This is a genomic window from Bradyrhizobium sp. 134, assembly GCF_023074155.1.
Taxonomy (GTDB): Bacteria; Pseudomonadota; Alphaproteobacteria; order Rhizobiales; family Xanthobacteraceae; genus Bradyrhizobium.
In genome coordinates this window covers 55078-110246 of sequence record NZ_JADPKX010000016.1, presented here as the reverse complement: position 1 = coordinate 110246, position 55169 = coordinate 55078, and the positions used below count along the sequence as shown (strand labels likewise).

General features: G+C 64.0%; 61 protein-coding genes and 2 tRNA genes (1 of these 63 running past the window's edge). 25 read left to right on the top strand and 38 right to left on the bottom strand.

The features are described 5' to 3' along the window. The 3 genes from IVA75_RS06165 to IVA75_RS06155 all read left to right on the top strand — a co-directional run. On the top strand, window positions 1-112 hold the 3' portion of the coding sequence (locus IVA75_RS06165) for a long-chain fatty acid--CoA ligase (RefSeq protein WP_027514214.1). It extends 1574 nt beyond the left edge of the window; the window shows 112 of its 1686 coding nt (coding positions 1575-1686); the start codon falls outside the window, past its left edge; it ends in the stop codon at window positions 110-112. Window positions 113-127: 15 nt separating this feature from the next. Then, window positions 128-682 (top strand): DUF924 family protein, encoded by a 555-nt coding sequence (locus tag IVA75_RS06160; protein WP_247285752.1) that lies wholly within the window; start codon window positions 128-130, stop codon window positions 680-682. 117 nt (window positions 683-799) lie between these two features. Then, window positions 800-1285, top strand: coding sequence for a peroxiredoxin (locus IVA75_RS06155; protein WP_027565673.1), 486 nt, complete (start codon window positions 800-802; stop codon window positions 1283-1285). A 158-nt stretch (window positions 1286-1443) separates the two neighbouring features. Here the strand turns inward: IVA75_RS06155 and rnhA are convergent, their stop codons facing one another. Genes rnhA through ispH form a run of 3 tightly spaced genes read right to left on the bottom strand, consistent with a single transcriptional unit; the run spans window position 1444 to window position 3863 of the window. Then, window positions 1444-1908, bottom strand: coding sequence for a ribonuclease HI (gene rnhA, locus IVA75_RS06150; protein WP_007597503.1), 465 nt, complete (start codon window positions 1906-1908; stop codon window positions 1444-1446). After that, complete coding sequence (locus IVA75_RS06145) at window positions 1905-2888, bottom strand: homoserine kinase (protein WP_247285750.1); 984 nt, start codon at window positions 2886-2888, stop codon at window positions 1905-1907. Before IVA75_RS06145 ends, rnhA begins: the two co-directional genes overlap by 4 nt. Before the next feature lie 6 nt (window positions 2889-2894). Continuing rightward, on the bottom strand, window positions 2895-3863 hold the full coding sequence (gene ispH / locus IVA75_RS06140; protein WP_007597506.1) for a 4-hydroxy-3-methylbut-2-enyl diphosphate reductase: 969 nt from the start codon (window positions 3861-3863) through the stop codon (window positions 2895-2897). 253 nt (window positions 3864-4116) lie between these two features. On the opposite strand from ispH, the gene IVA75_RS06135 reads away from it, so the two are divergent. Further along, on the top strand, window positions 4117-4812 hold the full coding sequence (locus tag IVA75_RS06135; protein WP_027565675.1) for a cell cycle transcriptional regulator TrcR: 696 nt from the start codon (window positions 4117-4119) through the stop codon (window positions 4810-4812). Window positions 4813-5000: 188 nt separating this feature from the next. Here IVA75_RS06135 and IVA75_RS06130 read toward each other — a convergent pair whose 3' ends face one another. The 4 genes from IVA75_RS06130 to IVA75_RS06115 all read right to left on the bottom strand — a co-directional run bounded on the left by IVA75_RS06130 (window position 5001) and on the right by IVA75_RS06115 (window position 9787). Then, window positions 5001-5261 carry a hypothetical protein gene (locus IVA75_RS06130; protein WP_018453135.1) on the bottom strand — a complete coding sequence of 87 codons (261 nt, stop codon included), beginning with the start codon at window positions 5259-5261 and terminating at the stop codon, window positions 5001-5003. 168 nt (window positions 5262-5429) lie between these two features. Continuing rightward, window positions 5430-7352, bottom strand: a complete 1923-nt coding sequence (locus IVA75_RS06125) for a propionyl-CoA synthetase (protein WP_247285748.1) — start codon at window positions 7350-7352, stop codon at window positions 5430-5432. Window positions 7353-7496: 144 nt separating this feature from the next. Then, the gene (locus IVA75_RS06120; RefSeq protein ID WP_247285747.1) at window positions 7497-8882 is read right to left on the bottom strand and encodes a tetratricopeptide repeat protein; all 1386 of its coding nucleotides are present in this window, start codon (window positions 8880-8882) and stop codon (window positions 7497-7499) included. A gap of 146 nt (window positions 8883-9028) precedes the next feature. Then, on the bottom strand, window positions 9029-9787 hold the full coding sequence (locus tag IVA75_RS06115; protein ID WP_247285745.1) for a tetratricopeptide repeat protein: 759 nt from the start codon (window positions 9785-9787) through the stop codon (window positions 9029-9031). 128 nt (window positions 9788-9915) lie between these two features. On the opposite strand from IVA75_RS06115, the gene IVA75_RS06110 reads away from it, so the two are divergent. Beyond that, window positions 9916-11460: a sodium:proton antiporter gene (locus tag IVA75_RS06110; protein WP_247285744.1), complete on the top strand. Its 1545-nt coding sequence runs from the start codon at window positions 9916-9918 to the stop codon at window positions 11458-11460. Window positions 11461-11535: 75 nt separating this feature from the next. Beyond that, window positions 11536-12306: a hypothetical protein gene (locus tag IVA75_RS06105; RefSeq protein WP_247285743.1), complete on the top strand. Its 771-nt coding sequence runs from the start codon at window positions 11536-11538 to the stop codon at window positions 12304-12306. A 45-nt stretch (window positions 12307-12351) separates the two neighbouring features. On the opposite strand, the gene IVA75_RS06100 is transcribed toward IVA75_RS06105, so the two are convergent. The 5 genes from IVA75_RS06100 to IVA75_RS06080 all read right to left on the bottom strand — a co-directional run bounded on the left by IVA75_RS06100 (window position 12352) and on the right by IVA75_RS06080 (window position 17446). Further along, on the bottom strand, window positions 12352-13158 hold the full coding sequence (locus tag IVA75_RS06100; protein ID WP_247285742.1) for a glucose 1-dehydrogenase: 807 nt from the start codon (window positions 13156-13158) through the stop codon (window positions 12352-12354). A gap of 56 nt (window positions 13159-13214) precedes the next feature. Further along, window positions 13215-13628: a DUF1850 domain-containing protein gene (locus IVA75_RS06095; RefSeq protein WP_247285741.1), complete on the bottom strand. Its 414-nt coding sequence runs from the start codon at window positions 13626-13628 to the stop codon at window positions 13215-13217. Next, window positions 13589-15697, bottom strand: a complete 2109-nt coding sequence (locus IVA75_RS06090) for a TRAP transporter permease (protein WP_247285740.1) — start codon at window positions 15695-15697, stop codon at window positions 13589-13591. The genes IVA75_RS06095 and IVA75_RS06090 overlap by 40 nt, the downstream gene beginning before the upstream one ends. Before the next feature lie 157 nt (window positions 15698-15854). Then, on the bottom strand, window positions 15855-16802 hold the full coding sequence (locus tag IVA75_RS06085) for a TAXI family TRAP transporter solute-binding subunit (RefSeq protein ID WP_247285739.1): 948 nt from the start codon (window positions 16800-16802) through the stop codon (window positions 15855-15857). 164 nt (window positions 16803-16966) lie between these two features. Then, window positions 16967-17446: a hypothetical protein gene (locus IVA75_RS06080; protein WP_247285738.1), complete on the bottom strand. Its 480-nt coding sequence runs from the start codon at window positions 17444-17446 to the stop codon at window positions 16967-16969. 194 nt (window positions 17447-17640) lie between these two features. Here IVA75_RS06080 and IVA75_RS06075 point away from each other — a divergent pair, with 194 nt between their 5' ends. Next, window positions 17641-17943, top strand: coding sequence for a hypothetical protein (locus tag IVA75_RS06075; RefSeq protein WP_247285737.1), 303 nt, complete (start codon window positions 17641-17643; stop codon window positions 17941-17943). A 160-nt stretch (window positions 17944-18103) separates the two neighbouring features. Here IVA75_RS06075 and IVA75_RS06070 read toward each other — a convergent pair whose 3' ends face one another. Continuing rightward, window positions 18104-19318, bottom strand: coding sequence for a hypothetical protein (locus tag IVA75_RS06070; RefSeq protein ID WP_247285735.1), 1215 nt, complete (start codon window positions 19316-19318; stop codon window positions 18104-18106). A gap of 70 nt (window positions 19319-19388) precedes the next feature. Next, window positions 19389-20015, bottom strand: coding sequence for a CoA pyrophosphatase (locus IVA75_RS06065; protein WP_247285733.1), 627 nt, complete (start codon window positions 20013-20015; stop codon window positions 19389-19391). Window positions 20016-20083: 68 nt separating this feature from the next. Here IVA75_RS06065 and IVA75_RS06060 point away from each other — a divergent pair, with 68 nt between their 5' ends. The 4 genes from IVA75_RS06060 (at window position 20084) to IVA75_RS06045 (ending at window position 23917) form a co-directional block, all read left to right on the top strand. Next, window positions 20084-20509, top strand: a complete 426-nt coding sequence (locus IVA75_RS06060; RefSeq protein ID WP_027565689.1) for a PaaI family thioesterase — start codon at window positions 20084-20086, stop codon at window positions 20507-20509. A 282-nt stretch (window positions 20510-20791) separates the two neighbouring features. Continuing rightward, entirely contained in the window at window positions 20792-21802 is a 1011-nt protein-coding gene (locus IVA75_RS06055) for an aldo/keto reductase (RefSeq protein ID WP_247285731.1), read from the top strand. Between the two features lie 13 nt (window positions 21803-21815). Next, complete coding sequence (locus IVA75_RS06050) at window positions 21816-23129, top strand: tetratricopeptide repeat protein (RefSeq protein ID WP_247285729.1); 1314 nt, start codon at window positions 21816-21818, stop codon at window positions 23127-23129. Between the two features lie 197 nt (window positions 23130-23326). Further along, window positions 23327-23917: a hypothetical protein gene (locus IVA75_RS06045; RefSeq protein ID WP_247285727.1), complete on the top strand. Its 591-nt coding sequence runs from the start codon at window positions 23327-23329 to the stop codon at window positions 23915-23917. A gap of 156 nt (window positions 23918-24073) precedes the next feature. Here the strand turns inward: IVA75_RS06045 and IVA75_RS06040 are convergent, their stop codons facing one another. Continuing rightward, a complete protein-coding gene (locus IVA75_RS06040) occupies window positions 24074-24436 on the bottom strand; it encodes a hypothetical protein (protein ID WP_247285725.1) in 363 nt (120 codons plus the stop codon). A gap of 36 nt (window positions 24437-24472) precedes the next feature. On the opposite strand from IVA75_RS06040, the gene IVA75_RS06035 reads away from it, so the two are divergent. Then, the gene (locus IVA75_RS06035; RefSeq protein WP_247285723.1) at window positions 24473-25936 is read left to right on the top strand and encodes a HAMP domain-containing sensor histidine kinase; all 1464 of its coding nucleotides are present in this window, start codon (window positions 24473-24475) and stop codon (window positions 25934-25936) included. A 35-nt stretch (window positions 25937-25971) separates the two neighbouring features. Here the strand turns inward: IVA75_RS06035 and IVA75_RS06030 are convergent, their stop codons facing one another. Further along, on the bottom strand, window positions 25972-27531 hold the full coding sequence (locus IVA75_RS06030) for an oleate hydratase (protein WP_247285721.1): 1560 nt from the start codon (window positions 27529-27531) through the stop codon (window positions 25972-25974). A 198-nt stretch (window positions 27532-27729) separates the two neighbouring features. Between IVA75_RS06030 and IVA75_RS06025 the strand changes: the two genes are divergently transcribed. Next, window positions 27730-28077, top strand: coding sequence for a DUF3088 domain-containing protein (locus tag IVA75_RS06025; protein WP_247285719.1), 348 nt, complete (start codon window positions 27730-27732; stop codon window positions 28075-28077). Window positions 28078-28400: 323 nt separating this feature from the next. Continuing rightward, window positions 28401-28721 carry a hypothetical protein gene (locus IVA75_RS06020; protein WP_027565696.1) on the top strand — a complete coding sequence of 107 codons (321 nt, stop codon included), beginning with the start codon at window positions 28401-28403 and terminating at the stop codon, window positions 28719-28721. A gap of 57 nt (window positions 28722-28778) precedes the next feature. On the opposite strand, the gene IVA75_RS06015 is transcribed toward IVA75_RS06020, so the two are convergent. The 4 genes from IVA75_RS06015 to IVA75_RS06000 all read right to left on the bottom strand — a co-directional run bounded on the left by IVA75_RS06015 (window position 28779) and on the right by IVA75_RS06000 (window position 31805). Then, window positions 28779-30050, bottom strand: a complete 1272-nt coding sequence (locus tag IVA75_RS06015; RefSeq protein WP_247285717.1) for an NAD(P)/FAD-dependent oxidoreductase — start codon at window positions 30048-30050, stop codon at window positions 28779-28781. A gap of 10 nt (window positions 30051-30060) precedes the next feature. Next, on the bottom strand, window positions 30061-30771 hold the full coding sequence (locus IVA75_RS06010) for a dihydrofolate reductase family protein (protein ID WP_247285853.1): 711 nt from the start codon (window positions 30769-30771) through the stop codon (window positions 30061-30063). 19 nt (window positions 30772-30790) lie between these two features. Continuing rightward, on the bottom strand, window positions 30791-31465 hold the full coding sequence (locus IVA75_RS06005) for a heme-binding beta-barrel domain-containing protein (protein WP_247285716.1): 675 nt from the start codon (window positions 31463-31465) through the stop codon (window positions 30791-30793). Window positions 31466-31625: 160 nt separating this feature from the next. Continuing rightward, a complete protein-coding gene (locus IVA75_RS06000; protein WP_027565700.1) occupies window positions 31626-31805 on the bottom strand; it encodes a hypothetical protein in 180 nt (59 codons plus the stop codon). Between the two features lie 524 nt (window positions 31806-32329). Between IVA75_RS06000 and IVA75_RS05995 the strand changes: the two genes are divergently transcribed. The 6 genes from IVA75_RS05995 (at window position 32330) to IVA75_RS05970 (ending at window position 37042) form a co-directional block, all read left to right on the top strand. Beyond that, window positions 32330-33418, top strand: a complete 1089-nt coding sequence (locus IVA75_RS05995; RefSeq protein ID WP_247358761.1) for a helix-turn-helix transcriptional regulator — start codon at window positions 32330-32332, stop codon at window positions 33416-33418. Between the two features lie 59 nt (window positions 33419-33477). Then, complete coding sequence (locus tag IVA75_RS05990; RefSeq protein ID WP_247285714.1) at window positions 33478-34620, top strand: helix-turn-helix transcriptional regulator; 1143 nt, start codon at window positions 33478-33480, stop codon at window positions 34618-34620. 248 nt (window positions 34621-34868) lie between these two features. Then, window positions 34869-35414: a sigma-70 family RNA polymerase sigma factor gene (locus IVA75_RS05985; RefSeq protein WP_027565703.1), complete on the top strand. Its 546-nt coding sequence runs from the start codon at window positions 34869-34871 to the stop codon at window positions 35412-35414. After that, complete coding sequence (locus IVA75_RS05980) at window positions 35411-36058, top strand: ChrR family anti-sigma-E factor (protein WP_247285713.1); 648 nt, start codon at window positions 35411-35413, stop codon at window positions 36056-36058. Before IVA75_RS05985 ends, IVA75_RS05980 begins: the two co-directional genes overlap by 4 nt. A 79-nt stretch (window positions 36059-36137) precedes the next feature. Then, window positions 36138-36719 (top strand): sigma-70 family RNA polymerase sigma factor, encoded by a 582-nt coding sequence (locus IVA75_RS05975; RefSeq protein ID WP_035961032.1) that lies wholly within the window; start codon window positions 36138-36140, stop codon window positions 36717-36719. Between the two features lie 20 nt (window positions 36720-36739). Then, entirely contained in the window at window positions 36740-37042 is a 303-nt protein-coding gene (locus IVA75_RS05970) for a hypothetical protein (protein ID WP_247285712.1), read from the top strand. 53 nt (window positions 37043-37095) lie between these two features. On the opposite strand, the gene IVA75_RS05965 is transcribed toward IVA75_RS05970, so the two are convergent. The 3 genes from IVA75_RS05965 to IVA75_RS05955 form a co-directional block, all read right to left on the bottom strand. Next, a complete protein-coding gene (locus IVA75_RS05965; RefSeq protein WP_247285852.1) occupies window positions 37096-37596 on the bottom strand; it encodes a TspO/MBR family protein in 501 nt (166 codons plus the stop codon). A gap of 2 nt (window positions 37597-37598) precedes the next feature. After that, complete coding sequence (locus IVA75_RS05960; RefSeq protein ID WP_247285711.1) at window positions 37599-38000, bottom strand: DUF2177 family protein; 402 nt, start codon at window positions 37998-38000, stop codon at window positions 37599-37601. 151 nt (window positions 38001-38151) lie between these two features. Next, window positions 38152-38958: a DUF1295 domain-containing protein gene (locus tag IVA75_RS05955; RefSeq protein ID WP_247285710.1), complete on the bottom strand. Its 807-nt coding sequence runs from the start codon at window positions 38956-38958 to the stop codon at window positions 38152-38154. Window positions 38959-39158: 200 nt separating this feature from the next. Between IVA75_RS05955 and IVA75_RS05950 the strand changes: the two genes are divergently transcribed. The 3 genes from IVA75_RS05950 to IVA75_RS05940 are packed head-to-tail and all read left to right on the top strand — an operon-like array spanning window position 39159 to window position 42486. Beyond that, complete coding sequence (locus tag IVA75_RS05950; RefSeq protein WP_247285709.1) at window positions 39159-40472, top strand: FAD-dependent oxidoreductase; 1314 nt, start codon at window positions 39159-39161, stop codon at window positions 40470-40472. A 3-nt stretch (window positions 40473-40475) separates the two neighbouring features. Beyond that, a complete protein-coding gene (locus IVA75_RS05945; RefSeq protein WP_247285708.1) occupies window positions 40476-41258 on the top strand; it encodes a DUF1365 domain-containing protein in 783 nt (260 codons plus the stop codon). A 10-nt stretch (window positions 41259-41268) separates the two neighbouring features. After that, window positions 41269-42486: a cyclopropane-fatty-acyl-phospholipid synthase family protein gene (locus IVA75_RS05940; RefSeq protein WP_247285707.1), complete on the top strand. Its 1218-nt coding sequence runs from the start codon at window positions 41269-41271 to the stop codon at window positions 42484-42486. A 31-nt stretch (window positions 42487-42517) separates the two neighbouring features. Here the strand turns inward: IVA75_RS05940 and IVA75_RS05935 are convergent, their stop codons facing one another. From IVA75_RS05935 to IVA75_RS05890, 10 genes are all read right to left on the bottom strand, one after another. Continuing rightward, window positions 42518-42766 (bottom strand): hypothetical protein, encoded by a 249-nt coding sequence (locus tag IVA75_RS05935; RefSeq protein ID WP_247285706.1) that lies wholly within the window; start codon window positions 42764-42766, stop codon window positions 42518-42520. Window positions 42767-42934: 168 nt separating this feature from the next. Continuing rightward, window positions 42935-43010, bottom strand: a tRNA-Phe gene (locus IVA75_RS05930). Window positions 43011-43195: 185 nt separating this feature from the next. Further along, the gene (gene yacG / locus IVA75_RS05925) at window positions 43196-43378 is read right to left on the bottom strand and encodes a DNA gyrase inhibitor YacG (protein ID WP_247285705.1); all 183 of its coding nucleotides are present in this window, start codon (window positions 43376-43378) and stop codon (window positions 43196-43198) included. Window positions 43379-43531: 153 nt separating this feature from the next. Then, entirely contained in the window at window positions 43532-44161 is a 630-nt protein-coding gene (locus IVA75_RS05920; protein ID WP_027565713.1) for a Maf-like protein, read from the bottom strand. Window positions 44162-44317: 156 nt separating this feature from the next. After that, complete coding sequence (locus IVA75_RS05915; protein ID WP_247285704.1) at window positions 44318-44785, bottom strand: low molecular weight phosphatase family protein; 468 nt, start codon at window positions 44783-44785, stop codon at window positions 44318-44320. Window positions 44786-44790: 5 nt separating this feature from the next. Further along, window positions 44791-45288, bottom strand: a complete 498-nt coding sequence (locus IVA75_RS05910; RefSeq protein ID WP_018453111.1) for a UPF0262 family protein — start codon at window positions 45286-45288, stop codon at window positions 44791-44793. Beyond that, complete coding sequence (gene hisD, locus IVA75_RS05905) at window positions 45285-46580, bottom strand: histidinol dehydrogenase (RefSeq protein WP_247285702.1); 1296 nt, start codon at window positions 46578-46580, stop codon at window positions 45285-45287. Before hisD ends, IVA75_RS05910 begins: the two co-directional genes overlap by 4 nt. Window positions 46581-46732: 152 nt before the next feature. After that, window positions 46733-47170 carry a DUF2948 family protein gene (locus IVA75_RS05900; RefSeq protein ID WP_247285700.1) on the bottom strand — a complete coding sequence of 146 codons (438 nt, stop codon included), beginning with the start codon at window positions 47168-47170 and terminating at the stop codon, window positions 46733-46735. Window positions 47171-47251: 81 nt separating this feature from the next. Beyond that, window positions 47252-47911 (bottom strand): NAD(P)H-binding protein, encoded by a 660-nt coding sequence (locus IVA75_RS05895; protein WP_247285698.1) that lies wholly within the window; start codon window positions 47909-47911, stop codon window positions 47252-47254. Window positions 47912-47937: 26 nt separating this feature from the next. After that, window positions 47938-48876, bottom strand: a complete 939-nt coding sequence (locus IVA75_RS05890; RefSeq protein WP_247285696.1) for an SDR family oxidoreductase — start codon at window positions 48874-48876, stop codon at window positions 47938-47940. An 82-nt stretch (window positions 48877-48958) separates the two neighbouring features. On the opposite strand from IVA75_RS05890, the gene IVA75_RS05885 reads away from it, so the two are divergent. Continuing rightward, complete coding sequence (locus IVA75_RS05885; protein ID WP_247285694.1) at window positions 48959-49612, top strand: TetR/AcrR family transcriptional regulator; 654 nt, start codon at window positions 48959-48961, stop codon at window positions 49610-49612. Between the two features lie 6 nt (window positions 49613-49618). Here IVA75_RS05885 and IVA75_RS05880 read toward each other — a convergent pair whose 3' ends face one another. The 5 genes from IVA75_RS05880 to IVA75_RS05860 form a co-directional block, all read right to left on the bottom strand. Further along, window positions 49619-50443 carry an alpha/beta hydrolase gene (locus tag IVA75_RS05880; RefSeq protein ID WP_247285692.1) on the bottom strand — a complete coding sequence of 275 codons (825 nt, stop codon included), beginning with the start codon at window positions 50441-50443 and terminating at the stop codon, window positions 49619-49621. 19 nt (window positions 50444-50462) lie between these two features. Beyond that, a complete protein-coding gene (locus tag IVA75_RS05875) occupies window positions 50463-50972 on the bottom strand; it encodes a hypothetical protein (RefSeq protein ID WP_027565720.1) in 510 nt (169 codons plus the stop codon). A gap of 231 nt (window positions 50973-51203) precedes the next feature. Next, window positions 51204-51512 carry an EthD family reductase gene (locus IVA75_RS05870; RefSeq protein WP_027565721.1) on the bottom strand — a complete coding sequence of 103 codons (309 nt, stop codon included), beginning with the start codon at window positions 51510-51512 and terminating at the stop codon, window positions 51204-51206. Between the two features lie 126 nt (window positions 51513-51638). Further along, window positions 51639-53345, bottom strand: a complete 1707-nt coding sequence (locus IVA75_RS05865) for an FAD-dependent oxidoreductase (RefSeq protein ID WP_247285690.1) — start codon at window positions 53343-53345, stop codon at window positions 51639-51641. A gap of 42 nt (window positions 53346-53387) precedes the next feature. Beyond that, window positions 53388-53600: a hypothetical protein gene (locus tag IVA75_RS05860; protein ID WP_247285688.1), complete on the bottom strand. Its 213-nt coding sequence runs from the start codon at window positions 53598-53600 to the stop codon at window positions 53388-53390. Between the two features lie 315 nt (window positions 53601-53915). Here IVA75_RS05860 and IVA75_RS05855 point away from each other — a divergent pair. Continuing rightward, window positions 53916-53990, top strand: a tRNA-Thr gene (locus tag IVA75_RS05855). Window positions 53991-55169: the final 1179 nt, after the last annotated feature.

The following is a 55169-nucleotide window of genomic DNA, read 5'->3' as shown; positions in this document are numbered from 1 at the left end:
CGGCTACAAGGTGCCCAAGCACATCGAATTCCGTACCGACCTGCCGAAGACTAACGTCGGCAAGATCCTGCGCCGGCAGCTGCGCGACGAGAAGAAGGCGGAAGCGGCGTAAGCGCCTCTTTCGTTCATGACCGACGACAGCAACATCAGTCCGGCCGGCGTCCTCGCCTTCTGGCGCGAGGCCGGCCGCGATGCCTGGTACGAGCGCAATGACGCATTCGACGTTGAGGTCAGGCGCCGCTTTCTCGCGCTGTGGCAGAAGGCGGTCGCCGGCGAGCTCTTGTCATGGGAGGCGACCGACGAGGGCGCACTCGCGCTCGTCATCGTGCTCGACCAGTTTCCGCGCAACATGTTTCGCGGCACGTCGCAGGCCTTTGCCAGCGACGCTTTGGCGCGCGACGTCGCCCGCCGCGCCATTGCGCGGGGTGCAGATCAAAGGATGGACCCGGTCCTGCTCGAATTCCTCTATTTGCCCTTCATGCATTCCGAGTACCTGCCCGATCAATTGCACTGCGTCGCGCTGTTTCAAAACACCGACAATGCCGAAAACCTGAAATACGCGCGGGAGCACGCGGATATCATCCGGCGGTTTGGCCGCTTCCCCCACCGCAACCGTCTGCTCGGCCGCGACACCACGCCGGACGAGCAGGCCTTCCTCGACGGCGGCGGGTTCGCCGGCTGATGACATAAAGGTGAAGGTCCCGCCCTCACCGCCTCCGGGTCACTATCCGTGCCGGCAATATTGTGCAGGCCCGCCGCACGGTCTAAAAAGCGGGACCGATTTTCAGGGAGACTGACGATGGCGATCCAGACTGGCGACAAGCTGCCCGAGGCGAAATTCCGCGTGATGACGGCGGAAGGCCCGCAGGTGAAGACCACCGACGATATCTTCAAAGGCAAGAAAGTGGCGCTGTTCGCGGTGCCCGGCGCCTATACCGGCACCTGCCACAAGATGCATCTGCCGAGCATCTTCCTCAACGCCTACGCCCTGAAGGACAAGGGCGTCGACACCATCGCCATCGTCTCCGTCAACGACGCCTTCGTCATGAACGCGTGGAAGCGCGACACGGACCAGCGCGACGAGGCCATCTTCCTGGCCGACGGCAATGCCGACTTCGCCAAGGCGATCGGCATGGAGCTCGACGCCTCCGGCAACGGTCTCGGCATCCGCTCCAAGCGCTATTCGATGCTGGTCGAGGACGGCGTGGTCAAGAAGCTGAACCTCGAGGCGATGCCTGGCAAGGTCGAGGTGTCCGGCGGCGATACTCTGCTCGGGCAGCTGTAAGCGGCCATCGCTTTCAGCCACAAACGACACTGGATGCCCCGCGAAAGCGGGGCATCCAGTATTCCAGAAACAGTTGTTGTTAAATCGAGAGGCCGCGGCGTACTGGATCGCCCGCCTTCGCGGACGATGACAGTTGAGACTGGAGCGCCGACCGCGCGCTACTCCGCCACCCGCGCCTGCAACCGCGCCTTCACGATCCCGTCGCGCGCGAGCTGATCGGCGCGTTCGTTCTCGGGATGCCCTGCGTGGCCCTTGACCCAGTGCCAGCGCACGTCATGAGCCTTCAGCGCGGCATCGAGGCGCTGCCATAGCTCGACATTCTTCACCGGCTTCTTGTCGGCGGTGCGCCAGCCGTTGCGCTTCCAGCCGTGGATCCAGCCGGTGATGCCCTGACGGACATATTGGCTGTCGGTATAGAGATCGACGGTGCACGGCTTCTTCAGCGCTTCCAACGCGGAGATCGCCGCCATCAATTCCATCTGGTTGTTGGTGGTGTGGCGCTCACCACCGTTCAGTTCTTTTTCCTTGTCGCCGAACTTCAGGATCGCGCCCCAGCCGCCGGGCCCCGGATTTCCCGAGCAGGCGCCGTCGGTGTAGATCGTGACAATCGGAAGCTCGCTCACGCCATCAGCCCCGACGGCATCAGCCCGTAGTCGCGCACGCTGGAAACGCTCTGGTGGAAGCGCAGCTTGCGGACATATTCCAACGGATCCTTCGGCTTGACCAGCGCGCCGAGCGGAACGTTGAGCCAGTCGACCAGCCGCGTCAGCAGGAAGCGGATCGCAGCTCCGCGCGCGAGCAGCGGCAGCGCTGCCTCTTCCGCCTCGGACAGCTTTCGCACGCGGCCATAGGCATTGAGGAAGGCCCGCGCCTTGGTGACGTTGAAGGAATGATCCGGCTCGAAGCACCAGGCGTTGAGGCAGATCGCGACGTCATAGACGAGCCAGTCATTGCAGGCGAAGGTGAAGTCGATGATCCCCGAGAGCTTGTCTCCGAGAAAGAAGACGTTGTCGTTGAAGAGGTCGGCGTGGATCACGCCTTCGGGCAGCTGCGTCGGCCAGACGCCACTCTCGAGGTAGTCGAGCTCGTGGCCCAGGAACGCGCGCAGGCCGGGCTGCACCTCGTCGGCCCGCTGTGACGCGGCATCGAACAGCGGCCGCCAGCCCGGGACCGACAGCGCGTTCGCACGCCTGATCGCGAAATTCGCACCTGCCAGATGCATCCTGGCGAGCCCCTCGCCGACGCCGGCGCAATGGGCCGCGCTCGGCTTGCGCGGCCAGACGCCTTCGAGAAAGGTGATGATGGCGGCGGGCCGGCCCGACAGCTCGCGCAACGCCTCGCCGTCCGTTCCCTTCACCGGCAGCGGGCAGTTGACGCCGTGCTCGGCCAGATGCGTCATCAGCGCGAGGAAGAACGGCAGATCGTTCTTCGCCACGCGCTTCTCATAGAGCGTGAGGATGAACGACCCCTTGGTCGTATGCAGCAGGAAGTTGGAATTTTCGACGCCCTCGGCGATGCCCTTGTAGGAGAGCAACTCGCCGAGATCGTATTGGTTGAGGAAGTCCGCAAGCTCGTCGGCGGCAACGTCGGTGTAGACCGCCATGAAGGTCTACTCGGCGGCGGCTTCGGGGCGCACCTGACGCGGCAGCGGGAAGAATTCGTTTTCTTCCGCGGCCGAGACCGTCTCCACATGCAGCGTGAAGCGCTCGGCGAACGCGTCCATGATCTCCTCGACGATCACTTCCGGTGCCGAGGCGCCCGCGGTGATGCCGAGGCTGGTGATGTTCTCGAACCGCTTCCAGTCGATTTCGGTCGCGCGCTGCGCCAGCACGGCGATCGGGCAGCCCTCGCGCTCGGCGACCTCACGCAGGCGCTGCGAGTTCGACGAGTTCGGCGCGCCGACCACGATCAGGGCATCCACCACCGGCGCCACCTTCTTCACCGCGAGCTGGCGGTTGGTGGTGGCGTAGCAGATGTCTTCCTTGTGCGGCCCGTTGATGTTCGGGAAGCGCTCCTTCAGCAGCGCCACGATCTCCGCGGTGTCGTCGATCGACAGCGTGGTCTGGGTCACGAAGGCGAGGTTGTTCGGGTCCTTCGGGGCGATGGTCTTCGCGTCCTCGGCGGTCTCGATCAGGGTCACGGCGCCGGTCGGGAGCTGGCCGAGCGTGCCCACCACCTCCGGATGATGGGAATGGCCGATCAGGAAGATCTCGCGGCCGCGCTTGAAATGGATTGCGGCCTCGCGGTGCACCTTGGTGACCAGCGGGCAGGTCGCATCCAGCGAGAACAAATTTCGGGACGTGGCGTCGGCTGGAACCGATTTCGGCACGCCATGGGCCGAGAACACCACCGGCGCGGTGGTGTTTTCCGGGATCTCGGCGAGTTCCTCGACGAAGATCGCGCCCTTCTTCTTCAACCCATCGACGACGTATTTATTGTGCACAATCTCATGGCGAACATAGACGGGGGCACCGTATTTATCGAGCGCCCGTTCCACGGTGTCGATCGCCCGGACCACCCCGGCGCAGAAGCCACGGGGAGAACAAAGCACGATCTTGAGGTCTGGTTTGGCTGACATTGAGCGATCTCGGGACCGAATCACCTCGCCAGAGGGGCGGGAAGCGGTCGATGAATGAATAGGGCTTGGGTGCGGTCTTACAGCGACTTCAGAGGGAATTGGGCCCCCTTTCGGGCGCTGTCAAGGCACTATCTATAGCAGAACCATTGCGTGGCTACCCCCTCCGGGCTTATATAGCGCGAATTCCCAGTCATCGCTGATGACCACCGGTTTCGCCTCCAAAGGGGTGGGCGAAGCACAAAGGAGATTTGCCATGAGCAACGCACCTCTGATGCCCAAGGCGACCGCCGTCTGGCTGCTCGACAACACCGCGCTGACCTTCGATCAGGTCGCCGATTTCACCAAAATGCACCCCCTCGAGGTGCGCGCGATCGCCGACGGCGACGCCGCCCAGGGCATCAAGGGCATGGATCCCCTCTCCAACGGCCAGCTGACCCGCGAGGAGATCGAGAAGGGCGAGAACAACCCGGACTACCGGCTCCGCCTCCAGGAGAGCAAGGTGGTGCTGCCGCCGCAGCCCAAGCGCAAGGGCCCGCGCTACACCCCGGTCTCGCGCCGCCACGAACGCCCGAGCGCCATCCTCTGGCTGCTGCGCAACCATGCCGAGCTCAAGGACGCCCAGATCATGCGCCTGGTCGGCACGACCAAGAGCACGATCGCCAGCGTCCGTGATCGCACCCACTGGAACACCTCCCAGCTGACGCCGATTGATCCCGTCACCCTCGGCCTCTGCTCGCAGATCGAACTCGATTTCGAGGTCGCGCGCGCGGCCAAGGAAAAGCCGATCGACGCGGCCTATGGCGGCGCCACCCTGCTGCCGGCCTCCGAAACCACCAAGAAGGACGAGTACGAACCCGCGGAGAGGTCCAGCGACGATCTCAACGTCGATGCCGTGTTCGCCAAGCTGAAGACGCTCGGCGGCAAGAAGCAGGACCAGGAGGAGGAGTAATCCTTCGCCTTCAGTCGTCATCGAATGCAAGCGCGGCGGGGAAACCCGCCGCTTTTTTTTGTGTGACGCAAGAAGCTTCAGCAACCGCGTCATTGCGAACGCAGCGAAAAGTAATCCAGATTGTCTCGACGGAGAGATCCTGGATTGCTTCGCTGCGCTCGCAATGACGGATAAGTGGAAAGCAGCCTCTACGGCCGGTCCGGATGGTTCAGCATGTATTCGCCGAGGTCGCGCTGGCGGCGGTCGGCGCGGGTGGTCGCGGAACTGCGCTGGACGTCGCGGTCCTTGCGGCAGGCTACGTATTCGGGCGAGCCGGCCGCATAGCCGCGGCTCTGGCAGACCGCGTCGTCATCGTCGCCGCCCATGGCCACCGGCGTCTGGTAGCGCGCGGAGCAGGCGGAGAGAATGAGGCCCGCAAATGCAATCGCTAGAAACGGCTTCGAATTCATGGCAGGCCCTTCATCCTCAGGGTGAGGAGCCCGCGCAGCGGGCGTCTCGAACCATGCAGGCCAAGCTGCAGCAGCGGGGCCTTTCATCCTTCGAGACGCGCGCAAGCGCGCTCCTCAGGATGAGGATTGAGCGGAAAAATGCGGCCTATTCAAGCCCCATTGCAAACCTCACACCCGCCCCTTCAGCGCATCGCCGATCTCGTCCAGCACCTTGGGGTCCTCGATCGTCGCCGGCATGGTCCAGGCTTCACCATCTGCGATCTTCTTGATGGTGCCGCGCAAGATCTTTCCGGATCGCGTCTTGGGCAGGCGGCCGACGGTGATGGCGAGCTTGAACGCGGCAACGGGACCGAGCTTGTCGCGCACCAGCGCGACGATCTCCTTCTCGATCTCGGCGGGGGCCCGCTTCACGCCCGCCTTGAGCACCAGGAAGCCGCAGGGTACCTCGCCCTTGATCGCGTCCTTGACGCCGAGCACGGCGCATTCGGCGACATCGGGATGCGAAGCCAGGATCTCTTCCATGCCGCCGGTGGAGAGCCGATGGCCGGCGACGTTGATGATGTCGTCGGTGCGGCCCATGACGAAGATATAGCCATCTTCGTCCTTATAGCCGGCATCCGACGTTTTGTAGTAGCCGGGGAATTCGGTGAGATAGGCTTCCTTGAAACGTTCGTCCTGATTCCAGAGCGTCGGCAGGCAGCCCGGCGGCATCGGCAGCTTGATGACGATCGAGCCCATGGTGTTCGGGCCGACCGGCTTTGCCGCTTCGTCGACCACGTCGACCTGATAGCCCGGCATCGGCACCGTCGGCGAGCCGTGCTTCACCGGCAGCTGGCCTAAGCCGACCGGATTGCCGGCGATGCACCAGCCGGTTTCGGTCTGCCACCAATGGTCGATCACAGGCACTTTCAACTGCTGCTCCGCCCATTCCACCGTTGGCGGATCGGCGCGCTCGCCAGCCAGGAACAGCGTACGGAAGGTCGAGAGGTCGTATTGCCGGATGAATTTTCCTTCCGGATCTTCTTTCCGGATCGCGCGGAATGCGGTCGGCGCAGTGAAGAAGGCGACAGCTTTGTGCTCGCTGATCACGCGCCAGAATGCGCCGGCATCGGGCGTGCCGACCGGCTTGCCCTCATACATGATCGAGGTCGCGCCGTGCAGCAGCGGGCCGTAGACGATGTAGCTGTGGCCGACCACCCAGCCGATGTCGGAGCCGCACCACCAGACCTCACCCGGCTTGACGCCATAAAGGTTGAACATGGACCATTTCAACGCGACGAGATGGCCGCCATTGTCGCGCACGACGCCCTTGGGAATGCCGGTCGTGCCCGACGTATAGAGAATGTAGAGCGGATCGGTAGCGGCGACGGGCACGCAAGGCGCCTGCTTGCCGTCGTTCATCGCCTTGCGGCGCAGGCCCGCCCAATCATAGTCGCGACCGGGCGTGAGGGCGCAGACGAGCTGCGGACGTTGCAGCACGATGCAGGCCTTCGGCTTTGCGCCCGCAAGCCTGATCGCCTCGTCGAGCAGCGGCTTGTACTGCACGATCCGGCCGGGCTCGATGCCGCAGCTCGCCGACAGGATCAACTTTGGTTGGGCATCGTCGATGCGGGTGGCGAGCTCTTTCGCGGCAAAGCCGCCGAACACCACGGAGTGCACCGCGCCAATGCGCGCGCAGGCGAGCATCGCGACGACGGCCTCCGGTACCATCGGCATATAAAGGATGACGCGATCGCCCTTGGCGACGCCAAAATCCTGCATGATGGCGGCGAGGGCCTGCACTTCGGCCAGCAGTTCGGCGTAGGTGAATTTGGTGACGCTATTTGCCAGCGGCGAATCGTGGATCAGCGCGATCTGGTCGGCGCGGCCGCGTTCGACGTGGCGGTCGAGCGCGTTGTAGCAGGTGTTGACGACACCACCGCTGAACCAGCGGCCGTAGACGCCCTGCGAGGGATCGAAGAGCTTTTTCGGCGGCTCGATCCAGTCGATTTCCTTAGCCGCCTCGGCCCAAAAGCCCTCAGGTTCGGCCAGCGAGCGCGCATAAACCTCGTGATAGAGGCTCTTTCCGTCGACGTTTCCTCGGACGTTCATTCCCGCGCTCCCGTTCCCTTTATTCGCCTGGCCTTGACCTTGTGGAAGGACAAACGTCCCGCCATGACAGGGATCAAGTACCGGCCATGTTTGAGGGGTATTTTCCCGGGAACGGGCCGCGGTTCAAGCTGAAAAGAACAGTGCTCAGCTATCCATCGCATTGAGCCGCTGCAGCCGGTCCTGCATGACCTTCCTGAGATCATAGCCCGGGCGGCCGAAGCTCGTATTGCGGGTGGCGAGGAAGTCGCGTTGGGTGCGACGGAGCTCGCCGGCCGAGCGGGACCCGGCCGATTTCAGCACGCGCTCGTAGGTCTCGGCGATCTGGCGGTCGATCACACCCAGTTGCGGATCGGCACAGATCACCTTCTCGACCTCGCGCTTCGCAGTGGCACAATCGAACGACGGGCCATTGCCGGAATTCGCAGCGAGCGGCCGCAGCGGCTCGCCGCCGAATTTCGCGATCTCCGCGATCATGGCGCGGCGTCCGGCGGCGGCGTTGTCATTGCCGGGATCGAGCCGCAGCGCGGTCTCGTAGTCGGCCAGCGCCTTCCTGCGTTCGCCCATCTTCTTGTAGAGCACGGCGCGGTTATTGTAGGTCTGCGCGAAATTCGGATCGAGTTTCAGCGCGGCCTCGTAATCGCTCAGCGCCGCGCCAAGCTCGCCCTTGAGGTGGTAGGAATCGCCGCGGTTTGTGAAGAAATTCGGCCGCGGCGCCAGCCGCAGCGCCTGATCGTAATCGGCAATCGCCTTGTCGTACTCGCCCATCGCGGCCAGCGACAGCCCGCGATTGTCGTAATATTCGGGCACCTTCGGATCGAGCCTGATCGCCTCGCCGTCGTCGGCAACCGCCTTGTCGAGCTGGCCGAGCTTCTTGTAGGCGGCGCCACGATTGGTGTAGCTGCGCGGCCGGTTCGGATCGAGGCGCAACGCCTCGCTGAGATCGCGGATCGCCTTCTCGTTGTCGCCGCCGAGATAATAGGCCACGCCGCGGTCGGACCAGGCCTGTGCATTGTCAGGCTTCAGCTTGATCGCCTGGTCGTAATCGGCAAGCGCGCGGTCGAGCCGGCGCTGGTTGGTGTAGACCACGCCGCGCAGCTCGTAAGACTCGGAATCCTGCGGATCGAGCTCGATGGCCTTGCTGAGGTCCGCCGCGGCGCGGTTGAGATCGCCGCCGGCCTCGCGGAGGAGATCGCCGCGCAGGCGCCAGGCTTTTGCGTTCTTGCCATCGAGCGCAATGGCGCGATCGATATCTCGCAGCGCCTGCGTGAGGCCGCCCGAGGTCCGCGCATTGGCGTCGGCGCGCACCAGCAACGCCGCGGCGCGATCGGAGGATGGAATTGAGGTCTGGTCAATGGTGGCGCTGCAGGCCGGGATCAGCTCAGCCGGAGCGGCCTTGCTCCCCATCACGCAATCGACGCCGGCCGAGGCGGGGGCGACGAGGACGACGCTCATTGCCGCGGTGAGCAGGAGCGAGCGAAACGAGATTTTTGCAAACGAGAGCATTTGCGCGGAAGGATGCGTGCCGCACATGGCATAGGGCTCCGGGACATCAGGCTTTCACCATTGTCGCGGCGGGGACGCGATGGGTTCAAAATTGAGCCAGTCAGGGGCGCACCAGCGCCCTTCTCACGAGAAGTCGTCATGCCCGGGCTTGAGGTTGCGGAGGTCCTAAAGCTTCAATACCCGTCCACCCCGTTGAGCCGCTGCAGCCGCTTCTGCATTGCCTTCTTCAAATCGTACCCCGGCCGGCCGAACCCGGCGTTGCGGCGGGCGATGAAATCGTCCTGCTCGCGCTGAAGCGCCTTCGCTTCGCCTGCATTGCGGGCTTCGCGCAACACGCGCGCGTTGGCGGCAAAGACCTCACGGTCGAGATCAGCGAGCTCGCGGTTGGCGCAGATCGCCTTCTCGACGGGACGGCGCGCACCCTTGCAAATGAAGCTGGGCTTGCCCGCGACCGCCATCTGCGCGCCGATCCGCTCGATCTCGCGCGCCATCGCCTTGTGGTTGACCTTGGCCTTCTCGTGGTTCGGATCGATCTTCAATGCCGCGCCGAAATCCTGCACCGCCTTGGGCTTGTCACCCTTCCTCAGCCAGAGCTCGCCCCGCGCGTTGAAGATATCGGCGAGACCGGAATCGAGCTCCAGGGCGCGGCTGTCGTCAGCGATTGCGCGGTCGACCTGATCATGCCGGGCAAACAGCGCGCCGCGCGCGATCAGCGCCTTGATCAGGTCGGCCTTCGCCGTCTTCTCGTTGTCGATCACGGCGGCGCAGGCCGTGACGGCCTTGTCGATATCGTCGGCTGCGGCGGCCGCGAGGCACGGCGCGATGTCGACCTGCGGGACCGCGGCCGGTTCGCCGCCGGTCGCGGCATGAGCCACGACGAACGAGAGCGCGAAGAGCACCGCGGCTCCGGCCCATTGAATGAGAAAACGCATGCTTGTCACAGTCGGAAAGTCTTGAGTTAAGGTCCGGGTTGAGGTCTTGCCTTGGGGCTGCACTATCAATCATACGGCCGGATTGGTGCTAGCTTGGGGCGCCGCTCAAATCGGTTTCGGGGATCAACGTGTCGACATTCGAATGGATCATCGTGCTTCTGCTCGGCGCCGTTGGATTATCGGCGCTGGCGCGGCGGATCAAGGTCCCCTATCCGACCTTTCTCGCGATCGGGGGTGCACTGATCGCCTTTGTGCCGTCGAGCCCGTCCTGGACGCTGGAGCCCGACCTGGCACTGGCTCTTTTTGTCGCACCGGTCCTGCTCGATGCCGCCTTCGACACCTCGCTGCGCGATCTCCGCAACAATTGGGTTCCGGTCTCCACCCTGGTCGTCGCCGCCGTCGGCCTGACCACGGCCGGCGTGGCCTACGTCGCGCACCGGCTGATGCCTGATATGCCCTGGGCCGCCGCGGTTGCGCTCGGCGCCATCGTGGCCCCGCCGGATGCGGCCGCCGCGGTTGCGATCCTGAGCCAGGTCAAGCTGCCTCATCGCATGGTGAAGGTCCTGGAAGGCGAGAGCCTGCTCAACGACGCGACCGCGCTCCTGATCTATCGCATCGCCGTCGGCACGGTTGCCACCGAGCATCTGGCATGGAGCCAGGTCGCGCCGACCATGGCGCTGGCGCTGGTCGGCAGCGTCGTCGCGGGCCTGGTCGCAGGCCGCATCATCCCGCTGTTCATGGAACGCGTGAAGGAAGCGCCGAGCGCGATCATCGTGCAGTTCGCCACCACCTTCATGGTCTGGATTGCCGCCGAGCATCTCGGTCTCTCCGGCATCCTCACCATCGTGGTCTACGGCATCACCATCGCGCGCACGGCGGGGGCACGCATGCCGGCGCGGCTGCGGGTGCCTTCCTATGCGGTGTGGGAGACTATGGTGTTCGTGCTCAACGTGCTCGCCTTCATGCTGATCGGCATGCAGATGCGGCCGATCTGGACGCGGCTCGATGCGGACGTGCGCTGGGAATATTGCGTGGCGGCCGCCTGGATCCTGCTCACCGTGGTTCTGGTGCGGCTGGCCTGGATCACGTTCTACCGCACGACGCTGCGCACGCTGGTGGCGCACGGCATCTATCACCCCAAGGATCCGAAGCAGGTCGCCTCGGCCAAGGGCGGCCTCATCATCTCCTGGTGCGGCATGCGCGGCCTCGTCACGCTCGCCACCGCCTTTGCCCTGCCGGAGAGCTTTCCGCATCGTGACTTCATCGTCTTCTCGGCGTTTGCCGTCGTGCTCGGCACGCTGGTCGTGCAGGGCCTGACGTTGCGGCCGCTGATCCTGGCGTTCGGCCTCAAGGACGCCGATCCCGTCGGCATCGAGGTCGCGCGCGCCCGCGCCGTCGCCTATCGCGCGGCGCTCGACGCGATCGAGGACGATCCGTCGGAGGAAGCGGAGATCCTGCGGCTCGAATATCGCGCCATCCTGATGCAGGCCGACGACGATCCCCATGGCGGCATCACCAACGGCGAACTGCCCGCCGATCCGCTGCGCCGCCGTGGCATCGCGGCCGCGCGAAAGTCGATCTTCGACCTCCGCGCCAGGGAAGTGATCGGCGACGATGCGTTCCATCGGATCGAGGAGGAGCTCGATCGCGCGGAATTGAGCGCGGGGGGTTAAATCCCATCCCGACAAGTGCCCTGCACAGGTGGCTAGGGGCTTGAACCAAACGCCGCCTCACCAGACTCATCCCTCATGACGACCGTGATCGACGACCGTCGTGTGCGCGCGCGGGATGCGTCGCCCGCACGATATTTCTATCTCCAAATGGCACTGGCCTGCGCTGCCACCGCTTTTCTCGGCTTCGCACCGACCTATTTTGTGCCGCTCGCGCAACGGACCTTGTCCGCAAGCCCCGTCATTCATTTCCATGGTCTGTTGTTCTTCACATGGTCTCTCTATTTCGTGATCCAGACCTGGCTCGCCGCCTCAGGCCGCATGGTCAATCACCGTGCGCTCGGCATCGCCGGCGTTTCGCTCGCGACCGCGATGACGATCTTCGGCTTCCTCGCTTCCGTCCATGTAATGCAGCATTCCGCGGCGCTCGGACAGAAAGAGGCCGGTATCGCCTTCGCGATCGTGCCGATGAGCGGGATCGCGTTCTTCGCTGGTGTATTCGTGCTCGCGATCATGAACACGCGAAAGCCGGAGATTCACAAACGCCTGATGCTGCTCGCCGCGGTCTCCATCCTCGATGCCGCGATCGCGCGCTGGTTTCTCACCTTCCTCGCGCCTCCGGGACCGCCCGGGCCGCCGCCGGTGCCCGTCACCATCGCGCCAGCGATGCTCGCTTCGCTGCTGCTCGTCGTCGCCATCGTACGCGACTGGCGCACCGAGGGCCGGGTGCACCCGGTCTACATCACCGGCACGCTCGCGATGCTGGCGGTGAAGATCTTGAACTGGCCGGTCAGCGAGACCGCGGCGTGGCATTCGTTTGCCGGCGGGATCCTGGCGCTGGCGCAATAAGGTTCAGCCGTCGTCCTGGCGAAGGCCGGGGCGACGAGCAAGGAGCTACGGCCCCGCCTTGCATGTGATCCCGCCGTCCACCACGAGCTCGATCCCCGTCACATATTTCGCTTCGTCCGAGGCCAGGAACAGCGCGGCGTTGGCGACGTCGAAGGCGTCGCCCATGTGGCCCATCGGCACTTGCGCATCGCGCGCGCGCCACATCGCCTCGACGTCGCCCTTGGCATAGCTGTTCGCAAGACCTGCGGAATGTTCCACCATCGGCGTCTTCATCAGGCCGGGCAGGATCGCGTTGACGCGGACATGGTGGTGCGCAAACTCGATCGCGGTGGTGCGGGTCATCTGGTTCATCGCCGCTTTCGAAGTGCCGTAAGTGACGTAGGAGATACCCATGTGGCGGATCGAGGCGATCGAGGAGATGTTGATGATGGAGCCGCCACCCTGTTTCACCATCACGGGGATGACGTGCTTCATGGCGAAATAGGCACTCTTGAGGTTGACGCTGAAGACGCGGTCCCAGCTCTCCTCGGTCACTTCGACCACGCTGCCCATCTCGGCGATGCCGACATTGTTGTCGAGGACGTCGATGCGGCCGTAGGCCTTCAGGCACGCCGCGACCATCGCCTCAACCTCGCGCGCACGCGAGACGTCGGCCGTAAACGCGCTCGCCTTGCCGCCTTCGTCCGTGATGATCTTCGCGGTCTCCTCGGCAGCTGCGCCGTTGCGATCGACGCAAAACACCTGCGCGCCCTCGCGCGCAAAGGTGACCGCGGTGGCCTTGCCGTTGCCCCAACCCGGCCCGATCGAGCCGGCGCCCACCACCATCGCAACCTTGCCCTTGAGCCGATCCATCGCGTTTCTCCCCTATTCTTGTTTTTGTAGCCCGGATTACGCTTCGCTCCATCCGGCTACGGATCTTTGCAGACGCTCATCTTTGTGACGTTAGCACCAATGGGATGACCGACAATCTCGGACAACGTCCGGCACTTGCCGTCATGGCATAGCCGCCATTCGCCAGCCGCGCCGGAATTGCCCAGCACAACCTCCGGCATCGGCGCGCGCGCAGGCTTCCATTGAAACCAGCCGTCGACGAGGCGCGCCTCGGGCGGCGGCTCCATGCCGGGGCCGGTGCCCTTCACGCGTGCCTGCGTCAGTTCAAGCCCGGCGGGGGTGACGCGCCAGTCTTCCTGCCAGTCGACCTTCGCGATCGAATGCGTCCACACCAGCGTGAACGCGGACAGCGCCAGCGCCTTCACGCCTGAGGCTGTGACGAAGCAGAGGCTCACACCGCCTCGACCGGCGCCGGCGGACGCCGACGCCACTGCCACAGCACGATGGCCGCTGCGAGCAGGAAGCCCGCGGTGTCGCTGAACGGGAAGTCACCGAGCAGGCAGAGCGCAGCACCGAGCGCGACCAGACGTTCGAGGAACGTCAGGCGCGTGAACAAAAAGCCGATCGCGACCATGCCGAACAGCGCGATCGCCACCATCGCCTTGAGAGTCGCCAATGCCACCGCGCCGTAGAAGCCGAGCTTGGCCGCCATGGGATCGCCGCCCTGCAGCATCAGCGCCGGCGAATAGACGAATATGAAGGGGATGACGTAGCCGGCGAGCGCGATGCGCATCGCCTCCCAACCGATCTTGTCCGGATTCTCCTTCGCGATCGGTGCTGCGGCTAACGCCGCCAGCGCCACCGGCGGCGAGAGGTCTGCCATGATGCCGTAATAGAACGCGAACATGTGGCTCGCGATCAGGGGCACGCCAAGCTTGGCCAGCGCGGGCGCCGCGAGCGCTGCCGTGATGATGTAGGTCGGAATGGTCGGGATGCCGGTGCCGAGCAGGATCGACAGCAGCATGGTCATGATCAGCGCCAGGAACAGGCTCTTCTCGCCGAGGCCGATCACCCAGCCGCCGAAGATGGTGCCGACGCCGGTCTGCGACATCATGCCGATGATGACGCCGACAATGGCGCAAGCCATGCCGACGGTGATGGCGGATTTCGCGCTTTCAGCCAGCGCATCGCGGCAGGCGCGCAGGGCGGAAAATCCACCGCGCATGAACGCAGTGACCACGATCAGCGCGACGACGACGCAGGCGACCGGCACGATCTGAAGGCCGTCGCGCGAGAGCGCGGCGACGACGAGCGCGAGCCCGATCCAGAAGATATAGCGGATCGCCATCGAAGGCGCGCCCGTCGTGATGGCGGTGCCAAGGATCAGCGCCACCGTCAGCGCAAGGCCCATGCTGCCGGCATAGAGCGGCGTAAAGCCTTCGAACAGCATGTAGACCAGCGCCGCGAGCGGCAGCACGAGGTACCAGCGCGTCACCAGCGCCTTCCAGGCGCTTGGAATCTCCGAGCGCTTCATGCCGGTGAGCCCGTGCTTGCCGGCTTCCAGATGCACCATCCAGAAGGCGGAGGCGAAATAGAGCATCGCGGGAATCGCGGCCGCTTTCACGATCTCCGAATACTGGACGCCGAGTGTCTCCGCCATGATGAAGGCAACCGCGCCCATCACCGGCGGCATGATTTGCCCGCCCATCGAGGCCGTCGCCTCGACGCCGGCCGCGAACGCCCGGCGATAGCCGAACCTGATCATCAGCGGAATCGTGAACTGGCCGACGGTGACGACGTTGGCGACGCCGGAGCCGGAGATCGTGCCCATCATGCCCGAGGCGAACACCGCGACCTTGGCCGGGCCGCCGCGGGTCCTGCCGAACAACCCAAGCGAAACGTCGGTGAAGAGCTGGATCATGCCGGCGCGCTCCAGGAACGAGCCGAACAGGATGAACAGGAAGATGTAGGTCGCCGAGACGTAGATCGGAACGCCGTAAAAACCTTCGGTGCCGAACGACAGATGCGTGACGATCTGGTCGAAATCATAGCCGCGATGGTTGAGCGGCGACGGCAGATACTGGCCGAAGAACCAGTAGACGAGACAGGCGCCGCACATCAGCGGGAGCGCCGCGCCCATCAGCCGCCGTGTGCCCTCGAAGATCAGGACGGCGAGCAGTGTGCCGACCACGAGATCGAGGCGCGTCGGATCGCCGTCACGTGCGATCAGATCCGCATAGAATATCCATTGATAGAGCCCGCACAGAAAGCCGGCGCCGCCGATCAGCCAGCCGATCGCACGGCCGAAATCGCTTTTGGCGGTGAAGTTGCCGATCAGGCCAAAGGTGAGGAGGATGAGGAAGCCGACATGGACGCCGCGCACCACCTGGCTCGGCAGATAGTTGAAGGCCGCGACATAAAGCTGGAAGGTCGCGAAGGCGATGCCGATCCAGTACGCGAGCGTGCCCCACCAGCCCGGGCCAAAACCTTCCGGAAAACCGTGCTCGAAATTGTCGAACTCGACCTTGATGGGCGCTTCGCTGCCCTCTGCCTGCAACATCGATATGACCCCAACCGTCCAGCGCTTATAACAGTGCACGACGCATCCAGACCGTCATGGCCGGGCTTGTCCCGGGCATCCACGGACTTTCTCGCCTGCTCCTAGAACGTGGATGGCCGGGACAAGCCCGGCCATGACGCCCGATAACGAAAGCTGATTACTTGATCAGCCCTTTTTCCTTGTAATAGCGGATCGCGCCGGGGTGCAGCGGAACCGGGCTGCCGCTGGCGGCCGTCTCGAGCTTGATCTCCTTGCCGGCCGCATGCGCGTTGGCGAGCTCGGGCAGCGACTCGTAGACCAGTTTTGTCATCTGGTAGGCGAGATCGTCCGACACCGCCGAGCTGGTGACGAGGTAGTTGACCACGGCGGCGGTCGGCACGTCCTTGTCCTGCCCGGTGTAGGTGTTGGCGGGAATGGTCGCCGCGATGAAGGGCAGGCCGATCTTGTCGACGGTCTCCTTCGGCACCGACACCACCGTGATCGGGCTCGAGGTCGACAGATCCTTCAGCGAGGCCACGCCGAGGCCGGCCGATTGCAGCGTCGCGCCGAGCTGGCGGTTCTTCATGAGATCGACGGATTCGGCAAACGGCAGATACTCCACCTTGCCGAGATCCTTGTAGCTCATGCCGGCCGCTGTCAGGATCGCGCGCGAATTGAGCTCCGTGCCCGATTTCGGCGCGCCGACCGACAGGCTCTTGCCCTTAAGGTCCGCCAGCGTCTTGATGCCGCTCTCGGCGGTCGCGACGATCTGGATGTAGTTCGGATAGATCGCGCCGATGGTCCTGAGCTTGTCGAGCTTGGACTTGAAGCCCGCCTCCTCGTCACCGTCCCAGGCCGCTTTCAGCGAGTCGCCCAGCGTGAACGCGATCTCGCCGCGGCCCTGCTGGAGCAGGATCAGATTCTCGACTGACGCCTTGGTGGCCTGCACCTGCGTCTTCACGTTCGGAATCTTGTCGCCGTAGATCTTCCCGATCGCGACCCCGAGCGGATAGTAGACGCCGGAGGTGCCGCCGGTCAGCACGTTGATGAAGGATTGCGCCTGCGCGCAAGGCGCGGAGGCCGCCAGCGCAAGAGCCGCGGCCACGCCGAAAATCGTCCGTTTCATGATCTTTCCACTCCCCAAACCGGCCGGGAAGTTGGCCGGATGAAGGGAGCGGGTCAACCCATCCAAAAGTCAAAACAGGACTGCGGTAAATGGCTGTGCTGGCTCGATTTTTGGGGAACTCAGCGGGTGCGGCGAGGTGGCGCAGCCAAGTCTGGACAGCCCCCTCACTGGAAGGTCATGTCCAGGCATTTGGAGATGTCGGAGCCGAGGCCGGACGAGATGATGATGCAGCCGCGCACCTTCTGCGCGCTGACGTCGGCAGCCCAGACCGAGTAGCCGCCGGGGCCGAAGAACGAATTGGTGTTCGGAGGCTCGGTCTCGGTGGCGTCGAAATCGTAATGGCCATCGGTCTCGAAGATGCGCGGCTTCTTGGTGCAGGCGCCGTCGGTCTGGACGTTGATGACTTCCTTGTTGTCGCGGGTCAGCGCCAGCGAGACCTGGCAACGGAAATATTCCGAGGTCTTGGTGTTAAAGAGATAAGTGTAGGACTTGCAGGTCGCGGTGTTCAGCTTGCCCGGGGCCAGGCCACGGCTGCACGAAATCCGCTGGTTGTGGCTGAGCTGGTAATCATCGGCCCGGGCGACCGGCGTGAGCGCCGTCAGCAACAGGCCGGCGGCCCAGCAAGCTTTAATGACGAGGTTCATTCGAATCATCCCCTACCCAATGTTTTTGTCGAATTGCGTTCTAGACGGAAAGCGGAACATAGTCGCGCGGGGACGAAGGGAAAATCACAAACTGCTGGGCAAGACGTGATGCGCTGCGGCGCTTTCGCAAATTGACCCGGATGCATCGTTCGTGATTTGTTCAAGCCGGGCGCCTCGATGGGGAGGATAGGGTGATGGCAATTTCAACAAAGATCTTTTTGATGACGGCCGTGCTCGGCGCGTTTGCTGCGCCCGCATTGGCGCAGACCGCTGCGACACCTTGGGAGCTCAAGCCCGACACCGGCTACGCCTATGACAAGGACGGCAAGACCTTTTCCTACAAGATGGGCACCAGCAATGCCGGTGAACTTCTGAAGGGCGCCAAGAAGGTACCGAAAGGCACGCTGTTCTTCATCGGCCACAACGGCCAGCTATACATGCGCAGCGGCCCGTATCTGGAAGGCGACGGCAAGTTCAAGTTCGGGTCGGATCAGTAGGGCGAGGTCGCGGCGACGCCACACACTGCTGTCGTCCCGGCGAAGGCCGGGACCCATACCGCGTGATCCCTCGATTGCGTACGGCCGCAGTACCGAACGACCGTCCTCCCAAACTGCGCCCTGTGGTAATGGGTCCCGGCCTTCGCCGGGACGACGCCGCCTAAAACGCCCCCGCCAGCTCCCGCGCGCCGGCGTTGTTGCTGTTGCTGTCCATCCTCGTGTCCGTCACCGCCAGCAGCTTCGCCACCGTGTTGTGGCGGATCGCGACCGGGTTGCGCTCGTAGCCGCCGCGCTGGAAGAAGTTCGACGTCGGCACCTGCTCGCGCATCGCCTGCGGCATCGTCACCATGTCGAGGCCGGTGCCGTCGCCGGTGAGGTTCATCATCTCGAGCTCGGCCGCGCTGAGCGGGCGGCTATAGCCCTTGGCGCGCGCGAACAGCACCGACGTCAGCAGCTTGTGGGTCTGCAGCATCGGCCCGATATCGATGTCGAGCACCATGGCATGCATGGCCCAGCCCTGCGCGGTGTTGCCGATCTTCTCGTGCTCCGACCAAGTGTCGGGCACCGATTTGGCGTGCGCCACCATTTTCTTGAGAACGGTGAGCTTGTGCTCGAGCGACTGGCGCGCCGGGCCCGAGGTCCGCGCGACCTTATCGGAGAGCGCGCGGATGAACTCATGGCCTTGCTCGGCCAGCAGCTCGACGCTGTTGGTCGTCAGCAGCTGGTTGTAGCCCATCGCGGTCGAAATGGCGCGCTTGCCGCCATGCTCGATTCCCGCCTGCACGTCATAACTGCCGGTGCCGCCGGTCTCGAACGCATAGACCCGCACCGCCTGCTCGCGCGTCAGCCCCGAGGCCAGCGCGTAGCGTGCATAGACGCGCTTGAATTCGACTTCGTTGGACGGCCGCTGCGGCGTGAACTGGTAGAGTTCCTGCGCCGCGCGCAGCAGATCGGCGACCACGGGGATCGGCTTTTTCGTCGGGCGGTCCGGGGTTTCCTCCGGCTCCGGATTCACTGGCCGTTTCGGCCCGTTATAAAGCGGCGGATGCTCCAGCACGTAATCGTCGAGCGTGATCTGCTGCCCGCTGCGCCGCTTGGCGTTGCGACCTTTCCGCTTCTCGGAGATCTGGCTCCAATAGCCGCCGGCTTCCTCGTCGAAGGCCGCACGCGCCGCCTGATACTCCTGCAGCTTGCGGCGATATTCCAGCACGGCGGGCGACGCACCGCCTTGCGCGAAAAATTGCGACAACAGCTGGGCTTTGGCATTGCGGACGGCCGGCGGCAGCGCGTCGGATTCGCCACCGCGCGCGGCAGGCGCGAGCAGGACGAGCGCGAGTGGAACCAGTCTCACGGCATTTCGAATCGATTGATGCATGCTGCCCTCTTAGCAGGCATCCGGTAACCGTCACGTTAACAGGTCGTTTACCTCGTTTTCGCGCCTCGCGTCACTTCCAGGCGAATACCGGCTGTTCCAGCTCGGTGACGCGGGTGTGGCGCCCCGCCAGCACCTCGCGGAACTGGTAGATCAGGGCCGCCGTCGGCGCGTGGATCAGGCTCGACTGATGATGAAAGCGGATCACACGGCGCGTGCTCTCGGGGATCACGACGAAATCGAAAGCGTCGGAGCGCTCGACCGTCGCAAGCGCGATGCGATGGACGGAGGCGACCTCGTCCGGGTTTGGTTTGATCGCGGCACTATCGGCGGCCCAGACCACGACTGGCGTAATCAGATAGCCCGAGCGGGTCGGATAATCATCGAGCGTGCCGAGCACCTCCGCGCTGGTGAGGTGGAGGCCTAGCTCCTCGTCGAGTTCGCGCAGCGCCGCCTCGACCGGCGTCTCGCCGGCATCGCAGCGTCCACCGGGCAAGGCCCATTGACCGCGATGGGCGCGCAGATGCGATGCGCGCAGCGTGAGCAGCAACGCCGTCTCATCGCTCTCGCTGGCCGCAGTCAACGCAACTGCCACCGCGGCGCGCTTCAACGCCGCCGGCGCTTCGTCCTCCGGCAGCCGCGTGAAGGCCGCGCAGGCGGCCGCGATATTCCGCCGTGTGGCATCGTCGAACGGTCTCATGATGCTTGACTACACCACGTCCGGCCCCGATGAAATGAAATCGCACGACCCGCTCAGGAATGGACGACATGACCAATAAGACAGCCGCACGGCTGAAGGCAGAAGGCTGGACCATTCTGGAGACCACGGGCTTCATGCATCTGATCGGCCCGCTGTGGGAGCGCAAGATCGACGGCCAATACGAATTCGCACTCGCGACCGAGGACAAGCACCACAATCGCCGCGGCATGGTCCAGGGCGGCGTGATGATGACGTTCGCGGACCGTACCTGCGGCATGACCGCCCGCTACGTCTCCGGCAAGGAGTTCATGGCGACGGTGCAGCTCGACACCCATTTCGTCGAAGCTGGCCAGATCGGCGACATCCTGATCTCCCGCCCGCGCGTGGTGCGCGCGACGCGCAGCCTGATCTTCATGAGCACCGAGGTGACGGTGGACGATCGTTGCGTGGTGATGGCAAATGGTGTGTTCAAGATTTTGAAGGGGCCGGGGTAGGAGCGATACCCACCGCTGTCATTCCCCGCGCAGGCGGGGAATCCAGTACGCCGCGGCTTCTCGATTAAACTACAGCCCTCTCGGAATACTGGATCGCCCGGTCAAGCCGGGCGATGACAGCTGAGAGCGTAGCAAGCATCTCTGCCAACGTCGTCATTGCGAGCGCAGCGAAGCAATCCAGACTGCCGCCGCAGACGCATCTCTGGACTGCTTCGCTGCGCTCGCAATGACGGAGTGAGACGGTTATGCTGTCGCCCGAAGCAGCAGCTAAGGACGCGCCCCATGCAATACCGCCAACTCGGCCGCAGCGGCCTCAAAGTGTCGCCGATCTGCTTGGGCACGATGATGTTCGGCGGGCCGACCGATGAAGCCACCTCAAAGCGGATCATCGCGAAGGCGCACGAGGCCGGCATCAACTTCATCGACACCGCGGACGCCTATTCGAAGGGCGCATCCGAAGAGGTCGTGGGACGCGCCATCGGCAACAACCGTCACGCCTGGGTGCTCGCGACGAAACTTGCGAACCCCATGGGCGAGGATCCCAACCGTGTCGGCCTGTCCCGCCGCTGGGTGTTGCAAGCGGCGGATGAGAGCCTGAAGCGGCTCGGCACCGACCACATCGACATCTATTATCTGCACAAGGAAGACCATTCTACGCCCCTGGAGGAGACGGTGCGCGCGATGGGCGACCTGATCCGCGCCGGCAAGGTGCGCTATTTCGGCGTGTCGAACTACCGCGCCTGGCGCCTCGCCGAAATCTGCAACATCTGCGACCGGCTCGGCATCGACCGTCCCGCTGTGAGCCAACCCTATTACAACGCCATGAATCGCATGCCCGAAGTCGAGCACTTCCCGGCCTGCTCCTATTACGGCCTCGGCATCGTGCCCTACAGCCCGCTGGCGCGCGGCGTGCTGACCGGCAAATACAAGCCCGACGCGGCTCCCGACAAGGAGACCCGCGCAGGCCGCAACGATACGCGCATGATGCAGACCGAATGGCGGCCGGAATCGCTCCAGCTGGCGCAGGAGATCAAGGCCCACGCCGAGAAAAAGGGCATCACCGCAGGCCAGTTTGCGGTCGCCTGGGTGCTGAACTCCGCTTTTGTCTCCTCGATCGTTGCCGGTCCGCGCACCGAGGAGCAATGGGAAGGCTACACCGGCGCGCTCGACTATCGCTTCACTGCCGAGGACGAGGCGCTGATCGACAGACTGGTCGTGCCGGGTCATCCCTCGACGCCGGGCTACAACGACCCGGCCTATCCGATCGAAGGACGTCGCGCGCGGACGGCCTGAGCCGGAGACAGGAATGGCCCTCGAAGATCGCTACGGCCTGCCGCTCTCCACCTCTTCGCCAGAGGCGGCATCCGCTTATCGCGAGGGCGTCGACCTCATGCTCGCGGGCTGGACCGGCACGGCGGAAACGCTGGAGCGCGCGATTGCGCTCGATCCGGATTTTGCGCTCCCCCATATCGCCCGCGCCCGCGTGCATGGCTTCTATCAGCAAGGCGATCTGGCTCGGCAGAAGGCGGCGCTCGCGCGCGAGCTCGTGGCGAAACGCGGCACGGAACGCGAGCGCTCGCATGTCGAAACGCTGGCGCTCGCAATCGAGGGCCGGCTGCCCGAGGCGATCGCGGCGACGATGACGCACGTCGAGGCGTGGCCGCGCGACGCATTGGTGCTGTCGCTGCCGCTCGGCGCGTTCGGCCTGTACGCGTTCTCCGGCATGGCCGATCACGACCGCGCGCGGCAGGAGCTGTGCGAGCGCGTTGCGCATCACTATGGCGAGGATTGGTGGTTCCTCACTATGTACGGCTGGGCGATGACCGAGAACGGCAATGTCGGTCGCGGCCGCGGCGTCACCGAACGCGGCTTCGACCTGCGCCGGCAGAATGCCCATGCCGCGCACGCCGTGCTGCATGCGATGTTCGAGGACGGTTCGATCGAAGCGGCCGACCGGCTCGTCGACGACTGGATCCCCTCTTACCATCGCGCCGGAATCTTGCACGGCCACATCCGCTGGCATCAGGCGCTCGGCGCGCTGGAGCATGGCGATGCCGCGCGGGCGCTCGCGATCTATGCCGACGTGCTGCAGCCAAACGCCACGCAGGCGCCACCGCTCAATCTCGTCACTGACGGTGCGTCACTGCTCTGGCGCCTGTCGGCTTACGGCCACGCCGTGCCGAGAGCGCTCTGGCTCGAAGCCGACGCCGCCGCGCAAAAACTGTTTCCGAAATCGAGCCTGCCCTTCGCCGATATCCACATGGCGCTGTTCGCGGCTGCGACGCAAAATCGCGAGGCGCTCGCCACACGTCTTGCCGCGATCGAGCAAAGGCTCGCCGATGGTAAGCTTCCGGCCGGTCCCGTGGTGCCCGCGGTCTGCCGCGCACTGGCGGCCTTTGCCAACGAGGACTACGCGGCATGCGTGCAAACGCTCACGCCGATTCTCGGTGAGGTCGTGCGTCTCGGCGGCAGCCACGCCCAGCGCGAGTTGATCGAGGACACTTTTGTCGTTGCCCTGATGCGCAGCGGCGACCTGCCCCGCGCCCGCGCGCTGCTCGACGCCCGCCTGCACCGCCGCCCGTCCCTGCGCGATACGCGCTGGCAGGCGGCGATGGGATAGCCCCGCCACGAAAAAAACACCGGCCGAGCGGCAAGTGCCGGCCGGGAATGGGTTGGGCGATCTGGGCGAATCGCCGTTGGGGTGGCGCGGTGGTATTTCAGACGGACTTGGCTGAGCAAACGGGATCGCAACCAATTTGCGGTTCGCTGATTGTCGGACGGAACTTTTCCGTGGTTCCCTGGCATGTGAGCCTTCCGATGCGCCTCTGCCGACCCATCCTCGCTGTCGCCCTCGTCCCCACCTTCGTCCTCTTGGCAAGCCCTTGTTTTGCCGAGTCTTCCGCGCCGATTCCCGTCAACAATCCACCCGGGCAGCAGACCGCCTTTATCGATTTGCTGGCGCTGATGTCCGGCCACTGCAAGACGTTGAAGGTCGCCGGCCGCACCTTCGCCTGCAAGACGGTGGCCTACGCCCACGGCGACAGGGGCCGGGTCAATTTCACGGTCGCGGTCGACGATCCCGCCGACGAGAATCACGTCGTGTCGTTCTCCGGCGAGAACGGCAAGCGCGCCGACGACAACTCCTATGAGCTGCCGATCGACCGCATGCTGCTCAACTCCAAGGACCGTCCCAAGGTCGACGGCCTGCCGGTGCCGGCCGAGCAGACCTCCACCGGCCTCTGCCGCCAGACCGGCAATTTCGCCGCCAAGAAGGTGACTGACGTCACCTGCTCTGCCACCGACAGCGAAGGCCGTCGCTACGAACTGCTGTTCGTCTCCGACGGCACGCCCGTAAGCGTGCGTCGTATCAGGCAGTCGGCGCCGTCGATCCAGGATCCGTTCAAATAGCGGTCCTTCTTCGCTCTGCATGCGGGGCCAGGTGAACCGCCGCCTGCGCGGCACAGCCGGATCAAATCCTTTCGTTGAAACTTCGGAACCGGCAGGTATGCTCGGATGCGTCCTCACCGAGGAGGCGCCCGTTGCAAACACAGGCCAGGCACAGAGTCAGCAATGAGGATGGTCATCGCGATCAAACGGCTCCTGATCGCCTGCCTGTTCGCAATCCTGGCACATGAATGCCCTGCAGCCGACAGTCCGGGGCAGCGCTCTATCCTGGTGCTGGAAGACGCAGACTTTCGTTCGCCATTCTATTCTGAGATTTTCGCCGGTATCCGCACGGCTGCGAAGGAAAATGGGCAGATCCACACCGTGATCTACGGCGAAAGCCTCGATCTCGCCCGTTTCCCGGGACCGGACTACGAGGAGAGCCTGGTCGGTCATCTCAAGACCAAATACGCGCATCGGCCGATCGACATCATCGTCTCGATCGGCGTCGCGTCGGCGAAATTCCTTCAGGCGCGCAAGCACGACATCTGGCCCGCCGCTCCCGTGGTTTACGGCTTCGTGCCCGATCTGCCCGAGACGCGCGCGCTGTTCCTGCCCGGCACGACCGCCATCTTTGCCAAGGTGTCTCCGGCGCAGATACTGACTGCGGCACGCGCGGTCGTTCCCGACTTGACTGGCGTCGTCCTCGTTGGCGATGCATGGAAAAATCCGCTGATATATGGCCACTGGAAACAGGAATTCGCGACCACGATGCCGGGTCTCGAAATCATCGATCTGTCCGGCATGGTGCTGCGGGAGGTGCGCGAACGGGTCGGCTCCTTGCCCCCTCGTTCTGCGATTCTGACCTCGGCGATGTATTCCGACGGCGAAGGCACCCACTATTTGCCGGCCGCGGCGCTTGCGCGCGTCGCCGAGCGCGCGAACCGCCCGATCATTATCACCTCCGACACATTTCTCGGGCGAACCGGGGTTGGCGGCTTCCTGCTGCTGCCCGAAACCATCGGACAGGAAGCCGGCCAGTTGGCAATGCGGATTCTCGGCGGCGAATCGCCGTCGAACATCCCGCCCGTTGCCGGGGATAACGTAAAGCCGATCTTCGACTGGCGACAGCTCAAGCTCTGGAATGTGGACGAAGCCCATCTGCCTCCCGGAAGCGAGGTGCGTTTCCGAGAACCGAGCTTCTGGGAGCAGTACTACTGGCGTGTCATGATCAGCGCCGGCGTGGTGCTGGTGCAGGCGATGATGATCGGCATCCTCCTGCGCGAGCGCAGACTGCGATTCCAGGCGGAGGTCGAGGCACGCCAACGCATGTCGGAGCTAGCCCACATGAATCGCCTTGCGACCGCGGGCGAGATGTCCGCGACGATCGCGCATGAGCTGAGCCAGCCGCTCGCCGCCATTCTGATCAATGCTGAGACCGCCGAGCAGGTGTTGCAGACACCGGCACCTGACCTCGGCGTGATCAGCGAGATACTGGGTGACATTCGCCGAGACGATAAGCGCGCTAACGAGATCGTCGTTCAGGTGCGCTCATTTTTGAAGAGGGCCCGCACAGAGCGGATCGAGCTCGACCTCAACGCGACGGTCAGCGATGTGTTTAGGTTCCTTTCCATTCAGGCCCTGACCTACGACGTTGCGCTCGCGACGGATCGATCGTCCTTGGATATTCGCGTAACTGCCGACAAAGTGCAGCTCCAGCAGGCTATTCTGAACCTGGTCATGAATGCCATCGAAGCGGTGGCCGATCTGCCGGAGGATCGGCGACGCATCGTCGGTCGAACCAGCCTTGCGAACAATCAGGCCATGATCTCGATCGCAGATGCCGGCGACGGCATCTGCACAGAAAAGGTAACCGAAATCTTCAAGCCGTTTTTCACAACCAAGACGCAGGGAATGGGCATCGGCCTCTCGATCACGCGCACGATCATCGAGGCACATGGCGGGCGCATCTGGGCCGAGAACGCGCCGACGGGAGGCGCCGTCTTTCATATCAGCCTGCCGCTGGCTGTGGCACGGTCGTAAGTCGAGGCCCTCTGCCGTTCAAGCCGCTCCGCCCGTCACGTGAACGCCTTTTCCAGCGTCGCGAAGATCACCGCAAGCGATTTGTCGTGCCGCGTCACCGGCGGCACCGGGCGATCGATCTTCATCAACTGATAGACCGCCATCTGCGCCGCGCGCACGGAATATTCGACGGTGAACACGACGTCATCGGGGATTTCGACGAACTGGCTGACGAAGGCGAGATTGACGGAATTCCTGGGCACCGGCAGCGGCCGGTCGTCAGCGGTGCGCGGCATGAACATGCTGGTGATGTAGGGCATGCGACAGGGAACGCAGATCGCATCCTCGAAGACGGCAGGGTCGAAATTCAGGTGACCGCAAAGCTCCTTCAGGATGTCGGCGCCGCCGCAATCGGACATCGGCTTGGCCACGAAATTGCCGACGCGATCGGGATGCAGTGCATAGCCCCAGAACACCTGCACGTTGTTCGGCTGTCCGGCGAAATGCGGCTGATGATACAGCACCACCGACATCAGCCAATTGGAGTCCCTGAACGTGACGAGACCGCCGGTGCCGGCCTTGTTGCCGGAGAACGCCTCCATCTTGTCGAAGAAGCGCGGATCGCGGCAGGTGACAGTGAATGACTGCCAATAGGATTCAGGGATCGACGCGTTGAACGCGGACGGCTTGCCGAATTCTGGACGGCCCTTCGCGATTTTCTCCCACAGCACCCAACCCCGGCTGTCGGACTTGGTCAGGCGCGGAGCCGGCTCGGTCATCGAGCCCAGGCTCGAGGCGTCCGTCATCGAGCCGTTCTGAAAGAACACGAGATCGCCGTCCTCGAGCTGGACATTGGCGGTGCGGCCGTCGCGGTCGAGTACGAGCTGGCGCACCCGCAAGCGTCCGTCCTCGCTCTCGATCGCCATGTCGGTGACGGCGGTGCCGCGCACGAATTGCACGCCCTGCCCTTTAAGCCAGCCGGCAAGCGGCCGCACGATCGCGTCATACTGGTTGTAGACGGTGCGCTTGACGCCGGCGAGAGTCTCGATGCGCGGGAATTCGTTCATGAAGCGATGCAGATAGCGTTTCAGCTCGACCGCGCTGTGCCAGGGTTGGAAGGCGAAAGTGGTCTGCCACATGTACCAGAAATTGGACTCGAAAAATTTGGGCGACAGCCAGTCGGTGATGCGGCTGTTGCCGAGCGTCTCCTCCGAGGCCTCCGTGAGCCGCAGCAACTCCAGCCGGTCACGCCCGGAAAACCCCATATGCGAGACGTCGAGCTTGAAGCGGTTGCGATCGACCAGCCGCGCCTGCGAATGCGCGGGGTTCTCGGTGTTGAACGCGACGGTTTCCTCGCGCACGCTGAGGCCGGGACGTTCGAGCGAGGGAATGCTCGACAGCAGGTCCCAGGTGCATTCGTAGTGATCGGTCGTGAGCATGCGCCCGCCGCGCAGCGAATAAGCGCCGTTCGCGAGCAGCGCGCCGTCGAGGCTGCCGCCGACCAACGGCTGCGCCTCGTAGATCACGATGTCCCGCCCCGGCAGCTGCGCGTCACGAACCAGGAACGCCGCGCCCGCGAGCGATCCAACGCCGCCACCGATGAAATACGCCTTCATGTCTTGCCTCGATCCGCAATTCGAATTGTCGCGGCGACATTGCATGGCGAGACACTGGCCGGAGTTGCGCTGGATCAAGCGCAACGCGCGTGAGGATCACGTTGAGTTGAGCGATTGACTGACCAGCGCCGGCATGGCGTCCTTTCGCGACATCATCGAATCACGTCTTGACATTGCGGCCGTACCTCGGAGCGACCCATGACGCGCGATCGCCTGTTTCTGCTGCGACCTGGTTACGAGGACCCGGCCTTTCCTGGACGCCGTTTCTATTGCTGGCATTGCGCGCTGATCGAGGGCTTGCTGGTCTCGTTTCCGCAGTTCGCCGACAAGCTCGACGTCGAGCGCATCGCGTGGCCACGCCCGCGGCACGCCGTGATCGCGCTGGCTGGCGAGGAGAACCAGTCGTTGCCGCTGCTCGTGCTGGCGGTTGGAGCGACCTCGCCGCACCAGACCGGCAGCCATCAGGGCCGCGCGTTCATTGCCGACAAGGACGCCATCCTGGGCGCACTCTCCGAACGTCACAGCTTTCCCGATCCGCATCCGTGAGGGGAGAGCGCTCGCGCGACTCTCGTGCCCCGGGCGTAGCGCAGCGTCTCTTCAACGGTGCGCTGCAGAGCCGGAGCCCATGTCTCTAGGGGGATCTTGTGCGGCATTGGGTCCCTGCCACCACCGATGACGTGATTGCGTCATTCGCGGCAGAGTGATGGCAGGGTTGCGATCGACGCTGGTGATGCGACAATAAATCTCACGAGACGCACGCAGCCGCGCGAATCGGGCGCCGATGAAACTGCGTCGTTTCGACGCCCGCACTGGCCGGAACGCGCCGGCTGACCATGTGTTGTCACACGACATTCAACTGGAGTGATGACATGAAGTATCTCTTTGTCGCGATGGCCGTCGGTGCTGCGGCGCTTGCAGGCGGATCCGCGGCGAACGCGGCCAATCATTCAAGCGCGAAACAGAACGCGCCAGCCGCCCAATCAACCGACATCAGCGCGCAGCACAGGCACCACCATCACGGCCATCGCCATCACTGGCGTCCTCACCACCATCACGGATTTCATCGTCCGCACTACCGAAGCTACGGCTATTATCCGCGGCACCACGGATATTACGGCGGCGGACCGTACGGATATTATGGCGGCGGCGGTCCCAGCGTGACGTTCGGCTTCGGCGGCAGTCGCTGGTAAGACGAGAGGCAGCAACACGAAAGGCCCGCGAAATGCGGGCCTTTTTTGCTCGTCAGGCTATCCCCGCAAGATCATCCCCGCCGTCTGTTGGCCGCTCGCCAGCGCCGCTTCGACCGTGCCCATGTCGGCTCCGCGATAGAGCGCCTCGCCGGAGAACAGCACCGGCCCGTCGGCGCGCGCGAGGATCGTTTGCGCCTCGCGCGTTCGCGGCGTCGCCCAGGAATAGGCGCCGCGGGCGTAGGGATCGTGCGCCCAGTTTGTCGCAACGGCCGCGATGAGCTCGCGCGCGAGATCCTCGCGCGAGAGGCCGAAGACTGACGCAAGCGAAACGAGCCCGGCATCGATCAGCGATTGCGGGTCGAGCTGCGTCAGCGCTGCCGTGCGCGGGCCGCCGAACCATCCGGTCAGCACGGGATGCCGATTCGGATATTGCGTCCACCACACCGGGATGGCCTGGTCGGTCAAAAGGAAGCTCATGTCCGCAAGCTCTTCCTTGCGCTCGCGCCACCATGGCCGCCTGAAGTGCAGCAGGATTTTTATTACGTTACCGAAGCCGATGTCGTCGGCAGACGCCGCCTTCACGCGCGCGCTCTCCGGGAGCGCGATCTCGCGCAGCAACGGCAACGGAACAGTGAGGATCACGCGATCGAAGCCATGTACCCCGCCGCCGACACAGCGAGCGGCGAGCGCGCCGCCCTCCTCCTCGATCGCCGACACCACGCAGCCGAAGCGAAGAATCACGCCAAGCTTGCGGCACTCGGCCGTCAGGAACTCGATCATCGCACCATAGCCGCCCTTGACCCGCGCCTGCGGAGAGTGCCCGCCAGCCATCCATTCCTCGCGCAGCGCCAGCGTCGAAGCGCGCTCGGGATCGGCCGCATCGTAGCCCTCGACCATTCGCTCGATCGCATGGCGTAGCCGCGCGTGCTCATCGCCGGCAAAATGCCGGCGCAGGAAATCGGCGACGGTGAGGTCGTCGTTCAATTCCCGAACCACGGCGTGCAGCTCAGCCTCATGCGGATCGTGGCGATCCTCGCGCACGATGTCTGCGCCGTCAAAGCCCCACCGCTCGCCTTCGATCTCCTGAAGGGACAACCCGGCCTCACGCAGCAACGCGCGCGTGACCGGCGCCTCGCCGTGGACGAATTCGGCGCCGCCGTCGGCGGGGTAGCCGAACTCCGAAGCAGGCAGCGGATGGATGCGGCCGCCGCAGCGCTCGCGCGCCTCCAGGATCGTCACTGTCTTGCCCGCGCGCGCCAGCTCGCGCGCCGCCATCAGACCGGCCGCGCCGGCACCGACGATGACGATATGCTCTGATGTTACGGACATGGCGGTGCTGTTACTCGCCCACGGCCTGCGGATCGTTCTGGATCAGATAGCGTAGCAGCAGGACACCGCCGCCGAGATCCCGCGTGCTCTCCAGCCTCATCGCAGTCAGCGGTGCACGCCGGTCGCCCTCGGAGTCCGTGGAATCGAACACGAAGGGCGCGCCCCTGGCGCCATCGATCGCGGGACTGAGGATCAGGTTGAACTCGTCGATCAGGCCCGCACGCAGGAACGCGCCGTTGGCGACGCCCCCGCCCTCCACCAGCAGGCGCTTCACGCCGAGCTCGCGGTTGAGAATGTCCACCGTCAGTGCGAGGTCGATCTCGGACTTGCCGGCAAAGATATAGGACACGCCCTCGCCGCGGAGCCCGGCGAGATGCGAATCGGAGACGCTCTCGGTCAGCACGACGACGATCGGATCGCCGCCGATATCGGAACGGCCCCAGCCGATCTTGCCCTTCGCATCGAGCACGACGCCAAAGGTTTTCGCGTCACGTCGCGCGAACCAGTTTTCGCGCGGAAATTTCGCGTCCGTCGTCGCCGGATAAGGCTCGCGCTTGGCGAACTCCGAGCCGGTGACGCGGCCGATCACCCAGGCATCGCCGCCGAGCTCGTCGTGGATCTTCTCGAACCAGTCCGATCCTGGTCCCTTCGGGCGCCAGCGGCTCGGATGGGTGCGGCCGTCCAGACTCGAATGCATCAGACAGATGACGTAAGGCTTCATGCGCATCTCCGGGCCGCGCTCAGGCGGCCGGCTCATTGCCCTTCTCACTCCCCGTGGCGCGATCGTTCACGATCACCGCGAGGGGATTGAGCTTTGGCGGCGCGACGAGTTTGAGCGTGTTGGTGTCGCGATGGTTGAACGGCGCGCCGCGCACGAACAACTCGGTCTGGATCAGATAGGTCCAACTGCCGTCGTCGTTGAAGGTGATGTCGCAGCGGTAAGCGTCGGTGCGGAACGCTTGTTCCAGAAAATCAGTCGAGCAGATCCCGTAAGCGGTGTCGCCGCGCTTGGCCGTGACAGATATCTCCTTGTCGTCCGGCCCGGCCTTGCCCGACGCCAGCAGCACCTGCCCACGCGGGATCGCCAGCGTCTGCATGATCAACCCGGTCGCGGGCTCCCACAACCAATAGCCGACCTGGTCATGGAAGGTGATGTCTTCCTCAGGCGTGTTGATATGGATGTGATAACGCAGCCCATAGAGCAGCTGCGGGCCGTTGGCCTGGGGATCGATCGGGTCCATCCGGATGCGCTCGATGAAGGTCCGCCGCTCCGGCCCTTCCGCCTTCGGATTGATGTCGATACCCTTGTCGGCCTGCCAGACACCGGCGAGACGGCGGAGCGGGCCGAGATTGGCAAGGCCGTCGGGCGAGACGTCCTCGGGCTCGGTGAAGATATCGGCGGGAAGGGGGAGCATGGGTGTCCTCGCGTCGTTGCGAGGCAGCAATAGCATGAGAGCGCCGGCGTGGCTCGGTCTCAAGCCTCACAATCGCGAATGGACGTAGGCGCCACGCGCAGACGATCCATGATGCGAAACGGAGCCGAACCTCCTCAGTTCGGCTCCGCCGCCAGGATGCTTAGTGGCGGTGGTCGCGGACCTCGGGGTGAGTCCGGTGATCCCGGACGATGGGTTGATCGCGATGGTCGCGCACGACGGGCGGGTCGCGATGGTCGCGGACGATGGTCGTCGCGTTCGAAGGCGTCATCACGTTCGCCAGTGCGATCGCCGCAAGAGCCACGAGGATGTAGTTGCGCATGAGTTTTGCCTTTGCTTGGTGGATCACTGCGAGCCACCTGACACCAAGCTAGATTGATCAGCTCGAATGATATGTGTCGTCGATCACCCGGTGATGATCGATGCACTGTCGGCCGAGCCATCGTCCGATCGGAGGAGAGGCCGGGCGGCGATCGTCACGATCTATTATGATTCGTCGACGCCCGGCGGACGGGCCCCCGCGGCCCCGAGACGAGGACATCTCGCGCCCAATATCATTGCATCGTCGAATCCCTGCATACTTGATACGCCCTGCCGGTTTGCAATCAACGTCGCGTCTGCCGCAGTTTTAATCAGGCCATAAGCATTGTGTTCGGTGTTCCCGTTTGCGCCACGGAATCACGGTGATAAGATCACGACCTCAGGATTGTGAAATACACCATAGGCGATGAAGCCACTCCTAAACTAGCGTTCACGTGACGTCCGTTATTTTCAAGTGAGTGGTTTGGAATGCAGCAGGCTTCGGTCGAGAAGTTCTCGGACCTCATCGGCGCGATCTACGACTGCGTGATCGCACCGGAACGCTGGACGGGCGTTCTAAACGAGATTCGCACGGAGCTCGGCTTCGCGACCGCCGTGCTATCGGCATATAGCCTCACGAACATGAGGATCGGAGTCAATGCCGCCTCCGGGACCGACCCTGTCCAGACGATGGCCCAGACCAGCATCGAGTATGCGCCTGATATCGTCGAACTCTGGGGCGGCGTTGAGCGCATCCGGCAATATCCGCTTGGAGAACCGATCATTCGATCCCAAGCGGTCCCGGAGGAAATAGTCCTCGGCAATCGCTATCACCTGGAATGGGCTCTCCCCAAGGGCTTGTTCGACGCCGTCGGCGTCGCCCTCGTTCGCGAAAAAACAATGATCGGCAATGCGACATTCAGTCAGCATCAGTCGGACGGGGCCATTGACGATGCGCAGGTTAGCGGATTGCGCGTTCTCGCACCTCACATCCGCCGCGCCGTGATCATCAGCAATCTGTTCGACATGAAGACCGTGGAAGCCGCGACATTCACCGCGACAGTGGAGGCCCTGACGGTCGGAGTCGTTCTGACGGACGACGATTCGAAGATCGTTCACACCAATGCCGCAGCCACAGCCATGCTCGCGGCAAACGATCCACTTCTGGCTCGACATGGCCGGATCGCCGTTCAATCGGCGACCACCACCAGCACGTTGCAATCGGCCATCGCGCAAGCAGCAAAGGACGAGGCGGCACTCGGCCAAAAAGGCATCAGCATCCCAATCCCCCGCTCGAGCGGAGATCCTCTCGTCATTCACGTTCTGCCGCTGCGGCGCGGCCACATGCGGGCCGGCCTGGTCCAGCGCGCCGCCGCCGCCCTGTTCGTGGCATCGGCCTCCGGTCCGCCGCAACTGCCTCACGATGCTCTCATCCAGCTCTACGATCTGACGCCAGCCGAAATTCGCATCTTCGAGCTCATCTGCGATGGACAGACACGCGACGCGATCTCGTCGCAACTCGGAGTGTCGGTCAGCACCGTGAAAAGTCACCTCTTGCACGTCTTCGAAAAGACAGGTTGCCGGCGCCAAGTCGACCTGGTCAGGCTGGCAAGGTCGCTGACGTTTCCGGTGTAGGGAAGCTCGGGGTGACGGTACGCTTTGTCGTCCAGTGATTTTGAAGTGAGTGGTTTGGAATGCAGCAGGCTTCGGTCGAGAAGTTCTCTGACCTCATCGGCGCGGTCTACGATTGTGTGATCGCGCCTGAACGCTGGACCGCCGTTCTGGATGAGATTTGCGCCGAGTTCGGCTTTGCCACCGGCGCGCTCTCGGTCGCCAGCCTCACCAACATGAAGGCCGTCGTCAACGCGGTGTCCGGGTCCGACCTGGCCCAGATGGCCCAGAACGGGGTCGGCTACGGCCCCGATATCATCGAGCTCTGGGGCGGCGCCGAGCGCATTCAGCAATATCCGCTCGGCGAGCCGATCGTTCAATCCCAGGCGGTCCGGCCGGACATCATCTCCAGCAACCGCTATTATCGCGAATGGGCCCTGCCCAAGGGCTTGTTCGACGCCGTTGCCGTCGGCCTCGTACGCGACAGGACGATGGTTGGAAATGCGATATTCAGCCAGCATGAGTCGGCGGGCCGCATTGACGATGCGCAGGTCGAGGGATTGCGCCTTCTGGCGCCTCACATCCGCCGCGCCGTGACGATCAGCAATCTGTTCGACATGAAGACGGTGGAAGCCAACACATTCGCCGCGACGGTGGAGGCCCTGACGGTCGGCGTCGTCCTGGCCGACGAGGATTCGAATATCGTTCACACCAACGCCGCAGCCGCGGCGATGCTCGCGGCCGGCGATCCGATCGTGACAAGGCATGGCCGGATCGCGGTTCAATCTGCGGCGACCACGGCCGCATTGCAATCAGCCGTCGCGCAGGCAGCAAAGGACGAGGCGACGCTCGGGCAAAAAGGCATCGGCATCCCTATCCCCCGCCAAGGCGGTGACCCTCTTGTCATCCACGTTCTGCCGCTGCGACGCAGCCATACCCGATCCGGTCTGATCCAGAGCGCCGCTGCCGCCGTGTTCGTGACGTCCGCCTCCGGGCCGCCGCGATTGCCTCACGATGCGCTCAACCAGCTCTATGACCTGACGCCGGCCGAGATCCGCATCTTCGAGCTCATCTGCGAGGGACACACGCGAGACGCGATCTCGGCCTTGCTCGGCGTTTCCGTCAGCACTGTGAAGAGCCATCTCATTCACGTCTTCGAAAAGACGGGCTGCCGGCGCCAGGTCGATCTGGTCAGGCTCGCGAAATCGCTGACGTTCCCGGTGTAAGGCGCGGGGGCGAGACGGCGCACGGTCGGCCGGACCTGGGCGCGGACGGCCCCGGAACCGTCGCAATGATCATTCCGCGGTGATCCAGGGCCAGTCCTCGTTCGTTCCCAGACCCACAGGTCGCTTGTCGAGGCGCTATGATCGCTGCTATCCGAGCTTTAGATGCGCCATTCCGGGCGAAGGCTGGTTTTCCCCGGAGGATCGAAGCGCGGCTGTCGACTGGCGCGAACAAAGGGCCGAACACAAAGGTGGATTGGGCTGATCTGATCGGACGCGTCGCCTCGGCCGGAGACCGGGAGGCCTTCAAGCGCCTGTTCGAGCATTTCGCGCCGCGCATCAAGGGACTGATGCTGAAGGCCGGGTGCAGTTCGGACGAGGCGGAGGAGATTGCTCAAAATACCCTGATCGCGGTCTGGCGGAAGGCAGGCCAGTTCGATCCTACGACGGCCGGGGCAGCGGCATGGATATTCACCATCGCGCGCAATTTGCGCATCGATTTGTTCCGCAGCAGAGCGCGGGCAGACCGCCTGCGGGGCACCTCTGAGCTTCCCGAGACGCCGGATCCTGCGGAACCCGCGGACGCCGTTATGTCCCGCGTGCAGGACGCGGCGCGGATCAATTCGGCCGTCAGGCAGCTCTCGATGGAGCAATCCATGGTGGTGAGATTGTCGTTCATCGAGGAGAGGCCGCACCCGGAAATCGCGAGCCTGCTCGGCATTCCGCTCGGAACGGTGAAGTCGCGGATCAGGCTGGCGATGAACCGCCTGAGAGACATATTGGACGAAGAAGCATGACGATCAGCCATCATCCACCGGAAGATCTTCTGGCCGACTTTGCGGCCGGCAGGTTGGAAGAAGCCCATCAATTGGTGGTGGGGGTGCACGTTGCGGGTTGCGCTCGGTGCGGCCGGTTCGTGCAGGCCATCGAGCAACTTGGCGGCTTGGCTCTTGAAGATGTCGAGCCGGTGCCGGTCGCATCGGATGCGTTCGAGCAGGTGATGTCGCGCATTCACGACGCTCCTGAAGAGCGAGCGGCGCGGACTTCCGAGGCCGCTCGCGGCAGCGAGCAGGATATTCCGGCGGCGCTGCGAAACTACCGCATCGGCAAGCGCAGGCGCATCGCTCCGGGTCTGAGCATGCGACCGATCGAGTTGTCCGGATCGGGCACGGCGCGGGCATTTCTGCTTCGCTCCGCGCCGGGGACGCGCATGCTCGAACACACGCACACCGGAACCGAATTGACCCTCGTGCTCGAGGGCAGCTTCAGCCACCAGGGCGGCCGGTTTGGTCCGGGTGATTTCGACTATGGCGACGACGAGATCGACCATCGACCTTTGGTGGGCGACGAGGGCCCATGTGTTTGCCTTGTCGCAATGACGGGCGACCTGCGCATGAACGGCCTGCTTGGCAGGCTGATCGGGCCATTCGTGCGGCTTTGATCCGCTCGCCTCCTTCTTCCGCCGGGTGATCCGAACGCGCGCCCGGAGCGTTTCGAAGGAAACGCAAGGGAGACAGGTCATGGCCGGCTTAAGCCTGACGCAGGCGCAGAGCGAAACATTGCCCGAATTGTTGGCATGCGTTTCGGCGGGCGACGCACAAGCCTTCGCAGCGCTGCACATGCTGACGCGGAGCAGGCTGCGCAGGACTGCGCTCGCCGTCGGAACTCCGCCCCACGACATTGAGGACATTCTTCAGGAAGCCTATCTGAAGATCTGGCGCAACGCGGGTCGGTTCGACGGCGACCGTGCTTCGGCGATGACCTGGATGTCCGCCATCGCGCGGAATACCGCCATCGACCATCTGCGGGTCAGAAGACTGCCGACTCACGAGCTGGACGAGGCGCTGCTGGTTCCGACAAGTGCTGATCAGCCGGCGATCGACGATTTCGACTACGCCCGCGCCGAACCGATCGCACGCAGCGTGCTGGCTCGTTTGCCGGAAGACCGCCGCAGGCTGGTGGCGCTGGCCTATCTCGAGGGTGAGAGCCGTGCGAGCTTGTCGCGGCGCTTCGGTGTGCCGGTCGGCACCATCAAGACCTGGTTGCACCGAACCCTTCTGGCGGTACGCAAGGACTGCCTTGCCGCATCGGCTGCAGCCTGAAGCAGGCAAGGAACCCGCGCGTGGCCACAGAGATCATCGAATTCCCCATCCGTGGACACCAGGATCCGCTTGTGTCCTCCGTTGCGAGACTCGAGCAGATGGTGAGAGAGGTCGACGGTCTGGCGGCCAACCAGCCCGCGGAAGATCTCGATCATTTGCTCGCTGTCATGGAGCGCTTCGGCGATCGACTGGTCGATCTTGCGCACCTCGTGCTTGACGACGACGCCAAGCGGAGTGTCCAGATCGCATTCACATCGCTCTCCGACAAGATCGCGGCGACCCGAGAGGCCTTTGACGAGTGCGATGGAGCGACGGATCCCTGATTCGGCGCCACGCTCGTCCGTTCGACGCGTGAAATCAGTTCTGCGCGCCGATCCTAATTGAGGCGGAGCAGCGAGATGTTCAGCAAGGTCGCAAAACCCACCCAGCCGGCGTAGGGAATGAAAAGCGCCGCTGCCAGCCGATCGTTCGCCCATTGACGCCAGACAAAGGCAAGGATCACAGCAAACAGCGCAACAATGACGCCGAGCGCCACGTCCATGCGATGAAGCGAAAAGAAAATGGGAGACCATGCAAAATTCAAGATCATCTGCAGGCCCCATATTCTCATCGTCGTTCCGCGCGGCTCCGCCTCGAAGGTGCGGAATCCCGCCACGGCGATCATCAGGAACAGGGCCGTCCAGACCGGTGCGAACACCGCATCCGGCGGATTGAAAGATGGCTTGTTGAGCGCGGCGTACCACGCTCCCGGACGGTTCAGGACCCCGATCAGAACCCCCGCAGCAGGAACCAGAAACAGGAAAGCGGCGCATCGGTACCATCTGCCGCGCTTACGGTCGCCATCGTGCCGCAGCGCCCCGTCGTGCGTCCCGTCCATAATCAATGCGCCATCCGTTGAGCGACGAGAAATCCGGTCCAGGCGCTGACACCGGCGAGGACCGATCCCCAGCCCACGTCCGCGAGAGTGAGCGCCGTCGACCAATTCCTCAGCGTTGCCTGGTTGGTCAGATCGTAGGTCGCATAGGTGAAGCAGCCCAGCATCACGCCGGACATGAGGGCACGCAGTGCGCCGCCATCCTGCTGAGCCGGCAGCACCGCGAACCAGATCAGGCCGACGGGATAGGCCAGATAAAACACTGCGGCGGCGGCGAGGTCGGGCTGCGAGCGCAACATGTCGCCCAGCACCGGCCGGTAAAGTCTCTCAACCATGGTCTTGAGCCAGATCATGTCGAGCGCAACAAAGGTCGCAGCCACCGACAGATATGTAAAAAGCAGGCTCATGTCCGGTCTCCCCTCCGGTGTCGCAACCGGTTTAACAAAGGCATCGGCTGTAAACGACGTGAAGCCCTCGCTGGATCACGCGGCGCGCTCGTTCCGCCTTGCCCCGCAACCCTGTCTCGCCCTTGAGCCAGATCGGCGGCCGGAACTCCGATCATTCCGGCGCCTTCTTGGGCGGCCGTGGAAAGAAAGCGCTGGTGCGTGCCTGATAGTCCCGATACCGGCGGCCGCGGGATCGCAGCATCTGGACTTCGAGCGGGGGTATTCCGGTCACGTGCACGAGTATCCAGTACATGATCGCCGGCGCGATCAGGCTCGCCCAGCCCCATGCGTAGCCCGGCGACAGCGCGATGATCGGATAGGCGAGCCATCCGAGCCATTCGAAGAAATAATTCGGATGACGCGACCAGCGCCAAAGCCCGATATTGCAGACCAGGCCCGCATTTGCCTTGTGGCGCTTGAAGCCTCGCAATTGCTCGTCGGCGATCGCCTCGCCTGCGACGGCCGCAAGCATGATGGCGGCGCCGGCATAGTCCTGGACGCCCAGGGCGGCCCGTGGAGCGTGTGCAGCCAGGAAGACCGCGAATGGCAGCGGCACCGAGGCGAAGGCCTGCGACTGCAGGAAAGCAAACATGCGAAGCGGCGCCTGTGAGCCCCATTCCTCCGCGTAGCTTGCATATCGCGGATCGTCGATACCCGCTGCGGCGCGCCGGGCGATATGCGTCCCGAGCCTCACCGACCAAAGCAGCACGAGCCCGCCTACGAGCATCTGACGCACTTGCAGAGCCTCGCCGAATGGCAAAAGGGCCGCCACCGCCCCAACCAGACCGACGGAGTAGGTCCAGATCGTATCGACCCACCCGGAATTGCCGGTTCGCTGCTGAACGATCCAGGCCAGCCCCATCAACAGCGAAAGCGCAAGCGCGATGCCGGCGACGATCAGTATTTGCGGGAAATCCATGCCTCACCATACCCAAACTCGGATCCTTACGTCCGTCCCGTGCCCCGGTTTCGCGGGTGATCCACGCTGTCCGCTGGAACGTTTCCTCAAGCGCGGGTGGACAGGTCAGCTATTGGAGCTGTCCTGAGCCGGGCGGCGGACGACATTGGCCCGAAACCGGATGTTCCGGCCGTCGCTGGTGGTATTGGGGGCGATAAAGCATGCGTTTGGCGGTGATCGGGACGGGAATTGCCGGCAATGCCGCCGCGTGGCTCCTGTCCGAACGTCATGCCGTGACCGTCTACGAGCGCGAATTGCGACCGGGCGGACACAGTCATACAGTGCGCGTTGACTACGATGGCGAAGAGATCGATGTCGACATCGGCTTCATCGTGTTCAACGAGCCGAACTACCCGGAATTGACGTCTCTGTTCGCGCACCTGGGTGTAAAGACCGAGGAGACATGCATGAGCTTCGCGATGTCGGCCGACCATGGCCGATTCGAGTGGCGGGGCGGCGGCGAGACCTTCCTGCAGGTCGCCTCCGGCCTGTTTGCCCAGCCGCGTAACCTCTTCTCCCCGTCGTATTTTCGTATGCTGGCAGAGGTCCGCCGCTTCAACAAGGAAAGCGTCTCCGACTTGCGGGCCGGCCGGCTCCAGAACCTCACACTCGGCGAATATCTGTGCAAGCAAGCGTTCAGCCCGCGCCTGTTCAGCGATTATCTGGGACCGATGGGGGCCGCCATCTGGTCGTCGCCCTCGGCCGAGATCCTTGACTTTCCCGCGGAAAACTTCATCGCCTTTTTCGACAATCACCGGCTGTTGCATCTAGATCGACCGCTCTGGCGGACCGTGCAGGGCGGCAGCCGGCGCTATGTCGAGAAACTCACGGCCAGGTTCAAGGCCAGCATCCGGCTCGGCTGCGCGGTGACGTCGATCCATCGAACCGAGCACGGTGTGACGATCGGCGACAGTCACGGCCATCAGGACTCCTACGACGCTGTCGTGATGGCCTGTCACAGCGATCAGGCCCTGGCGATGCTGTCGGATGCCGACCCACGCGAGAGATCCATTCTCGGCGCGATCCGTTACGCTCCAAACACGGCCTATCTGCACCGCGACATCAATCTTATGCCGAAACGCCGCAATGCATGGGCATCCTGGAACTTCTTGCGCTGGCAACGCGAAACGCCTGCCCAGAACGACGTCGCCGTGACCTACTGGATGAACCGGCTGCAGGGCATCGACGACCGCAAGCCGCTGTTCGTCAGCCTCAATCCTCCTTTTGAGCCGGCGCCTCATCTCACCTTCGGCAAGTTCACATTCGCGCATCCGCAATATGACGCAAGCGCGTTCGCCGCGCAGAGGAATCTCCCCGAAATCCAGGGACGCCGCCGCACCTGGTTTTGCGGCGCGTGGACCGGCTACGGATTCCATGAGGATGGCCTGCGCTCCGGCATCGCCGTCGCCGAGGCACTTGGCAGTGCGGTGCCGTGGCGGCAGTCCGGCGCGTTGCTGGCGCAGGCTGCTGAGTAGAACATGTTGCAACCGGGCGCCCCAGAAGGAACGGCGACGTCATCTGCAGCCGCGCTCTACCTGGGCAGGGTGATGCACGCCCGCATGCGGCCCGTGCACCACAGGTTCGCTTACCGGGTCATGAACCTGCTCATCGACCTCGATCGGCTTGATGAAGCGGATCGCCAGTCTCGCCTGTTCGGCATCAATCGCGCGTCGGTTTTCAGCTTCCACGAATCCGATCACGGCAAGCGTGACGGCGCATCCTTGAGCAACCATGTGCGACGCCTGGCCGAACAACGCGATATCGATCTGTCGGGAGGGCGCATCCTCCTTTTGTGCTATCCGCGGCTCTTCGGCTACGTATTCAATCCGCTTTCGATCTACTTCTGCTATGGCAGCTGCGGCAATCTTGCGCTGCTGATCTACGAAGTCCGCAACACTTTTGGCGAAATCCATTCCTACATCCTTCCGGTGGAGGACCCTGTCGCCGACGGTGCCATACGACAATGCCAGGCGAAGGAGTTCTACGTCTCGCCATTCATGGAGATGCAAACGAAGTATCGCTTCAGCATTGCTCCGCCCGACCAGCAAGTGAAGGTCAGAATCGTGCAGACCGATGAGCACGGTGCGATATTTACCGCCGCATTCTCCGGGCAACGTCGCCCGCTGACCAGCCGCTCGCTGTTGGCGACGCTCGTCACCCTGCCACTTCTCACCTTCAAGGTCGTCGTGGCCATCCATTGGGAAGCGATCCGGCTTTGGCTGAAAAATGTTCCTTACGTCCCCCGTCCGAACCAACGCTGAATGTGAAGCCATGGACCTCGCAGCCACTCACCAGACTGCTCGTTTCGATGACGTTCCCTTGCTCGCGCGGCTCGCGCTGCGGCTTGCCTCGCGGCTCAAGCTCGGCACCGTGGATGTTCGCCTTCCCGACGGCAGAACGGTGGTGCTGCGGGGAACGCATCCGGGGCCGTCGGCGACCATCGAGCTCAACAGCTACGCCTTCGCGCGAAGCCTGGTCCTGGGCGGCGATATCGGCATGGCCGAGGCTTACATTCGAGGCGATTGGAGCACACCGGATCTCTCCCAGCTGCTTTACGTGTTCTGTCTGAACGACGATCTGGTCGACAGCGCCTTCGCCGGCAATGCACTGGTCCGGCTTTGCCGGCGCGCGCTGCATCGGTTGCGCCGAAACACGCGACTGGGATCGCGGCTGAATATCCACGCCCATTATGATCTCGGCAACGCTTTCTTTGCGGCCTGGCTCGATCCGAGCATGACCTACTCGTCGGCATTGTTCTCGCCCGATGCGACCGACCTGCTCGCCGCTCAACGGCACAAATACGAACAGCTGGCGAAGGCGATCGAGCTGCGGCCCGGCCATACCCTGCTCGAGATCGGCTGCGGCTGGGGCGGCTTTGCCGAATATGCCGCCAAAACTTGCGGCGCCAAGGTCTTGGCGCTCACCATCAGCAAGGAGCAGCACGCATTCGCCAGCCGGCGAATCCACGAAGCCGGGCTCGGCGACAAGGTCGAAATCCGGTTGCAGGATTACCGCGATCAGGACGGACAGTTCGACCGTATCGCCTCGATCGAGATGATCGAAGCCGTCGGTGAGCCGTTCTGGCCGACATACTTCAATCAACTGCATCAACGGCTCAAGCCGGGCGGTCTTGCCGGAATCCAGGCGATCACCGTCCGCGACGAGCTCTTTGACAGCTACCGGCGGCGCGTGGACTTCATCCAGAGATACATTTTTCCGGGCGGGATGCTGCCTTCGCCGAATGTCCTGCGCTCGCTCGGCGAACGCGTGCAGATGCCTCTGATCCGCGAACGGGTCTTTGGACAGGACTACGCCAAGACGCTCGCGGTCTGGCGAACGAGCTTCGGCCATGCTTGGACGGACCTGACCTCACTCGGGTTCGACGAGCCGTTCCGACGGCTGTGGGAATATTATTTGTGCTACTGCGAGGCAGGTTTCAGGGCCGAAAAGATCGACGTCCGTCAGCTGGTATTCGCGCGCCGAAGCTGACGTCGCTGACGTTTCCGGTGTGAACGAACCCTCAAGCCGCTTCCGACGTTGATCGCGCACGCTGCTCGAGCACGCCGATCGTCGAGACCAAATTGTCGCGTCGCGCGCGAAGATTAAGCGCAAGAAGCGGGTATGTCGGCTGAAGCGGGTCAAACACCCCTGCTCTCGCCTCTTCCTCGAGAATGTCGGTGTTGATGAGCCGAACGCGCCACCACAAATCGGCGACCAACGCATCGAGCCGGAGTTCGCCGGCAGCACCAGAACGGGACATGTCTTGCATCACTTGCCTCAACCTGAAACGGCCTCTCTTCCGAGGCCAGACTTTGGTCCTGGCTGAGCAAGCAGAGTGCCAGCAACGGGCGGGCGAGATCTGGCTCCGGAATGGATTGCTGCGCGAGCCGGCTGGTCAAGGCTTGGCGCTAGGGAAGTGTTGCCCGTGGAGAGCGAATGGTGCCCAGGGGCGGAATCGAACCACCGACACTGCGATTTTCAGTCGCATGCTCTACCAACTGAGCTACCTGGGCGTGCTCCAAAGAGGGGCCAAAGCCCATCGAGCGGGCGGTTTATAGTGGGCTGAAGGCTGCCTGTCCACCCGGCTTCGCCAAGTGGCTTCGCCGGGCGCGGCCCGGCTGTGCACAAGGCGGGACGTGGCTCGGAGGCAACGCCGCGTGGCGGTGCATCGACAATTTAAATACTTGATAGAACATGGCTATTCTTCCCCATCTGCCTCGTCATCCCGGCCTGGAATGACATAGGAGCCTTTCAGCCAGCGGTTCAGATCGACGTCGCGGCAGCGCGAGGAGCAGAACGGGCGGGTGGCCTCGGACTGCGGCTTGCCGCAGATCGGGCAGGTTTTGAGGGAGCTTGCGGGCTTTTTCACCGAGTCGTCCATGAGGTGCTCAGCTTACACATGCGAGCCAGTTCAAGAGCCTGCCGCCAAAGGGGTTCCTCCGGCGACGGCGCAAGCATCCTGGCCAGGTCCCGCGGGGGAATTCTACTGTGCATGGGGTTGTTTTCGAGATTTTTGCAGGAGCGGCTTGTCGGCTCAGATGGCGGTGGCGTTGAGCCAGCCGAAACGAATCGGGAAACCTTCGCCGCCAAGCAGCGTGGTGGTCTCGTAGAGCGGCAGGCCGACCACGTTGGTGTAGGACCCTACCATCTTGACCACGAATGAGCCGGCGATGCCCTGCACGGCGTAGCCGCCGGCTTTGCCGCGCCATTCGCCGGAGCCGATATAGGCCTGGATGTCGTCTTCCGAGAGGCGCTTGAAGCGGACGCGGGTCTCGACCAGGCGCTGGCGGAAGGCCTCGCGCGGCGTCACCAGAGTGATGGCGGTGTAGACGCGGTGGTTGCGGCCCGACAGCAGCCGCAGGCACTGCGCGGCCTCGTCGACGAGATTGGCCTTGGGCAGGATGCGGCGGCCGACCGCCACCACCGTGTCGGCGGAGAGGATGAAGGCGCCGCGCAGCTCGTCGTCGAGCTGAACCGATTTGAGCGCCGCATCCGCCTTGGCCCGCGCCAGCCGGTTGGCGCAGGCGCGCGGCAGCTCGCCCCGCTTCGGCGTCTCGTCGACGTCGGCGGGCCGGAGCGCGTCCGGCTCGATGCCGGCCTGGTTGAGCAGCGACAGGCGCCGCGGCGAACCGGAGGCGAGAACGAATTTGGGGCGGCCGAGCATCAGGTGATTTGGGGAATGAAGCAGGGGGTGAATTGCGCGCGGAACCTATCGGACGGGGGCTGATTTCACAACCCGGGAACCCGGACTTTACTGATTCGACGGGTACAGGATGCGTGTGCCCGCAGTCTGTGACGCGGGTGTTACGGGCGCCGAATGCTAGCCGTTCGCCGCGCCCACCTTCGAAAACCGCCGGCGAATGCGCATCAGGAGCTGGTCGCAGACGTCGCGATAGGCAGCCAACTTCTGGTCGCGGCTACCTTCCATGGTGGTGGGATCTTGCGTCGGCCAGTACTCGACGTCGGCGGCGAGCGTGCGGGTCAGCTCCAGCGCCTTGTGGTGCGCCTCCGGCGAGAGCGTGATGATCAGGTCGAAATTGAGCCCCTCCCAGTCCTCCAGCTCCTCGAAGGTCTGCGGCTTGTGGGTGGAGATGTCCTGGCCGAGCTCGGCCATCACGGACACCGCGAACGGATCGAGCTCGCCGCGCCTCGCGCCGGCCGACTTCACGTAGAGGCCCTGCGGAAACATGTGCCGCAGCAGGCTCTCCGCCATCGGCGAGCGCACGCTGTTCATGGCGCAGGCGAACAGCACCGATTGCGGATCGCGTGCGCGTGGCGGACCCGCCATCGCGCTTAACCCTTCCAGTGCAGGACAGTAATGAGCGTGAACAGCCGGCGCGAGGTCTCGAAATCGACCCGCACCTTGCCCTTCAGCCGCTCCTGCAGCGTACGCGATCCCTCGTCATGAATGCCGCGGCGGCCCATGTCGATGGCCTCGATCTTGTCCGGCGTCGCCGTGCGGATCGCCTGGTAGTAGCTGTCGCAGATCATGAAATAATCCTTCACGATCCGCCGGAACGGCGTCAGCGACAACAGATGCGCAACCACGGGCGTGCCGTCCTCGCGGCGGATGTCGAACATCAGCCGGCTGCCGGTGATGCCGATATGCAGCGTGAACGGCCCCTTCCCGTCGGCGCCCTCCGGCGCGAACAGGTTCTGCTCGATCAAATCGTAGATCGCGATCGCGCGCTCATGCTCGATGTCGGGCCCGGAACGGCCGATCGAGTCCTCGTCGAGCGTGACGCCGACGATGCGATTGGTCGAGTCGTCCTGTTCGGGCGGCTGGGTCATGACAAATTGAGGCGCAATCCAATCGAGCGCGAATGAGCATCTAGCCCCTCCGCCTTACCGAGAATCATCGCGGCCGGACCCAGCGCACGCAGCTGATCCGGGCCGCATTTCAGGATCGAGGTGCGCTTGAGGAAATCGTGCACCGAAAGACCCGACGAGAATCGTGCCGAGCGCGCCGTCGGCAGCACGTGGTTGGAGCCGCCGACATAGTCGCCGATCGCCTCCGGTGTATGCGGCCCGAGGAACACGGCACCAGCGTTGCGGATCCTTGCGGCGAGCGCGTCGGGATCTTGCGTCATGATCTCGAGATGCTCGGCGGCAATCGCATCCGCGAGCGGAATGGCGTCGTTGAGGTTCTTCACCATGATGATGGCGCCGAAATCGGCCCACGAGGCGCTGGCAATCGCGGCGCGCGGCAGCGTCTTCAACTGCGCCTCGACGGCCTTTTCGACATCGGCGGCAAGGCGCGCGGAATCGGTGATCAGGATCGACTGCGCGCTGGCATCGTGCTCGGCCTGGGCCAGCAGGTCGGCGGCAATCCAGTCGGCATTGCCGGTGTCATCGGCGATGACAAGCACCTCGGAGGGACCGGCGATCATGTCGATGCCGACCTTGCCGAACACCAGCCGCTTTGCCGCGGCGACATAGGCGTTGCCGGGTCCGACGATCTTGACGACAGGCGCGATCGTCGCGGTGCCATGCGCGAGCGCGGCAATCGCCTGCGCGCCGCCGACGCGATAGATCTCGGTGACGCCGCCAAGTTTTGCTGCCGCCAGCACCAGCGGATTGAGCTTGCCGTCGGGCGAGGGCACCACCATGACGAGACGCGCCACGCCCGCGACCTTTGCCGGCACCGCATTCATCAGCACCGAGGACGGATAGGCCGCGGTGCCGCCGGGCACGTAGAGGCCGGCGGATTCGATCGCGGTGTAACGCCAGCCGAGCTCGACGCCGAGCTGATCGGTGAAGCGCTCGTCCTTCGGCAGTTGGCGGCTGTGATAGGTCTCGATGCGATCGCGCGCGAGCTTGAGCGCATCCAGCGTCGCTGCATCGCAGGCTTTCACCGCGGCCTCGATCTCGGCGGCGGTGACGCGCAGGCCGGATGCATCGAGCGTCAGCCGGTCGAACTTTGCCGTGGCCTCGAGCAGGGCGGCATCGCCCCGCTTCGCCACGTCGTCGACGATGGCACGCGCGGCCGCCTCGACATCGGCCGAGGCCTCGCGCTTGGTGGCGAGGAAGGCCCCGAATCGCTGGTCAAAATCGGCGCTGCTGCGGTCGAGACGAACGGGCATCTTGGCTTCTAACTGGTTTTTGGGGGCGCGGCTTGGCTCACCAGGCCCCTGCTCAATGGCGCGGCGGGGAAGCTGCGTCAACCCTTGGGCCGGGCCGTTCCCCTCCGGCGTCGTCCTGGCAAAAGCGGAATGCGTGGCCTTGGCATGCCACCTCACCCCTCCCCTTCAGCCTCCAACCCCGTCCCCAGCTGATCCGCCCCCAGATCAGTCAGCTCGCATTCAAGGCATTCGACGTCGAGGCGGATGGCGCCGCCTTGGGCAAACAGCAGCAGCGCGCTCCCGCCGGGGGCATCCTGGCCGTGGAATTCGATGCCGACGAGATCCAGGACAGTGTCCGGCGCGTCGAGGTCGATGTTGCGCGCCTTGCAGGCGAGCACGCGGTCGAAACGGAGGGCCGCCACCAGCCGGCGCGGCTTGGCCTCGCCGTCCAGCGTCTGCTCCCAGTCCAACCGGCTCATGCCGACGACCAGCCGCTTTTCGCTTTGGCGCCAGATGATGTCCGAGGGCTGCACGCGGGCGTCCTGGACGTGGGCCGAGATCACGGAGAGGTCGTCGGCGTCGAGTGCGATCAGTTTGAGCTGGGGAGACATCGACGGCGCTTTCTGCTTCGGGCGGACGGGGCTCAACGCGGGCGGCCGGCGAAATTTCCCTAGAACTAACGGCCCACCGGACTAGAGGCTATTGATATCCTCCATCTCCAGCACCGTTCGCGGATACCCCTCCCGCGCAACCCGGATCATGGCGCGGCCGATCTGCTCGGTCGAGGTGACGAACCGCGGCGAGAGCCGGCGCAGCACCGACCACAGTGGCCAGGTTGCCGCATACACGGCCTGCACCCACGCGGTCTTGGAGCGGGCACCGTGGAGCGGTTGGATCGCACCGGGCCGGAACATGTAGGCTGCCTTGAACGGAAGCTTGAGCAGATCGTTCTCGGTCTTGCCCTTGATCCGCGCCCACATCCGCGAACCCTGCTCGGTGGAATCAGTGCCGGCACCCGTGACATAGACGAATGTCATCTGCGGATTGAGCCGGGCCAGCACGGTCGCCGCTGCGAGCGTGAGGTCATAGGTGAGATGACGGTAGCGCTCTTCGCTCATGCCGATCGAGGAGACGCCGAGGCAGAAGAAGCAGGCGTCGAAGCCGGTGAGCTGCGTTTCGATCGCCGAGTAGTCCATGAAATCGCCGTGCGTGATCTCGGTGAGCTTGGCGTTGCGCACGCCGGTCGGGCTGCGGCCGACCACGAGCACGCGGCCGATGCCGGCATCGACCAGGCATTCGCGCAAGACGCCCTGCCCGACCATGCCGGTCGCGCCGAAGATGATGATCTGCATCGGGACCTCCCCGACAGGCCCGCGGCTCATGCGGCGGCCGCGATCTCGTCGAAGGATACACCGGTCAAAGTCGCCGAGACATCCCACAGCATGGCTGCCGAGGCGAAATCCTTTGCCTTCGGCATGATCTTCGCCGGACGCGGTGGCCCTTTCAATTCGTAGAACCCGTTCGGACCGTAATAGCCGCCGGGCTCCGCTGCCGGCGAGGTCGCCGCCAACAAGGTGGGCAGCGCGCCTTCCGCGGCAGACTGGCTGATGAAGGGCTGCAGCCACCGGCTCACACGCGACTGCAAACTGCTGGTGCCCGGCCCGTTCGAAATCAGATCGGTCCGCGCGTAGCCGGGATGTGCGGCAAGGCTCGTCAGACCCCAGCCTGCGGCGAGGCTGCGGCGCTGCAACTCCAGCGAAAACATCAGCATCGCCAGCTTGGACTGGCAATAAGCCCGCCACGGACGATAGGAATGCCTAGCCTGCAGATCGTCGAAATTGATCGAACCGGAGCGGTGCGCAAGGCTCGAGAGGTTGACGACCCGAGCCGCCTTCGCCCGACGAAGCTGCGGCAACAGCTGCGCCGTGAGCGCGTAATGACCGAGATAATTGGTGCCGAGCTGCATCTCGAAACCGTCCGCCGTCTGCTGCCGCTTCGGCAGCGCCATCACGCCGGCATTGTTGACAAGCAGGTCGAGCTGCTCGTTGCTGGCGGCGAAGCGCCTGGCGAAATCGGCAACGGAGGTTAGACTGGCGAGGTCGAGATGCTCGTAGGCGATCAGCGCATTGGGAAAGCGCTCGCAAATGCCATCGATCGCGCGCAGGCCCTTTGCGTCGTTGCGCCCCGTGAGTATGACAATGGCACCGGCGCCCGCCAGCGCCATCGCCGTCTCGTAGCCGAGGCCGCCCGTCGCTCCGGTCACGACGGCAGTCTTGCCGCTGAGGGAGGGGATGTCTGCCGTGGTCCAGTCGGTCATGCCATAGCTCCGTCGGGCTGGGAAAAGGCCCGCGACGGGTCTAAATGTGCACTGGGTGCAACTTTGCAAGTGGTGAAATGATTTGAAGCTTTCGAAGCTCGCCGGGAAATCGGTCAACAAGCGCACCAAGCCATTGCCGGCAGGAGCAAAATCCCCCGATGGCCCCGGCCTGCGCCAGCGTAAATTGCAGGCGACCCGCGAGCGGTTGACCCGCGCCGCGATGGCACTCTTCCTGGAGCGCGGCTTCGAGGCCACGACCATCGACGACATCGCGGCCGCTGCCGACGTGTCGCGACGCAGCTTCTTCCATTATTTCGCCTCGAAAGAGGACGTCGTCGCGGCCTGGCAGGAAGGCGCCGCCGCCGCGCTGGTCGCGGAGGTCGTTGCGCGGCCGGCGGGCGAAACCATGCTGACCGCGGCGGAGAACGCGATCGCGGCGGCGCTCAAGCGGATCGATCCGGCGGAGGCCGCGGCAATGTCGCGGCTCAAGCGCGATAATCCCGCGCTTCGGGCGCGCGACCAGCTCAAATACGAGAAGCTCGAGCGCGCGCTGGCCGAGGGACTTGCCCAGCGCGCCAGAAACAAATCGGACCAGTTGAAGGCACGCCTCGTCGCCATGATCGCCACCGGCGCGATGCGCGTGGGCGGCGAGAGCTGGATCGGCGGAGGAGCGCGGGAGAAGCCGGAAACTTTCGTCAAGCGCACCTTCGACGCGATCAGGGCGATATTGGAATGAGGCCGCTCACTCCCTGAAGAACGCCAGCAGGTCCGCGTTGATGGTCTCGGCGTGCGTCGTCGGCATGCCGTGCGGGAATCCTTTGTAGGTCTTCAGCGTGCCGTTCTTCAAGAGCTTGGCCGACAGCGGCGCGGAGTCGGCGTAAGGCACGATCTGGTCGTCGTCGCCGTGCATCACCAGCACCGGCACATTGATCTTCTTCAGATCCTCGGTAAAGTCGGTTTGCGAAAACGCGACGATGCCGTCGTAATGGGCTTTCGCGCCGCCCATCATGCCCTGGCGCCACCAGTTCTGGATCACCGCTTCCGAGGGCTTTGCGCCGGGACGATTGTAGCCATAGAAGGGGCCGGCCGCGATGTCGCGGTAGAAGCTGGCGCGGCCGGCAGCGAGCTGCACCTGGAAATCGTCGAACACGCTCTTCGGCAGGCCGCCAGGATTCGCGTCCGTCTTCAGCATCAGCGGCGGCACCGCGGACAGGATCGCGGCCTTCGCCACCCGGTTCTCGCCATGGCGCGCGATGTAATGCACCACTTCGCCGCCGCCGGTGGAGTGGCCGACATGGATCGCATTCTTCAGGTCGAGATGGGCGGTCACGGCCGCGAGATCATCGGCATAATGATCCATGTCATGGCCGTCGGCGACCTGCGACGAACGACCATGGCCGCGACGGTCATGGGCGATGACGCGATAGCCGCGCGTCACGAAGAACATCATCTGCGCGTCCCAGTCGTCGGCCGACAGCGGCCATCCGTGGCTGAACACGATCGGCTGGCCCGAGCCCCAGTCCTTGTAGAAGATCTCGACGCCGTCCTTGGTGGTGATGGTGGGCATTGTCAGGCTCCTTGAATGATCAGGCGAACGCCATCGGCTTGAAGCGGCGCCAGGCGCCGATGGTGAGCACCACGAAGAACACCAGCACGAGGCCCTGCACCACGGCGAACACGGGGCCTCCGGGCGGCGCCGGCGCCACGGCGGGCGCGAGCGCGGCGAGCGCCGGCACCTTCAGGAACGACTGGATCACCAGCACGAAGACGTTGAAATACAGCGAGATCATCGCGGTCACGATGTAGACCGGTCGCCAGACGCCCGCGAGCTTCATGCCGTACAGCGCGAGGCAGGCGATCGCGAGCAGGACCAGCGAGATGATCCCGATGATGTGCGACGGCAGCAGCTCCTTGAACGGAAACAGGAAGCCGGTGGCGCTGGTGAGGATCGTGAACGCTAAGAAAATCGCGGTGAGGCCCGGCATCGGCTTCGAGCCGAGCAGGCCGAACATCACGACGAGGCCGGCGGCGATGCCGATCAGGCTGATGACGACATGAACCAGCGTGAAGGCGGGCAAGCTCAACCCAAGAACCATGACATCTCTCCTATTCTCTGCATCGAGTTCGGGAGATTGATATTACGGCCCTCATCAGATTGCCACACGCGCTGGCGTCACACATGCGTGCGCAGCCATGCGTCATCGTGCGAATCGAAAACGCATGGCTGAATTATTTGCACCGCTGTCATAAACGACGGCAGGCTTTCAACGAAAGTTGAATCGAATAGGCGGGGGCGCTCGCGAGGTGCGAGCGCCCCTGCACACGTCTCACACTTCCTTGGTGTCGAAGATCAGCAGGTCGGCGCCGCCGCTGGCGAATTTCGGCACGTCAGCGCCGGTCGCCTTGCCTTCCGGGCTGCCGAATGCCGCCTGGATGTCGGCCGCGCTGTCGAAGGTGAGAATGGCGACCAGATGGATTCCGGACGGTCCGGCGGGGGAGCCGACCGGCCCCTTGCTGATGGCGTACTTCTTCAGGCCGGGAAGTTTCTTGGCAAGCGGAATGTGGGTCTCGGCATAATACTTGTCGAAGGCCGCAGCATCCGTGGGCGTTTTATACAGCACGACGATTTCAGCCATTTAGTTCCTCCCATTTGAGTCTTTGTTCTTCCACGGGCGTTTGGCCTCGCGACGAGGGGATAGTCCGTGGGACACGTCGGGATGGCAAGTCACATTCGCCTTGCCATCTGCGTGTCTTCTACTTGACTAAAGCGCCGGCTTTGCGGCGTCGCCGAGATAGCCGTGCAGGGAGGCCACGACCTGCGCGCCCTCGCCGATGGCACCGCCGACGCGCTTGACCGAGCCGGAGCGGACGTCGCCGACCGCGTAGACGCCGGGCACCGACGTCTCCAGCGGTGCAACCAGCCGGCCCTGGTTCTGCTCGGACTGCGCGCCGGTGACGACGAAGCCGCCGCGATCGAGCGTCACGCCGCAGCCGTCGAGCCAGTTGGTGGCGGGATCGGCGCCGACGAACAGGAAGAGATTGCGGATGTCGGCGAAGTCCTCGTCGGCCGACAGCCGGCTTTTCCAGCGGATACGCCGCAGCAGCGAGGCCTCGTCGCCTTGGAGCGCCGTGATCTCGGTGTTGAACATCAGTTCGATGTTCGGCGTGGCTTCGATGCGCTCGATGAGATAGCGCGACATGCTGGCGCCGAGACCGCCGCCGCGGATGATCATCAGCACTTTCTTGGCGTGCCCCGAGAGGAACACGGCCGCCTGCCCCGCCGAGTTGCCGGCACCGACCAGCGCCACCTCCTCGCCGGCGCACAGCTTCGCCTCGACCGGCGAGGCCCAATACCAGACGCCGCGGCCTTCGAATTTATCGAGGTTCTCGATCTCGGGCCGGCGATAGCGCGCGCCGCTGGCGACCACCACCGCGCGCGAATGCAGGGGGTCGCAGCCGTCAAGCGCCACCGAAAACGCGCCATCCTTGCGCGTGCAGTCGAGCGACTTCACCGTCACCGGGATCATGATCTCCGCGCCGAATTTTTGTGCCTGGTTGAAGGCGCGCGCGGTCAGGGCCTGGCCGGAAATTCCGGTCGGAAAGCCGAGATAGTTTTCGATGCGCGCGCTGGCGCCGGCCTGGCCGCCGAAGGCGCGGGTGTCGAGCACGGCCACCGAGAGACCTTCGGACGCGGCATAGACGGCGGTGGCGAGTCCAGCCGGCCCGGAGCCGACGATCGCGACGTCGTAGATGCGGTCGTTGCGCGGGCCGCCGATCATGCCGATCGCGCGCGCAAGCTCGGTTTCGCCGGGATTGCGCAGCACCGCACCGTCGGGAGTGACGACCAGCGGCCAGTCGTCCGGCTTGGGCGAATAACGCGCGATGACGTCGGCGGCGTCGCGATCGCGCGCGGGATCGAGCAGATGATGCGGCTGGCCGTTGCGGGTGAGGAAGCCCTGCAACCGCACCACGCCTGCCGAATGCGACGGACCGATCAGCACGACGCCGCCGACGCCGCCCTGGAGCAGATTGACCCGGCGCAGGATCAGCGCGCGCATGATGCGCTCGCCGAGCTCGGCCTCGGCGACCAGCAGCGCGCGCAGCCGCTCCGGCGGCAACAGCAGCGTCTCGACATCGCCTTCGGCGCGACCGTCGACCAGCGCCGGCCGTCCGGAGAGCTGGCTCAGCTCGGCCAAAAATTGCCCCGGCCCCTGGTCGATCAACGGGGTCACATGGCCAAGGCCGTCGCGCTGGGTGATGGCGACGTGGCCCTTCAGCACGACGAACATGCCGGGCCCCGGCTTGCCGGTCTCGAACAGGAATTCCCCATCGGCATAGTTGCGGACCTCGCCGAAATGCCTCATCCGCTCGATCTCGGCCGATGTCAGCGTCGGAAAGGTCTGTTCAGGGCGGGTGAACCGCGACATCTGCGCGTCACTCTCGGGTCGTTGCGATTCGTCCTGCCCCATTGCCACGTCCATGCTCTCCAAAGAAATTCCAGCCGTCGGATTCTAGCCGCCGGTCTTGTCGGCGGTCCCCTCATCTAGGGAACCATCTTCATTCTGCGAGGGGTCGGCACTTGTGGCGCGTTCGCGCGCCTGCACCTTCCGCCGCTTCAAATTTTCGCGCAGCGCCGATTTCAGCCGGTCGTCGCGGGACGCCCTCGCCTGCTGCGAGTCCTGTCTCGAATCCTGTCGCTCGCTCTTGTCGTTCTCGTCAGCCATCGGGGTCCATTACAGCGATCGGCGATAACATGCCCGAGGAATAAGGCAGCTCAAGAGGCCCGCGCGATCCGATCGTGCGAAAATCGAAATGGATCGAACCCGGCGCGTCGGGCAACTGGCCAGTTGGGTGGGGATATCGGAACCGAACCCGCGGAAAGTCGGCCGTTTCGAGCCAAAACAGGCACTTTGGCCCCGATATCGACCCGATTTTATCGCTTTGGCGGAGCTAGCAAGCTTGCACAGGAGGGGGGCTTGTGGCAGATATCGGCCCGCTTGGTAGGCCCCTCGTGGCGGCCGATTCTTACCCCAGCACATGCTGCCGTAGCTCAGTGGTAGAGCACTCCATTGGTAATGGAGAGGTCGACAGTTCAATCCTGTCTGGCAGCACCATTCCCTGGCTCAAATCGCACGTTAAGTAGCCTTCTCGCGGCATGAGCTGCCCGAGTTTTGCTTCTACCTTGACCCTCCTCTGTGAAGAGGGCGCAGGGAAGACCGGGTGCCGGCTGGCACCCGCGGTCCGCTGCGCGAAAATGTAGCGCAAAAAGACCGCACAGCAGCATACAGGTGACGCCGAACACTCGGCCTTCCCTGCGCAGTGGGTTGACGGCTTATGCCGCGCTCTCCCCGGCGACGAGTTCCTTTTTGTCACCGTCGCCTTGCGAATTGACGATGGACAAAGACCCGGTTGAGTCTCGATCCATCTCCGCAAGGCTTGACCGTAGCAACGACGGCCAGGACCACACGATTTTGCCGTACGCAGCGATCCGGCTTTGCCAAGAGGCTTCGCCGGACACTGGCGCCGTTCGTCCGCACGCTAGACAAGACCTCACGAGGTTCATCTCGCCCTGGTCCGCCTTCGTGCCCGACGCTGCCGCGTCCACCACCCCCCGATCCACGTTCGTTACGACGGACGATCGCCCCTCTCCCTGGACCGGAATGGCGGATTGATACTGTGATTCCGAATTTCGGTAAAGCGGAATGTTTTTGTGGGGGAGGGTTGACGGGGTTTTGCGGGAGGCGGGTATTTTGCCCGACGGGTCGCCCTTGGCTGCGCGTACTCCTTTCGCCATTATCGGTGGATCCAAGAGGCAATCCTGGGACAGGAATTTCTCAGCGCACTGCGAGCAACAAAAATTCGACAATCTGGAATAGTCGAAATGGCGTGGGAAAAGATCGTCAAGCGAATTGGGGTGGGTTGTTGCCCAGAATGTCAAAGCCCTGGCTTTGACTATCAAGAAGGCGCAAATCCTCACGATGACGAAAGAGCCGCGGCTCTATGTCCGAACTGTGGATGGAAAGGGATGCTTGGCCAAATGCGAATCATCCCGGAGCCGGGCACAAAATGGGGCATCGCAAAAAATGAGTGACGTGAAACGGACGTCATTGATCGCCCTGCTCGCGCGATTGGTGGGCTTCACGCTTGGCGGAGCCGTTCTCGGATTCGCGGCTATGCTGATCGGGACCTCGTTTCTAGGTGGCGTACAGGGAGGCATTTCACAGCGATTGGACGCTCGTTGTGCTCCTTGGAATCCTCGTTGGGTGGAGTTGCAGGGGCCAAAGGCGCCACCC

Coding starts and splice junctions, on each gene's coding strand:
- IVA75_RS05950 (WP_247285709.1), top strand. CDS start 39,159: ATGCGTTTGGCGGTGATCGGGACGGGAATTGCCGGCAATGCCGCCGCG.
- IVA75_RS06050 (WP_247285729.1), top strand. CDS start 21,816: ATGGCCCTCGAAGATCGCTACGGCCTGCCGCTCTCCACCTCTTCGCCA.
- IVA75_RS06000 (WP_027565700.1), bottom strand. CDS start 31,805: ATGCGCAACTACATCCTCGTGGCTCTTGCGGCGATCGCACTGGCGAAC.
- IVA75_RS05955 (WP_247285710.1), bottom strand. CDS start 38,958: ATGGATTTCCCGCAAATACTGATCGTCGCCGGCATCGCGCTTGCGCTT.
- IVA75_RS05990 (WP_247285714.1), top strand. CDS start 33,478: ATGCAGCAGGCTTCGGTCGAGAAGTTCTCTGACCTCATCGGCGCGGTC.
- IVA75_RS06130 (WP_018453135.1), bottom strand. CDS start 5,261: ATGAATTCGAAGCCGTTTCTAGCGATTGCATTTGCGGGCCTCATTCTC.
- IVA75_RS06105 (WP_247285743.1), top strand. CDS start 11,536: ATGACGACCGTGATCGACGACCGTCGTGTGCGCGCGCGGGATGCGTCG.
- IVA75_RS05945 (WP_247285708.1), top strand. CDS start 40,476: ATGTTGCAACCGGGCGCCCCAGAAGGAACGGCGACGTCATCTGCAGCC.
- IVA75_RS06080 (WP_247285738.1), bottom strand. CDS start 17,446: ATGAACCTCGTCATTAAAGCTTGCTGGGCCGCCGGCCTGTTGCTGACG.
- IVA75_RS05900 (WP_247285700.1), bottom strand. CDS start 47,170: ATGTCTCCCCAGCTCAAACTGATCGCACTCGACGCCGACGACCTCTCC.
- yacG (WP_247285705.1), bottom strand. CDS start 43,378: ATGGACGACTCGGTGAAAAAGCCCGCAAGCTCCCTCAAAACCTGCCCG.
- IVA75_RS05965 (WP_247285852.1), bottom strand. CDS start 37,596: ATGGACGGGACGCACGACGGGGCGCTGCGGCACGATGGCGACCGTAAG.
- IVA75_RS06070 (WP_247285735.1), bottom strand. CDS start 19,318: ATGCATCAATCGATTCGAAATGCCGTGAGACTGGTTCCACTCGCGCTC.
- IVA75_RS05980 (WP_247285713.1), top strand. CDS start 35,411: ATGACGATCAGCCATCATCCACCGGAAGATCTTCTGGCCGACTTTGCG.
- IVA75_RS06010 (WP_247285853.1), bottom strand. CDS start 30,771: ATGAAGCCTTACGTCATCTGTCTGATGCATTCGAGTCTGGACGGCCGC.
- IVA75_RS06085 (WP_247285739.1), bottom strand. CDS start 16,802: ATGAAACGGACGATTTTCGGCGTGGCCGCGGCTCTTGCGCTGGCGGCC.
- IVA75_RS05960 (WP_247285711.1), bottom strand. CDS start 38,000: ATGAGCCTGCTTTTTACATATCTGTCGGTGGCTGCGACCTTTGTTGCG.
- IVA75_RS06045 (WP_247285727.1), top strand. CDS start 23,327: ATGCGCCTCTGCCGACCCATCCTCGCTGTCGCCCTCGTCCCCACCTTC.
- IVA75_RS06065 (WP_247285733.1), bottom strand. CDS start 20,015: ATGAGACCGTTCGACGATGCCACACGGCGGAATATCGCGGCCGCCTGC.
- IVA75_RS05880 (WP_247285692.1), bottom strand. CDS start 50,443: ATGCCCACCATCACCACCAAGGACGGCGTCGAGATCTTCTACAAGGAC.
- IVA75_RS05890 (WP_247285696.1), bottom strand. CDS start 48,876: ATGACCGACTGGACCACGGCAGACATCCCCTCCCTCAGCGGCAAGACT.
- IVA75_RS06075 (WP_247285737.1), top strand. CDS start 17,641: ATGGCAATTTCAACAAAGATCTTTTTGATGACGGCCGTGCTCGGCGCG.
- IVA75_RS06020 (WP_027565696.1), top strand. CDS start 28,401: ATGAAGTATCTCTTTGTCGCGATGGCCGTCGGTGCTGCGGCGCTTGCA.
- IVA75_RS05875 (WP_027565720.1), bottom strand. CDS start 50,972: ATGGTTCTTGGGTTGAGCTTGCCCGCCTTCACGCTGGTTCATGTCGTC.
- IVA75_RS06015 (WP_247285717.1), bottom strand. CDS start 30,050: ATGTCCGTAACATCAGAGCATATCGTCATCGTCGGTGCCGGCGCGGCC.
- IVA75_RS05975 (WP_035961032.1), top strand. CDS start 36,138: ATGGCCGGCTTAAGCCTGACGCAGGCGCAGAGCGAAACATTGCCCGAA.
- IVA75_RS06125 (WP_247285748.1), bottom strand. CDS start 7,352: ATGAACGTCCGAGGAAACGTCGACGGAAAGAGCCTCTATCACGAGGTT.
- IVA75_RS06055 (WP_247285731.1), top strand. CDS start 20,792: ATGCAATACCGCCAACTCGGCCGCAGCGGCCTCAAAGTGTCGCCGATC.
- IVA75_RS05895 (WP_247285698.1), bottom strand. CDS start 47,911: ATGCAGATCATCATCTTCGGCGCGACCGGCATGGTCGGGCAGGGCGTC.
- ispH (WP_007597506.1), bottom strand. CDS start 3,863: ATGTCAGCCAAACCAGACCTCAAGATCGTGCTTTGTTCTCCCCGTGGC.
- IVA75_RS05940 (WP_247285707.1), top strand. CDS start 41,269: ATGGACCTCGCAGCCACTCACCAGACTGCTCGTTTCGATGACGTTCCC.
- IVA75_RS06090 (WP_247285740.1), bottom strand. CDS start 15,697: ATGTTGCAGGCAGAGGGCAGCGAAGCGCCCATCAAGGTCGAGTTCGAC.
- IVA75_RS05915 (WP_247285704.1), bottom strand. CDS start 44,785: ATGGCGGGTCCGCCACGCGCACGCGATCCGCAATCGGTGCTGTTCGCC.
- IVA75_RS05865 (WP_247285690.1), bottom strand. CDS start 53,345: ATGGGGCAGGACGAATCGCAACGACCCGAGAGTGACGCGCAGATGTCG.
- IVA75_RS06120 (WP_247285747.1), bottom strand. CDS start 8,882: ATGTGCGGCACGCATCCTTCCGCGCAAATGCTCTCGTTTGCAAAAATC.
- IVA75_RS06155 (WP_027565673.1), top strand. CDS start 800: ATGGCGATCCAGACTGGCGACAAGCTGCCCGAGGCGAAATTCCGCGTG.
- IVA75_RS05920 (WP_027565713.1), bottom strand. CDS start 44,161: ATGCTCGGCCGCCCCAAATTCGTTCTCGCCTCCGGTTCGCCGCGGCGC.
- IVA75_RS06145 (WP_247285750.1), bottom strand. CDS start 2,888: ATGGCGGTCTACACCGACGTTGCCGCCGACGAGCTTGCGGACTTCCTC.
- IVA75_RS06005 (WP_247285716.1), bottom strand. CDS start 31,465: ATGCTCCCCCTTCCCGCCGATATCTTCACCGAGCCCGAGGACGTCTCG.
- IVA75_RS06025 (WP_247285719.1), top strand. CDS start 27,730: ATGACGCGCGATCGCCTGTTTCTGCTGCGACCTGGTTACGAGGACCCG.
- IVA75_RS05870 (WP_027565721.1), bottom strand. CDS start 51,512: ATGGCTGAAATCGTCGTGCTGTATAAAACGCCCACGGATGCTGCGGCC.
- IVA75_RS05935 (WP_247285706.1), bottom strand. CDS start 42,766: ATGCAAGACATGTCCCGTTCTGGTGCTGCCGGCGAACTCCGGCTCGAT.
- IVA75_RS06060 (WP_027565689.1), top strand. CDS start 20,084: ATGACCAATAAGACAGCCGCACGGCTGAAGGCAGAAGGCTGGACCATT.
- IVA75_RS06135 (WP_027565675.1), top strand. CDS start 4,117: ATGAGCAACGCACCTCTGATGCCCAAGGCGACCGCCGTCTGGCTGCTC.
- hisD (WP_247285702.1), bottom strand. CDS start 46,580: ATGCCCGTTCGTCTCGACCGCAGCAGCGCCGATTTTGACCAGCGATTC.
- IVA75_RS05860 (WP_247285688.1), bottom strand. CDS start 53,600: ATGGCTGACGAGAACGACAAGAGCGAGCGACAGGATTCGAGACAGGAC.
- IVA75_RS06030 (WP_247285721.1), bottom strand. CDS start 27,531: ATGAAGGCGTATTTCATCGGTGGCGGCGTTGGATCGCTCGCGGGCGCG.
- IVA75_RS06115 (WP_247285745.1), bottom strand. CDS start 9,787: ATGCGTTTTCTCATTCAATGGGCCGGAGCCGCGGTGCTCTTCGCGCTC.
- IVA75_RS06100 (WP_247285742.1), bottom strand. CDS start 13,158: ATGGATCGGCTCAAGGGCAAGGTTGCGATGGTGGTGGGCGCCGGCTCG.
- IVA75_RS06160 (WP_247285752.1), top strand. CDS start 128: ATGACCGACGACAGCAACATCAGTCCGGCCGGCGTCCTCGCCTTCTGG.
- IVA75_RS05910 (WP_018453111.1), bottom strand. CDS start 45,288: ATGACCCAGCCGCCCGAACAGGACGACTCGACCAATCGCATCGTCGGC.